At 60.0% G+C, this 57,671-nt stretch carries 40 protein-coding genes and 2 pseudogenes (2 of these 42 cut by a window edge); 23 read left to right on the top strand and 19 right to left on the bottom strand.

Going from position 1 to position 57,671, the window contains the following annotated elements:
• Positions 1 to 31, top strand: partial view of an outer membrane lipoprotein YfiB gene (locus BM300_RS12380; protein WP_219737879.1) — the 3' end only. The gene continues 413 nt to the left of window position 1, outside the view; the window shows 31 of its 444 coding nt (coding positions 414-444); its start codon lies off the left edge, out of view; its stop codon occupies positions 29 to 31.
• On the opposite strand, the gene BM300_RS12375 is transcribed toward BM300_RS12380, so the two are convergent.
• On the bottom strand, positions 28 to 975 hold the full coding sequence (locus BM300_RS12375; RefSeq protein WP_046063064.1) for a LysR family transcriptional regulator: 948 nt from the start codon (positions 973 to 975) through the stop codon (positions 28 to 30). The two genes, BM300_RS12380 and BM300_RS12375, sit on opposite strands and share 4 nt — an antisense overlap.
• Positions 976 to 1,114: 139 nt before the next feature.
• Between BM300_RS12375 and BM300_RS12370 the strand changes: the two genes are divergently transcribed.
• Entirely contained in the window at positions 1,115 to 2,641 is a 1,527-nt protein-coding gene (locus BM300_RS12370) for a CoA-acylating methylmalonate-semialdehyde dehydrogenase (RefSeq protein WP_092463009.1), read from the top strand.
• Between the two features lie 10 nt (positions 2,642 to 2,651).
• The gene (mmsB, locus tag BM300_RS12365) at positions 2,652 to 3,539 is read left to right on the top strand and encodes a 3-hydroxyisobutyrate dehydrogenase (RefSeq protein WP_092146243.1); all 888 of its coding nucleotides are present in this window, start codon (positions 2,652 to 2,654) and stop codon (positions 3,537 to 3,539) included.
• A gap of 133 nt (positions 3,540 to 3,672) precedes the next feature.
• On the opposite strand, the gene BM300_RS12360 is transcribed toward mmsB, so the two are convergent.
• Positions 3,673 to 4,017 (bottom strand): cupin domain-containing protein, encoded by a 345-nt coding sequence (locus BM300_RS12360; RefSeq protein ID WP_024781087.1) that lies wholly within the window; start codon positions 4,015 to 4,017, stop codon positions 3,673 to 3,675.
• 97 nt (positions 4,018 to 4,114) lie between these two features.
• Positions 4,115 to 4,996 (bottom strand): LysR substrate-binding domain-containing protein, encoded by an 882-nt coding sequence (locus BM300_RS12355; RefSeq protein ID WP_063323065.1) that lies wholly within the window; start codon positions 4,994 to 4,996, stop codon positions 4,115 to 4,117.
• A 144-nt stretch (positions 4,997 to 5,140) separates the two neighbouring features.
• Here BM300_RS12355 and BM300_RS12350 point away from each other — a divergent pair, with 144 nt between their 5' ends.
• Positions 5,141 to 5,905 carry a sulfite exporter TauE/SafE family protein gene (locus tag BM300_RS12350; protein WP_092224431.1) on the top strand — a complete coding sequence of 255 codons (765 nt, stop codon included), beginning with the start codon at positions 5,141 to 5,143 and terminating at the stop codon, positions 5,903 to 5,905.
• Here BM300_RS12350 and BM300_RS12345 read toward each other — a convergent pair.
• Positions 5,895 to 6,209, bottom strand: a complete 315-nt coding sequence (locus BM300_RS12345) for a putative quinol monooxygenase (protein ID WP_063323063.1) — start codon at positions 6,207 to 6,209, stop codon at positions 5,895 to 5,897. The two genes, BM300_RS12350 and BM300_RS12345, sit on opposite strands and share 11 nt — an antisense overlap.
• Before the next feature lie 199 nt (positions 6,210 to 6,408).
• Between BM300_RS12345 and BM300_RS12340 the strand changes: the two genes are divergently transcribed.
• From BM300_RS12340 to BM300_RS12330, 3 genes are all read left to right on the top strand, one after another.
• On the top strand, positions 6,409 to 6,999 hold the full coding sequence (locus tag BM300_RS12340) for an NADPH:quinone oxidoreductase MdaB (protein ID WP_063323062.1): 591 nt from the start codon (positions 6,409 to 6,411) through the stop codon (positions 6,997 to 6,999).
• A 193-nt stretch (positions 7,000 to 7,192) separates the two neighbouring features.
• On the top strand, positions 7,193 to 8,104 hold the full coding sequence (locus BM300_RS12335; RefSeq protein ID WP_072340878.1) for a LysR family transcriptional regulator: 912 nt from the start codon (positions 7,193 to 7,195) through the stop codon (positions 8,102 to 8,104).
• 102 nt (positions 8,105 to 8,206) lie between these two features.
• A complete protein-coding gene (locus tag BM300_RS12330; RefSeq protein ID WP_092224429.1) occupies positions 8,207 to 9,100 on the top strand; it encodes an NAD-dependent epimerase/dehydratase family protein in 894 nt (297 codons plus the stop codon).
• A gap of 82 nt (positions 9,101 to 9,182) precedes the next feature.
• Here BM300_RS12330 and BM300_RS12325 read toward each other — a convergent pair whose 3' ends face one another.
• On the bottom strand, positions 9,183 to 10,628 hold the full coding sequence (locus tag BM300_RS12325; RefSeq protein WP_063323059.1) for a SulP family inorganic anion transporter: 1,446 nt from the start codon (positions 10,626 to 10,628) through the stop codon (positions 9,183 to 9,185).
• Between the two features lie 334 nt (positions 10,629 to 10,962).
• Here BM300_RS12325 and BM300_RS12320 point away from each other — a divergent pair, with 334 nt between their 5' ends.
• The 4 genes from BM300_RS12320 to BM300_RS12305 all read left to right on the top strand — a co-directional run bounded on the left by BM300_RS12320 (position 10,963) and on the right by BM300_RS12305 (position 15,180).
• On the top strand, positions 10,963 to 12,312 hold the full coding sequence (locus BM300_RS12320; RefSeq protein WP_092224427.1) for a GntT/GntP/DsdX family permease: 1,350 nt from the start codon (positions 10,963 to 10,965) through the stop codon (positions 12,310 to 12,312).
• Positions 12,313 to 12,339: 27 nt separating this feature from the next.
• Positions 12,340 to 13,200, top strand: a complete 861-nt coding sequence (locus BM300_RS12315) for a MurR/RpiR family transcriptional regulator (protein WP_092146237.1) — start codon at positions 12,340 to 12,342, stop codon at positions 13,198 to 13,200.
• 1 nt (position 13,201) lies between these two features.
• Positions 13,202 to 14,674: an N-acyl-D-amino-acid deacylase family protein gene (locus BM300_RS12310; protein WP_092463007.1), complete on the top strand. Its 1,473-nt coding sequence runs from the start codon at positions 13,202 to 13,204 to the stop codon at positions 14,672 to 14,674.
• Between the two features lie 137 nt (positions 14,675 to 14,811).
• Positions 14,812 to 15,180: a glyoxalase superfamily protein gene (locus BM300_RS12305; protein ID WP_092463005.1), complete on the top strand. Its 369-nt coding sequence runs from the start codon at positions 14,812 to 14,814 to the stop codon at positions 15,178 to 15,180.
• Between the two features lie 6 nt (positions 15,181 to 15,186).
• Here the strand turns inward: BM300_RS12305 and BM300_RS12300 are convergent, their stop codons facing one another.
• From BM300_RS12300 to BM300_RS12285, 4 genes are read right to left on the bottom strand one after another with little or no spacing between them, the layout of a single operon-like run.
• Complete coding sequence (locus tag BM300_RS12300; protein WP_092463004.1) at positions 15,187 to 17,973, bottom strand: RHS repeat-associated core domain-containing protein; 2,787 nt, start codon at positions 17,971 to 17,973, stop codon at positions 15,187 to 15,189.
• Positions 17,970 to 22,457 (bottom strand): SpvB/TcaC N-terminal domain-containing protein, encoded by a 4,488-nt coding sequence (locus BM300_RS12295; protein WP_092463002.1) that lies wholly within the window; start codon positions 22,455 to 22,457, stop codon positions 17,970 to 17,972. Before BM300_RS12295 ends, BM300_RS12300 begins: the two co-directional genes overlap by 4 nt.
• A complete protein-coding gene (locus BM300_RS12290; RefSeq protein ID WP_092463000.1) occupies positions 22,454 to 27,049 on the bottom strand; it encodes a Tc toxin subunit A-related protein in 4,596 nt (1,531 codons plus the stop codon). Before BM300_RS12290 ends, BM300_RS12295 begins: the two co-directional genes overlap by 4 nt.
• Positions 27,050 to 27,083: 34 nt before the next feature.
• Positions 27,084 to 29,618, bottom strand: a complete 2,535-nt coding sequence (locus BM300_RS12285) for a Tc toxin subunit A (protein ID WP_092224417.1) — start codon at positions 29,616 to 29,618, stop codon at positions 27,084 to 27,086.
• A gap of 242 nt (positions 29,619 to 29,860) precedes the next feature.
• Here BM300_RS12285 and BM300_RS12280 point away from each other — a divergent pair, with 242 nt between their 5' ends.
• A complete protein-coding gene (locus BM300_RS12280) occupies positions 29,861 to 30,106 on the top strand; it encodes a FitA-like ribbon-helix-helix domain-containing protein (RefSeq protein WP_092146225.1) in 246 nt (81 codons plus the stop codon).
• Positions 30,103 to 30,522: a type II toxin-antitoxin system VapC family toxin gene (locus BM300_RS12275; RefSeq protein ID WP_092146223.1), complete on the top strand. Its 420-nt coding sequence runs from the start codon at positions 30,103 to 30,105 to the stop codon at positions 30,520 to 30,522. The genes BM300_RS12280 and BM300_RS12275 overlap by 4 nt, the downstream gene beginning before the upstream one ends.
• A gap of 55 nt (positions 30,523 to 30,577) precedes the next feature.
• Here the strand turns inward: BM300_RS12275 and BM300_RS31740 are convergent, their stop codons facing one another.
• Together BM300_RS31740 and BM300_RS31735 are read right to left on the bottom strand one after the other, a co-directional pair.
• Positions 30,578 to 31,282 carry a methyl-accepting chemotaxis protein gene (locus BM300_RS31740; protein ID WP_371856155.1) on the bottom strand — a complete coding sequence of 235 codons (705 nt, stop codon included), beginning with the start codon at positions 31,280 to 31,282 and terminating at the stop codon, positions 30,578 to 30,580.
• Positions 31,283 to 31,483: 201 nt separating this feature from the next.
• A pseudogene (locus tag BM300_RS31735) lies at positions 31,484 to 32,362 on the bottom strand (methyl-accepting chemotaxis protein); the annotation flags it as partial.
• A gap of 373 nt (positions 32,363 to 32,735) precedes the next feature.
• On the opposite strand from BM300_RS31735, the gene BM300_RS12265 reads away from it, so the two are divergent.
• Both BM300_RS12265 and BM300_RS12260 read left to right on the top strand, forming a co-directional pair.
• Positions 32,736 to 33,443, top strand: coding sequence for a lipopolysaccharide core heptose(II)-phosphate phosphatase PmrG (locus tag BM300_RS12265; RefSeq protein WP_092224413.1), 708 nt, complete (start codon positions 32,736 to 32,738; stop codon positions 33,441 to 33,443).
• An 8-nt stretch (positions 33,444 to 33,451) separates the two neighbouring features.
• Positions 33,452 to 34,300, top strand: coding sequence for a phosphatase PAP2 family protein (locus BM300_RS12260; RefSeq protein WP_092462998.1), 849 nt, complete (start codon positions 33,452 to 33,454; stop codon positions 34,298 to 34,300).
• Positions 34,301 to 34,452: 152 nt separating this feature from the next.
• Here the strand turns inward: BM300_RS12260 and katG are convergent, their stop codons facing one another.
• A complete protein-coding gene (gene katG / locus BM300_RS12255; protein ID WP_092224409.1) occupies positions 34,453 to 36,717 on the bottom strand; it encodes a catalase/peroxidase HPI in 2,265 nt (754 codons plus the stop codon).
• A gap of 355 nt (positions 36,718 to 37,072) precedes the next feature.
• On the opposite strand from katG, the gene BM300_RS12250 reads away from it, so the two are divergent.
• On the top strand, positions 37,073 to 37,663 hold the full coding sequence (locus BM300_RS12250; protein WP_092224407.1) for a hypothetical protein: 591 nt from the start codon (positions 37,073 to 37,075) through the stop codon (positions 37,661 to 37,663).
• 50 nt (positions 37,664 to 37,713) lie between these two features.
• Here the strand turns inward: BM300_RS12250 and BM300_RS12245 are convergent, their stop codons facing one another.
• From BM300_RS12245 to BM300_RS12220, 6 genes are read right to left on the bottom strand one after another with little or no spacing between them, the layout of a single operon-like run.
• Positions 37,714 to 39,228, bottom strand: a complete 1,515-nt coding sequence (locus BM300_RS12245) for an ABC transporter substrate-binding protein (protein ID WP_092224405.1) — start codon at positions 39,226 to 39,228, stop codon at positions 37,714 to 37,716.
• 28 nt (positions 39,229 to 39,256) lie between these two features.
• Positions 39,257 to 40,228: an ABC transporter ATP-binding protein gene (locus BM300_RS12240; protein ID WP_092224403.1), complete on the bottom strand. Its 972-nt coding sequence runs from the start codon at positions 40,226 to 40,228 to the stop codon at positions 39,257 to 39,259.
• Positions 40,225 to 41,211, bottom strand: a complete 987-nt coding sequence (locus BM300_RS12235; RefSeq protein WP_092224401.1) for an ABC transporter ATP-binding protein — start codon at positions 41,209 to 41,211, stop codon at positions 40,225 to 40,227. The genes BM300_RS12240 and BM300_RS12235 overlap by 4 nt, the downstream gene beginning before the upstream one ends.
• Entirely contained in the window at positions 41,208 to 42,065 is an 858-nt protein-coding gene (locus BM300_RS12230) for an ABC transporter permease (protein WP_092224399.1), read from the bottom strand. The genes BM300_RS12235 and BM300_RS12230 overlap by 4 nt, the downstream gene beginning before the upstream one ends.
• Complete coding sequence (locus tag BM300_RS12225; protein WP_072340935.1) at positions 42,062 to 43,009, bottom strand: ABC transporter permease; 948 nt, start codon at positions 43,007 to 43,009, stop codon at positions 42,062 to 42,064. Before BM300_RS12225 ends, BM300_RS12230 begins: the two co-directional genes overlap by 4 nt.
• Positions 43,010 to 43,012: 3 nt before the next feature.
• A complete protein-coding gene (locus BM300_RS12220) occupies positions 43,013 to 43,900 on the bottom strand; it encodes a proline iminopeptidase-family hydrolase (RefSeq protein ID WP_063323041.1) in 888 nt (295 codons plus the stop codon).
• 162 nt (positions 43,901 to 44,062) lie between these two features.
• On the opposite strand from BM300_RS12220, the gene BM300_RS12215 reads away from it, so the two are divergent.
• The 5 genes from BM300_RS12215 (at position 44,063) to BM300_RS31730 (ending at position 55,711) form a co-directional block, all read left to right on the top strand.
• Positions 44,063 to 44,824: a LuxR family transcriptional regulator gene (locus BM300_RS12215; RefSeq protein WP_063323040.1), complete on the top strand. Its 762-nt coding sequence runs from the start codon at positions 44,063 to 44,065 to the stop codon at positions 44,822 to 44,824.
• A gap of 90 nt (positions 44,825 to 44,914) precedes the next feature.
• Positions 44,915 to 45,814, top strand: coding sequence for a proline iminopeptidase-family hydrolase (locus BM300_RS12210; RefSeq protein ID WP_092224397.1), 900 nt, complete (start codon positions 44,915 to 44,917; stop codon positions 45,812 to 45,814).
• A gap of 232 nt (positions 45,815 to 46,046) precedes the next feature.
• Positions 46,047 to 47,753 (top strand): ShlB/FhaC/HecB family hemolysin secretion/activation protein, encoded by a 1,707-nt coding sequence (locus tag BM300_RS12205; RefSeq protein WP_092146203.1) that lies wholly within the window; start codon positions 46,047 to 46,049, stop codon positions 47,751 to 47,753.
• Positions 47,754 to 47,777: 24 nt separating this feature from the next.
• Entirely contained in the window at positions 47,778 to 55,319 is a 7,542-nt protein-coding gene (locus BM300_RS12200) for a two-partner secretion domain-containing protein (RefSeq protein ID WP_139232360.1), read from the top strand.
• On the top strand, positions 55,316 to 55,711 hold the full coding sequence (locus tag BM300_RS31730) for a DUF6911 family protein (protein ID WP_371914660.1): 396 nt from the start codon (positions 55,316 to 55,318) through the stop codon (positions 55,709 to 55,711). The genes BM300_RS12200 and BM300_RS31730 overlap by 4 nt, the downstream gene beginning before the upstream one ends.
• 248 nt (positions 55,712 to 55,959) lie before the next feature.
• Here BM300_RS31730 and BM300_RS12195 read toward each other — a convergent pair.
• Positions 55,960 to 56,688 (bottom strand): annotated as a pseudogene (locus BM300_RS12195) (IS4 family transposase); the annotation flags it as partial.
• Between the two features lie 194 nt (positions 56,689 to 56,882).
• Between BM300_RS12195 and BM300_RS30230 the strand changes: the two are divergent.
• Together BM300_RS30230 and BM300_RS12190 are read left to right on the top strand one after the other, a co-directional pair.
• Complete coding sequence (locus BM300_RS30230; protein ID WP_139197698.1) at positions 56,883 to 57,335, top strand: hypothetical protein; 453 nt, start codon at positions 56,883 to 56,885, stop codon at positions 57,333 to 57,335.
• Between the two features lie 283 nt (positions 57,336 to 57,618).
• On the top strand, positions 57,619 to 57,671 hold the beginning of the coding sequence (locus BM300_RS12190) for a hypothetical protein (RefSeq protein WP_092346949.1). Its footprint extends 688 nt past the window's final position; the window shows 53 of its 741 coding nt (coding positions 1-53); it begins with the start codon at positions 57,619 to 57,621; its stop codon lies off the right edge, out of view.

The raw sequence follows: 57,671 nt of genomic DNA, 5'->3' as shown, positions 1-57,671 counted from the left end.
CCGTGTCGCCATCGTGGTCATCGCCGACTAGTCGGCGAACACCATCTCCCGGCTGTCGCCCATCAGCAGTGGCTGATTCTGTTCAGTCACCTCGCGAATGTAATCCCACAACAACGTAATCCTCTTCAGCTTCCTCAAGTCCTCCCGGCAGTACATCCAGAATTGCCGGGTGACGGTGATGTCCTCCGGCAGCACCGGCAACAGCCGTGGGTCCTGGGCGGCGAGGAAGCAGGGCAGGATTGCCAGTGAGCGGCCTTGCTGCGCTGCCACGAATTGCGCAATCACGCTGGTGCTGCGCAGGTGGGCGTTGGCGCCGGGCAGGACGTTGGCCAGGTAGAGCAATTCGGAGCTGAACGCCAGGTCATCCACGTAGCTGATGAACGAGTGCTTGCCCAGGTCTGCCGGGCGCTGGATGGGTGGGTGGTTGTCCAGGTAGGACTGGGTGGCGTAGAGCTGCAGTCGGTAGTCGCACAATTTGCAGCATACGTACGGGCCGTGTTCGGGGCGTTCGAGGGCGATGACGATGTCGGCTTCGCGCTTGGAGAGACTGATGAAGTGTGGCAGCGGGAGGATGTCTACCGAAATGGCCGGGTAGGCGTCGACGAAGTGGCTCAGTTGCGGGGTGATGAAGAAGCTGCCGAAGCCTTCGGTGCAGCCCATGCGTACGTGGCCGGACAGTGCGACGCCAGAGCCTGAGACCTGTTCGCAGGCCATGTGCAGGGTGCTTTCGATCGATTCGGCGTAACCCAGCAGGCGCTGGCCTTCGGCCGTCAGGACAAAACCGTTGGTCCGGGATTTCTCGAACAGCAGCGTGCCCAACGAGGCTTCCAGCGAGCTGATGCGTCGCGACACCGTGGTGTAGTCGACGGCCAGGCGCTTGGCGGCCGTGCTGGCCTTGCGGGTGCGGGCCACTTCGAGGAAGAACTTGAGGTCGTCCCAATTCAGCGACCCCAGGGAGGTGATGTTTTTTTGCATGATTGACCGGTTTTTATGTGCGTTCTTATTAGAAGTTTGCACATCTATACTCCAAAAACAGTCTCATCACCATGTGTGCTCATGCACCTTGGTCTTTGCTGAAGCAGCGCTCTCTATAAGAACAATCCCGGAGGCCAGCATGAACGTTTCCCTTACGCTCAGCGACACCACCCTGCAAACCGTCAGACTGCTGATCGATGGCGAGTGGGTCGAATCCCAATCCAGCGAATGGCACGACATCGTCAACCCAGCCACCCAGCAAGTGTTGGCAAAGGTTCCGTTCGCCACGGCCTCGGAAGTCGATGCTGCCATCGCCGCTGCCCAGCGTGCTTTCCAGACCTGGAAACTGACCCCCATCGGCGCGCGGATGCGCATCATGCTTAAGCTCCAGGCGTTGATCCGCGAGCATTCAAAGCGCATCGCCGCGGTGCTCAGCGCCGAACAGGGCAAGACCATCGCTGACGCCGAGGGTGATATTTTCCGCGGCCTGGAAGTGGTCGAGCACGCCTGTTCCATCGGCACCCTGCAGATGGGCGAGTTCGCCGAGAACGTCGCCGGAGGCGTGGACACCTACACGCTGCGCCAGCCGATCGGGGTGTGTGCGGGCATTACACCGTTCAACTTCCCGGCGATGATTCCGCTGTGGATGTTCCCGATGGCCATCGCCTGCGGCAACACCTTTGTGCTCAAGCCATCGGAACAGGATCCGCTGTCGACCATGCTGTTGGTGGAACTGGCCATCGAGGCCGGCGTCCCGGCGGGTGTGCTCAACGTGGTGCACGGCGGCAAGGACGTGGTGGATGCGCTTTGCACCCACAAGGACATCAAGGCGGTTTCCTTCGTCGGCTCGACGGCGGTCGGCACCCACGTGTATGACCTGGCGGGTCGCCACGGCAAGCGTGTGCAGTCGATGATGGGCGCCAAGAACCACGCGGTGGTATTGCCCGATGCCAATCGTGAGCAGGCCCTCAACGCCTTGGTCGGCGCCGGTTTCGGCGCGGCGGGCCAGCGTTGCATGGCCACTTCCGTGGTGGTGCTGGTGGGCGCGGCCAAGCAGTGGTTGCCAGAGCTCAAGGCCCTGGCACAGAAACTCAAGGTCAATGCCGGCAGCGAGCCGGGCACTGACGTCGGCCCGGTGATTTCCAAGCGCGCCAAGGCACGGATCCTCGAATTGATCGAGAGTGGCGTGCAGCAAGGGGCGAAGCTGGAGCTCGATGGGCGTGGGATCAGCGTGCCGGGTTTCGAGCAGGGCAATTTTGTCGGCCCGACCCTGTTTTCCGGCGTGACCACCGAGATGCGCATCTACACCGAGGAAATCTTCGGCCCGGTGCTGGTGGTGCTGGAAGTCGACACCCTGGATCAGGCGATTGCCCTGGTCAACGCCAACCCATTCGGCAATGGCACCGGCCTGTTCACCCAGAGCGGCGCGGCGGCACGCAAATTCCAGAGCGAAATCGACGTCGGCCAGGTGGGCATCAACATTCCGATCCCGGTGCCGGTGCCGTTCTTCAGCTTCACCGGTTCCCGTGGTTCGAAACTCGGCGACCTCGGCCCGTACGGCAAACAAGTGGTGCAGTTCTACACTCAGACCAAGACCGTGACCGCGCGCTGGTTCGATGATGACAGCGTCAATGACGGTGTGAACACCACCATCAATTTGCGTTAAGGAGCCGGACATGAACATCGCATTTATCGGCCTGGGCAACATGGGCGCCCCCATGGCGCGCAACCTGCTCAAGGCCGGCCATTCGCTGAACCTGTTCGACCTGAACCAGACGGTGCTGGCTGAACTGGCGGCATTGGGCGGCACGATCAGTGCCTCGCCTCGCGACGCGGCCCAGGGCGCTGCTCTGGTGATCACCATGCTGCCGGCCGCCGCCCATGTGCGCAGTGTCTGGCTGGGTGAAGACGGCGTGCTGGCTGGTATCGCTGCCGGCACGCCAGCGGTGGATTGCAGCACCATCGATCCACAAACCGCCCGCGACGTGGCGGCTGCCGCGGCGAAACAAGGGGTGGCGATGGCCGATGCGCCGGTCTCGGGTGGGACCGGTGGTGCGGCGGCGGGTACGTTGACCTTCATGGTCGGTGCCTCGGCCGAGTTGTTCGCCACCTTGCAACCGGTGCTGGCGCAAATGGGCCGTAACATCGTGCACTGTGGCGAAGTCGGCACCGGGCAGATCGCCAAGATCTGCAACAACCTGCTGCTGGGGATTTCCATGGTGGGCGTCAGCGAAGCCATGGCGCTGGGCGATGCCTTGGGGATCGACACCCAGGTGTTGGCCGGCATCATCAACAGTTCAACGGGGCGTTGCTGGAGTTCGGACACTTACAATCCGTGGCCGGGCGTGATCGACACGGCACCGGCGTCCCGTGGCTATACGGGTGGCTTTGGCGCCGACCTGATGCTCAAGGACCTGGGCCTGGCCACCGAAGCCGCGCGGCAGGTCCATCAGCCTGTGGTGCTGGGGGCGGTGGCGCAGCAGTTGTATCAGGCGATGAGCCAGCGGGGCGAGGGCGGCAAGGATTTTTCGGCGATTGTTAATAGCTATCGCAAGCCGCAGTAGGGGCTGGTTTCAAAGCTTTTGTGGCGAGGGAGCTTGCTCCCGCTGAGGTGCGCAGCACCTCTTGAAACGCGGCTGCTGCGCAGCCGAGCGGGAGCAAGCTCCCTCGCCACAGGTGGTCTCTCGGTTTTTTGTTTCAGGCAAAGACGAAATATTTGCGCACGGTCTCGACCACTTCCCACGTGCCTTTCATGCCCGGCTCGATGACGAAGATGTCACCAGCGCGCAGATGGATCGGCTCCATGCCCTCTGGGGTGATGATGCAGTAGCCTTCCTGGAAATGGCAGTACTCCCACTTCACGTATTCCACATACCATTTGCCGGGTGTGCAGATCCAGGTGCCCATGATCTTGCTGCCGTCTTCGCTGGTGTAGGCGTTGAGGTTGACGGTGTGCGGGTCGCCTTCGAGTTTTTCCCATTTGCAGGCATCGAGTACGGGCAGCGGATGGGTGTCGCGCAGGACGGTGATGGGTGCGGTCATGTGAGCTCCGAAAGGGGCGGAAGAGAACAGGCACCCTAACGTGCGGCATGAGCGGGTAGATGTCTGTGGTCGACATCGGGCTATCCAGAAGCGCGCATCAATCGGCCAGATGCCGAGCCAGGGCCGTGGCGTAGGCCGGCAAACCGTCGAAGTTGCGGGCGCACAGCAGCAACGCCCGGTGCGCCCAGGCTTCTTGCAGCGGGATGCATTGATACGATGGCTCGGGTGGGCGCCGGTCGATGGCAGCCTTCGGCACGATGGCAATGCCTGCACCATGGGCCACCATACGAATCAGCCCGTCGAAACCATCGGCGCGAATGCGGACTTGCATACGTGAGCCGATGTGCAGGGCCTGTTCTTCCAGGTGAATCGCCAGGGCACTGGAGGCGTTCAGCCCGACATAATCGTGGCTGAGGGTTTCGCTGAAACGTACGGCGCGACCGTCAGCCAGAGGGTGTCCGGTCGGTAGGATCAATACCAGCGGATCGTCGCGAAAAGGCCAGGTCTGAAGCCCCTCGGTGTCCACTGCGTCGGAAACGATACCGAGGTCTGCCGCGCCTTGGCGCAGCGCATGGGTGATCCGTGAGCTGGGCAATTCCTGCAGGTCAATGTCGAGGTTGGGATGGGCCTGGAGAAAATCGGCCAGCAGCTCGGGCAGGTATTCGGTCATGGCGCTGGTGTTGCACAGCAGCCGCACCCGGCCTTTGATGCCTTTGGCGTATTCGGCCAGGTCCTGTTGCAGGCGTTCGGCCTGTTGCAGCAGGATCCGGGCGTGCTCGGCCAGGGCTTTGCCTGCGGGAGTGGGCGTTACCCCACGCCGTCCGCGCTCAAGCAGGTCGATGCCCAGGGATGCTTCCATGGCCCGGACCCGCGCACTGGCCGCGGCCAGGGACAAATGGCTGCGAGCCGCACCGGCGGTGATGTTGCCGGTGTCGAGGATGTTCAGGTAGAGACGCAGGTCGGTGAGGTCGAAGTGCATGGGCGGGGATCCTGTCTCAAGTGCTGTGGCGCCTGGTTTATCGTCATCGCGAGCATCAGTGAGTTCACAGCCTCTTGCAGAAAGAGAGGCACCCTCAGTATATGGCAGATTTCCAAGCCATGTTCCGGGGCGCACGATATCCCTATGAACACACTCATCGCTTTCTATCAAAATCTCGGTCTGGCCCTTTCCCTGCTGGTCATCGGCACCTTCCTGCTGGCCGGAACCATCAAGGGCGTGATCGGCCTCGGCCTGCCGACCATCGCCATGGGCTTGCTTGGGCTGGCTATGGCTCCGACGCAGGCTGCGGCGCTGCTCATCATCCCGGCGACCCTGACCAATTTCTGGCAATTGGCATTTGGTGGTCATCTGCAAGCCCTGCTCCGCCGCCTGTGGCCACTGCTGCTGACGATTTTCATCGGCACCGGGCTTGGTACGCTGTGGCTCGGTATGACGGGTGGGGCCTGGGTGGTGCGGGCCTTGGGTGGGGCGCTGGTGCTGTATGCGCTGAGCGGGCTGTTGCTGCCAACGCTGCGGGTCGGCGCCCATGTCGAGCCGTGGATCGCCCCGCTTTGTGGGTTGCTGACCGGCCTCATCACGTCCGCCACCGGTGTGTTCGTCATTCCGGCGGTGCCCTATCTGCAAGCGTTGGGCTTGAGCAAGGATGAACTGGTGCAAGCCCTGGGCCTGTCTTTCACCGTTTCTACCCTGGCCCTGGCCGCCGGCCTGGTGTGGCGCGGCGCACTGGGCGGGGGCGAATTGAGCGCTTCGTTGCTGGCGTTGGCACCGGCGCTGCTGGGGATGTGGCTGGGGCAATGGTTGCGTCAGCGGATCAGCGCCGTGTTGTTCAAACGGGTATTTTTCATCGGCCTCGGCGCGCTCGGGGGCCACTTGATGATCAACGGCTAGCCGAGGACGCACTCAGCATGTCGATGCGGCGGATTTCGAAGTCGCGCTCCAGGTAATCCATGCGCTGCTCGAAGAACTGCTTCATGTGTGGCAGGTTCGAGTGCACATCCAGGTGCGCCTGGGAGGCCCAGATCTCATAGAAGATAAACAGCGTCGGGTCTTGCTGGTCCCGCAACATGTGATATTCGATGCAGCCGGGCTCGGCGCGGCTTGGCTCGACATAGGCGCGAAACAGCGCTTCGAAGGCCTCGGCTTTTTCCGGACGGGTCTTGGCGTGAAGGATGAAACCGTGCAATTCGCTCATCAGGTGCCTCCTGAAATGAAAGTCGGCTGAATCCTATGGCAATAATCGGCTGTTGATTCGTGCGTTTTGGTCAAATCAGTTTTGCCGTGCCGGTGCTTATTCCGCGCGAGGCTCATCGGTACGCTGCCGCCATCGTTTTCAATCTTTCCACCCCGCGGCCATGCAGTGGCCCGTGCCGTGGTACCCGATGAGGCTCTCCATGAAAAAAGTCCTGTTGCTCAACGGCGGTAAACAATTCGCTCATTCCGACGGTCGCTACAACGCCACCCTCCACGACACGGCGGTCAGTGTGTTGGACCGTGGCGGTGTTGATGTGAAAACCACCTTCATCGACGGCGGCTACGACATCAAGGAGGAAGTCGCCAAGTTCCTTTGGGCCGACGTGATCGTTTACCAGATGCCGGGTTGGTGGATGGGCGCGCCGTGGACCGTGAAGAAATACATCGACGAAGTCTTCACAGAAGGCCACGGCAGCCTCTACGCCAGCGACGGCCGGACCCGTTCCGATGCGTCGCAGAAATACGGCAGCGGTGGCCTGTTGCAAGGCAAGCAATACATGTTGTCCTTGACCTGGAATGCCCCGCAGCAAGCCTTCGACGATCCGACTGATTTCTTCGAAGCCACGGGCGTGGACGCGGTGTACTTTCCATTCCACAAAGCCAACCAGTTCCTGGGCATGACCGGCCTGCCGACCTTCCTGTGCGTGGACGTGATGAAACGTCCGAACGTTGAGGCCGATGTCGCGCGGTATGAGCAGCATTTGCGCGAGGTGTTCGGCCTTTCGCGGTAATCCGGCTAGTATCGGGACCTACCTGAAGACGATGATGCATCTGTGGCAAGGCATCTTATGTGGCGAGGGAGCTTGCTCCCGCTGAGGTGCGAAGCGCCTCTTCAAGAAGGCGGCCGCTGCGCAGCCGAGCGGGAGCAAGCTCCCTCGCCACAAAAGCCTGTCACATTGAGTTGCATCCCATGAGAGGACACCCGTGAAAGCCAGATCCGACGAATTGCAGATTTTCGTCTGCGTGATCGAATGCGGATCGATCTCTGCCGCCGCCGAGCAGGTCGGGCAGACGCCGTCGGCGGTCAGCCGCACGTTGTCGCGGCTGGAGGCAAAGCTCGACACCACGCTGATCAACCGCACCACCCGACGCATGGACCTGACCGAGGAGGGCAAGTACTTCTTCGAACAGGCCAAGGGCATCCTCGATCAGATGGATGAACTGGAGGAACGCCTGTCGTCCCGCCAGAAAAATCCCGCAGGACGCTTGCGGATCAACGCGGCCTCGCCGTTCATGCTGCACGCCATCGTCCCGCACATCGAAGAATTCCGCAGGCTCTACCCGGACATCCAGCTCGAACTCAACAGCAACGACCTGATCATCGATTTGCTGGAGCAAAGCACCGACATCGCCATCCGCATCGGCACCCTCACGGACTCGACGCTCCATGCCCGCGCCCTGGGCTGTAGCCCGTTGCACATCCTGGCCAGCCCCGCTTATCTGAAGCAGCACGGCACGCCGTCAAGCGTCGCCGAGCTGGCCGGTCACGCGCTGCTGGGGTTTGCCCAGAACGAGGGCCTCAACCAGTGGCCGCTGCGTCACGTACACGGTGATCGTTGGCCGATCCAGCCAGCCATCAGCGCGTCCAGCGGCGAGACTGTGCGGCACCTGGCGCTGCAAGGGCAGGGCATCGCCTGCCTGTCGGACTTCATGACCCGCGAAGACATCCAGGCCGGTCGGCTGAAGGTGCTGCTGGCCGATGCCAACAGCGGGTATCGCCAGCCGATCAATGCCGTGTACTACCGCAACTCGCAACTGGCCTTGCGGATCCAGTGCTTCCTGGACTTCATCCAGGGCAAGCTCGCCGACTACGCCTCGCGGGAATTCAAGGGCTGATTCGTGACTTCAAGGCAAGAGTGATTTGGGCAATGTGGACTGTTTCGCCAAGGATCGGTCCCCGATACTCGTCCCATCACTGATCTGCCAAGGAGTTCTTTCATGAACGTATTCGTCACTGGCGCTGCCGGTTTCATCGGCGGCTCCATCGCCACCGGCCTGGCCCGCGCCGGGCATCACGTCACCGGTCTGGTGCGCAGCGCCGAACAGGCGAGCGAGCTGACTGCACTGGGTATCAAGCCGGTCATCGGCACCCTCGAAGACAGCGCGCTGCTCAGCGAACAGGCACGTGCCGCCGACGCGGTGATCAATGCCGCCAGCAGCGATCATCGCGGTGCGGCAGAGGCCTTGATCGAAGGACTCAAGGGGTCGAACAAAGTGTTGCTGCACACCAGCGGTTCGAGCATCGTCGGCGATGCTTCGGGCGGTCGTTCCAGCGAGGCCATCTTCTACGAAGACAACCTGCCGCCCCCCACCGCCGACAAGGCCGCCCGTGTCGCTATCGATAATCTGGTCCTGGACGCGGCGAAACACGGCGTGAACTCGGCGGTGATCTGCAACACCTTGATCTATGGCCACAGCCTGGGGGTCAAGCGTGACAGCGTGCAGTTGCCACGGCTGCTCAAGCAGGCCCGTAAAAGCGGGGTGGTGCGGCATGTCGGGCCTGGGCAGAACATCTGGTCCAACGTGCACATCGAGGACGTGGTCGAGTTATACAAACTCGCCTTGACCCGTAACCAGCCAGGCACGTTCTACTTCGTCGAAAGCGGCGAAGCTTCGTTCATCGACATGACCACCGCTATGGCCCGAGCGCTGAACCTGGGCGAACCGCAGGACTGGCCGTTGGCCGATGCCGAAGCCGAGTGGGGCTACGAAATGGCCAACTATGGCCTGGGTTCCAACAGCCGGGTGCGGGGCAAGAACGCCCATGAGCTGCTGGGTTGGACGCCGAAGCGAACGTCGGTGGTGGAGTGGATTCTTGATGAGATGGTGTGAGTGACGCCGGTAGTGCCAGCAGAATAAGCCCCCTTGTGGGAGCAAGCAGGCTCGCTCCCACAGGTTTTTGTTGCGTGTTGCTTCAGTCGTGCTGCACGCCCGCGCGCTTGAGCATTTGCTTGCAACGCTCGGACAGGTGGAACACACGCAAGTGCTTGCCGGCTTTGCTGTAGCGCTCGCGCAAGGTCTTGAGTGCGGCGACGGCCGAGTAGTCGACGAAGCGCAAGTGGCGGCAATCGAGGGTCACCAGGGCCGGGTCGTTGGCCGGGTCGAACTGGTTGAGAAACGGTGTCGTCGAGGCGAAGAACAGCGTGCCGTGCAAGCGATAGAGTTTGCTGCCGTCGGCTTCCTGATGCGTGTCGGCGTACAGCTCCCGCGCCTGTTGCCAGGCGAAGTTGAGCGCCGCGATGATGATCCCGCAGAGCACAGCCACGGCCAGGTCGGTGAACACCGTGATGACGGTCACCGCGATGATCACCAACACATCATTCTTCGGCACCTTGTTGATCACCCGCAGCGAGGCCCAGGCGAAGGTCTGCTGCGCAACCACGAACATCACGCCCACCAGCGCAGCCAGCGGGATGCGCTCGATCAACGGCGACAGGAACAACACGAACAGCAACACCATCACCCCGGCCACCACGCCCGATAACCGTCCGCGCCCACCCGAGCTGAGGTTGATTACCGTCTGGCCGATCATGGCGCAGCCGCCCATGCCGCCGAACAGCCCGGAGGCGATGTTGGCGGCGCCCAGCGCCACGCATTCACGGTCCGGATAACCGCGGCTCTGGGTGATTTCGTCGGTGAGGTTCAGGGTCAGCAGGGTTTCCAGCAAACCGACCATCGCCATGATTACCGCGTAGGGCACGACGATCTGCAGGGTCTCCAGGTTCCAGGGAAGATCGGGCCAGGCGAAGGCAGGCAAGCTGCCGGCGATATGGGCCATGTCGCCCAGCGTTCGGGTGGGCAGGCCGAGCAGGTAGACCGCCAGGCCGACACCGAGGATCGCCACCAGGGCCGGCGGCACGCTGCGGGTCAGGCGTGGTAGCAGGTAGACAATGGCCATGGTCAGCGCCACCAGGCCGGCCATCAGATACAGCGGATCGCCGCTGAGCCAGGTTTCACCCTGCTTGAAATGCTCCAGTTGGGCCAGCGCAATGACAATCGCCAGGCCGTTGACGAAGCCGAGCATCACCGGGTGCGGGACCATGCGCACCAGCTTGCCCAACCGCAACAGCCCGAAGGCCATCATGATCAGCCCGCCCAACAGCACGGTGGCCAGCAGGTACTGCACGCCGTGTTGCACCACCAGCGCGATGATCACCACTGCCATCGAGCCCGCCGCGCCCGACACCATGCCTGGCCGTCCGCCGAACAGGGCGGTCAGCGTGCAGATGATGAACGCGCCGTAGAGCCCCATCAGCGGATTGAGGTGGGCTACCAGGGCGAAGGCGATGCATTCGGGAAGCAAGGCGAAAGAAGTGGTGAGGCCGGCGAGGGCGTCGGCGCGAAGACGTGCTGGTTTCATGATTTACCTGACTGGGCCCCGGTTGAGCGTCGGCTACCGGGGCGTGATGCAAAAACAGCTGCGGATGGTACGGAATTGAGGGCGGGGCGGCCAGCCGTTGGTCATTGTGTTGATGAAGTTGGGGCTGCTGCGCAGCCCAGCGGGAGCAAGCTCCCTCGCCACAAAGGCAATGAAAGTCTTGCGCTGAATTTTCATCAGTGCCGTGTCGCGATGTCCCTCAGCGACATTTCTTGTCTGTGTACGAAAATTACTTTCAGTGGGTTTGAAGATTCTCCGTCGAAATGATTTATGAGTTTCACAACACATCGACGTGACCCCATTCGAGGAGTAACGCATGGCCCCTGCTTTCGGTTATTGGCTATTGGTCTACGCGGCCATCGCGATCATTGCGCTGATCGTGCTGATCGCCCGTTATCGGCTCAATCCGTTCATTGTGATTACCCTGGTGTCCATTGGCCTGGCACTGCTGGCCGGGATGCCGCCGTCGGGTGTGGTGGGGGCGTACGAGGCGGGTGTCGGCAAGACATTGGGGCACATCGCGCTGGTGGTGGCACTGGGCACGATGCTCGGCAAGATGATGGCCGAGTCCGGCGGGGCCGAGCGGATGGCGCAGACGCTGATTGAACGCTTCGGCGAGCGCAACGCCCACTGGGCGATGGTGTGCATTGCCTTCCTGGTCGGGCTGCCGTTGTTCTTCGAGGTCGGGTTCGTGTTGCTGGTGCCCATCGCGTTCACCATCGCACGGCGCGTGGGCGTGTCGATCCTGATGGTGGGGTTGCCGATGGTCGCCGGGCTTTCGGTGGTCCACGCACTTGTCCCTCCGCACCCGGCGGCGATGCTGGCGGTGCAGGCGTTCCAGGCCTCGGTGGGGCAGACGTTGTTGTACGCGATCCTGATTGGCATCCCCACCGCGATCATCGCCGGTCCCCTGTACGCCAAATTCATCGTGCCACGCATCCAGCTGCCGGCTGAAAACCCGTTGGAGCGGCAATTTCTCGACCGCGAGCCCCGCGCGAACCTGCCGGGTTTCGGCGTGACCCTGGGGACTGTCCTGCTGCCAGTGATCCTGATGCTGATCGGCGGCTGGGCCAACCTGATCTCCACGCCGGGAAGCGGTTTCAACCAGTTTTTGCTGTTCATCGGCAACTCGGTGATCGCCTTGTTGCTGGCGACCGTCCTGAGCTTCTGGACCCTCGGCCTGGCCCAGGGTTTCAACCGCGAGTCGATCCTCAAGTTCACCAACGAATGCCTGGCACCGACGGCCAGCATCACCTTATTGGTGGGTGCTGGCGGTGGTTTGAACCGGATCCTGGTGGACGCCGGGGTCACCCAGCAGATTGTCGGCCTGGCCCAGGAATTCCAGTTGTCGCCATTGGTCATGGGCTGGTTGTTCGCTGCCCTGATGCGCGTCGCCACTGGCTCGGCCACTGTGGCGATGACCACGGCCTCAGGCATCGTCGCGCCCGTGGCGATCGGCCTGGGTTATCCCCATCCCGAATTGCTAGTGCTGGCCACCGGGGCCGGTTCGGTGATCTTTTCCCACGTCAACGACGGCGGCTTCTGGCTGATCAAGGAATACTTCAATATGACCGTTGCCCAAACCTTCAAGACCTGGACGGTATTGGAAACGCTGATCTCCGTGGTCGCGTTCGCCTTGACCCTCGGGCTTTCGCGCTTGTTCTGAGCGCACCGTAACTCCACAGGAGGCGCCATGGACATCCTTTACCAGATCCGCTCCCGCCAGGACTCCTTCAGCGCCGGCGAAGGCAGAATCGCCCGGCTGATGCTCGACGACGTAGGATTTGCCGCTTCCGCCAGCCTGGATGAACTGGCCCTGCGCGCCGAAGTCAGCAGCGCCACACTGTCGCGCTTCGCCCGCACCGTCGGTTGCCGCGATCTTCGCGACCTGCGCTTGCAACTGGCCCAGGCCAGCGGTGTCGGCAGCCGCTTTCTCGACCCGGCCGGAGCGCCTGAGCAGTCGGCGTTTTATGGACAGATCGTCGGCGATATCGAGGCGACCCTGCGTCAGCATCTGTCGGCGTTCGAAGAATCACGGTTCAGCGATGCCGTGCGGATGATCGGCAAGGCGCGGATGGTTCATGCATTCGGTCTCGGTGGCTGGTCGGCGTTGTGCGGTGAAGAGTTGCAGGTACGGCTAGTGCGTTTCGGCTACCCGATTGCCGCCTGCCGCGATCCGGTGATGATGCGCATCACCGCCACTTCGTTGAGTGCAGAACACCTGGTCATCGCCTGCTCGCTCACCGGTATCACCCCGGAATTGCTCGGTGCGGTGGAGCTGGCCCGCAGTTACGGCGCGCCGATCCTGGCCATCACCCGAGCCGACTCGCCCCTCGCCCGACTGGCCGATGTGGTACTGCCCCTGCAAGGCGCCGAGACCTCGTTCATCTACAAACCCACGGCGGCGCGCTACGGCATGCTGCTGGCCATCGACGTGCTCGCCACCGAGCTGGCGTTGGCTCACCCCGAAGACAATCAAGAGCGCCTGCGGCGGGTCAAGCTCGCCCTGGACGATTACCGCGGCGGCGATGATCACTTGCCGTTGGGAGACTGACATGCAATACGACACCCTTATCCGCAACGCGCTGGTCATTGATGGCCGCGATACCCCGGGCTACAACGCCGACGTAGGGATTCGCGCCGGGCGCATCGAGCGCATCGGCAACCTGGACGATGCCCGGGCGATTGAAGAAATCGACGCCGCTGGCCGTGTGCTGGCGCCGGGCTTCATCGATGTGCACACTCACGACGACACTGTGGTCATCCGCCAACCGCAGATGCTGCCCAAGCTCAGCCAGGGCGTGACCACGGTGATCGTCGGCAATTGCGGCATCAGCGCTGCACCGGTCAGTCTGCGCGGCGATCCGCCGGACCCGATGAACCTGCTCGGCACCGCGCAAGCGTTCGCCTACCCACGCTTCGCTGATTATCGGGCCGCGGTGGAGGCCGCTACGCCCGCCGTCAACGTCGCCGCATTGGTGGGCCACACCGCCCTGCGCAGCAACCACATGGAGGATTTGTTACGCACCGCCAGCGTGGGAGAAATCGCGGCCATGCGTGGGCAACTGCGCGAAAGCCTGGAGGCCGGTGCGCTCGGCCTGTCCACCGGTCTGGCCTATGCCAATGCGTTTTCGGCGTCCACCGACGAAGTCATGCAACTGAGCGAAGAATTGCAGGCCTTCGGCGCGATCTACACCACCCACCTGCGCAGTGAATTCGAACCGGTGCTCGAGGCCATGGACGAGGCGTTCCAGATTGGCCGTCACGCCCAGAGCCCAGTGATTATTTCCCACCTCAAATGCGCGGGCGCCGGTAACTGGGGACGCAGTTCGCAGGTGCTGGCGGCGCTGGAAAATGCGGCCAAAACCCATCCGGTCGGCTGCGACTGCTATCCCTACGCGGCGAGTTCCTCGACCCTGGATCTCAAGCAAGTGACCGACGCCCACCGCATCACCATCACTTGGTCGACACCCCACCCGGGCATGGGCGGTCGCGACCTCGCCGATATTGCCCACGAATGGGACGTCTCGCTGCTGGACGCCGCACGTCGTCTGCAACCGGCTGGGGCGGTGTACTACGGCATGGACGAAGGCGACGTAAGACGAATCCTCGCCCATCCACTGTCCATGGTGGGTTCCGACGGTTTGCCCGACGATCCGTTTCCCCATCCGCGCTTGTGGGGCGCTTTCCCACGGGTGCTGGGACATTTCAGTCGTGACGTCGGGCTTTTTCCGTTGCACACCGCCGTGCACAAAATGACCGGTCTGTCGGCGGCGCGCTTCGGCCTGAAGGAACGTGGCGAAATTCGTGAAGGACACTGGGCGGATCTGGTGTTGTTCAACCCGCAAACCGTTCGCGACGTTGCGGACTTCAATGAGCCACAACGGCCCGCAGAAGGCATCGACGGCGTGTGGGTCAACGGTATCCTGAGCTATCGCGATGGCCAGGCGAACGGGCGTAGACAAGGGCGCTTTCTGGTGCGGGAAGGGAATCTGTGCCTTGGCTTCAGTTCGTCGCGCGGTGCTTGAGAAAAGGTGCGCAAAGTCAGTTATTTCGTTGAACGCTGTCTCAGTGGTGGCACTGCGATATTAAAGAAGCCGAGGCCAAGGCCGAAGCAATGGGTTCAACCCGTCTAAACTGGGTCTTTTCAGTCAGGGAGTCACCCATGAGCTTCGGTAAAACCACTCCGATCCTGCGGATCTTCGATGAAGCCAAGGCGTTGGCGTTTTATGTCGACTTCCTCGGCTTCACCGTCGACTGGCAACATCGTTTCGGTGACGACTTCCCGCTGTACCTGCAAGTCTCCCGTGGCGATTGCGTGCTGCACCTGTCCGAACACCATGGCGACTGCACGCCAGGCTCGGCGCTGCGGATCGAGACCGATGAGCTGGAAACCTTCCAGGCGCACTTGCTGGCCAAAGAGTACCGCTATGCGCACCCACAGATTCAGGCCATGCCCTGGGGGAGCCAGGACATGACGGTTGTCGATCCGTTTGGCAATCGCTTGGTGTTTACCAATGCGATCAGTGTTTGAGCGGGGTTATTTTTTATTCTGACTGCCTCCCGGACGAGGCCCTGATGCCTGGTTTATTCTTTGGACGAGAGCGTTGTATTGCACATAGTCGACAAGACTGCGTCCGGTAGGTACGGTGATCTCCTGCGGAAGAATGCCGCTGCAATTGAAACAGGCAATAAAATCCGTTGGTATCTTTCCGCTAATCTTCTCAGTGTATATATGTGTATCCGAGAGTATACGTTCAGCTTGACCCGGGTAGAGTGCAACAACTGAGTTCAGCAGTCGGACCTCACCGTGAGCCCCCGGGCCTCCGGCTCGTATGGGAATGATTCCGTTGCTGTTCGTAATATGTTTTTCAATGAGCCGTTGAGTGTCTTGTTGGAGTTCATAAAAATTTTCGATAGTTCTGCTTAGCGTTGGTTCAAGCGCCAACACTTCCGGCTCTATTTCAAATTTCTGATGTGGGTCATTTTTTGTATCTCTGTATCGTTCGCCCAAGTCTGCTAAATATTCTTGTGTATTTTCGATTTTGTAGCTTCCGAAGTTTAAGTAGTAATCTTCGTTTGTGCTATCACCTACATAGCTTTTGTCTACTCCACGGTAGTTTTGCGGGCCGCCTTGTGGTCCGGTGATGTTATGGTAGAGACCGAATCCAATATCGTTATCGCCCTTATGATCAATAATGACGCCGAAAGAGTTCACAACAAGCTTTGTGCGTGTTTTTGCGTTGATGGGACCAAGATGGGGATCTTTTTCAGGGGGGGCGACGGGCCGTTTGTTCGGTCTGGTAGATGGACCACTTATCATTGCCTGCGAGTCTGAAGTGCCAGTGTCTCTCACCCATGCCAATACGTCGTCTTTTGCCAAACCTTGGTAGTCAACAAATCTCATCGGGTTGTTCCCCACCATGCAATACAGGTTCAGCCCGTCAACCGCCCCCGCTGGATCGGGACTGATCCAGCGTTGCAACCACGGTGCGTAGTAGCGGTGCCCGTAGTAATACAGGCCGCTGGCGTCACGCTCCTTGCCGGAATAGCGAAGGGTCCGGTAGTCGGCTTCCACGGCTGATCGGGACGCAGCCCAAGCGGTTCCGCCGTAGGGGAGATAGCTTTCCTGGCTGATCAGCCAGCCTTCATCGTCGAGTTCCAGCGAGCTGGAACCCAGGTGATCGTCCAGGCTGTAGCGCGTCTGGTTGGCGGCGATGCCGGCTGGGCGGCCTTCGGTCCAGTGCAAGTACCGCACGCTGCAACGGCCGGCCTGCAGGGTGATGACTTCCAGGCGTTCGTGCTGACGGGTGTGGATTTCGAGGCCCGGCAGGTAACGGACTTCCCGGGTATGGGTCACAGCCGAAGCATAGGTGACCTGGACCTTGCGCACCCGTTGCCCCGTGCTGTCATAGCCATAGCGCTCAAGGTCGTGGCGGCCGTCTGCGCGCTGCACCAGCGTCACGCTGGCGAGTTGATTGCGGGCATTCCATTCCAGCGCCCGGCCCGGATGGAGTACCTGCGGGTTACCGTTGGCATCGTAGTGTTCAGCCTTGTTCCAGGACAGCAGGCGATTGCTGGAGGCGGCTATCTCCAGCTTCCGGGTGTAGTTGTTGCGGTCGCGGACATGGCGCAGTTCGATCAGGTTGCCACCGGCGTCGTACTGGTAGTGCTCGGTAAACGGGAACAGTTGCCGGGCGTCGAACGGCGTCCTGCTGAAGGCGGGAAGTTCGGGATTGCTGGTCAGCCCCGCCGTTTCACGGCCCGTCGCGCTGCTCAACTGGTAAAGGCTGTCGTAGGTGAACGTGCAGGTGGCGTCGACCCGTTGGTTGCTGCCGAACTGCACCGGTTGGGCCCGATCCTCGATGTGCGTCACGTTACCCACCGCGTCGTAGGTGTAGCGCAGATCCTGCAAGGTGTTGCCAGACACCGACGCGCTGAGTGAGATCAGTCGGCCGCTGGCCGGATCGAATGCGGCGCGACTGATGACGCCGTTGCCGGCAACCTGGGATTCGACCTGGCCAGACGCGTTGTAGACGAGATCCTTCAGGATGGTTTTTTCAGTCGTAGCGTCTTTTACTTTCAGGCTCACAACCTTGAGTTGGCCGGCGATATCAAACCCGTAGCGCTGTTGGTGCCGGGCCGCATCCACCAGCAGGATAGGGTGCGCCAATGCATCGTAGCGCCAGTGGGTTTCGTAGCCGTTGCCCTTTTCCAGCAGTTTGTCGCGGGCGATCTCCTCGGCCGGCCAGTCGGGTTGTGCCGCATCGACGAGGAAGTGTCGCGCCTGGCCAAGCGGTTTGCCGCAGAGGGCGTATTCATCGACGAGCAGGCTGCCCGCGCTGTCATCGTGGCGGATCAGGGCGCCGCAAAGGTTGCGTGCGGCGGATTCCGGCGAGCTGTCGCCGTAGCGCAGGCATTCGACTCGGCGCGGATCCTGATCTGGCAATTGCTCGTGGATGGCGGTCGGCCTTAGCTGCTGGTCGTAAGTGGTGCGCCAATGGTTTCCTCGCTGATCCCAGCTGCGCACGATCTGTCCGGCAGCGCCAGGGAGATTCAGGCGCCAGCCGGCGTCGACGCTGTTCACCAGCAGCGGCTTGCCGGAAAGGCTGTAGACGGTCGTCAGGTTGGCTTCGGTTGCTGTGTCGAACAGCCTTGGGTCCCACTGCGCAACCTGGCGTCCAGCCGTGTCGTGGTGTTGGCGGGTGATGCGCGCTTGGGATTGTTCTTCTGCGTTGCGCCGGCAGTAAGCGACCTGGCGCACGGGCAGGCCTCGACTGTCGACAGCCTTGAGCGTCGGTGTCCTGCGGTGAAGGCCTGGATTCATGCCTCACCTCCGATAGCCGGTGCTTGTTCGGCCATGACCTCTTCCAGGGTGTCGTTCTCGTCCTCGTCCAGGGTGTACCAGGCATGGCGGGAGTGCCGCCGCATATAGGAAAGGCCAGCCTGTGTGGCCAGGCGTGTGCGGGTGGGGCGACCCAATGCATCGTAGAACTGTTGGTCACAATGACCGAACTGCCGCAAGGACTCGTCGTTGATGTAGCGGTGCTGATCGGCGAAGTAAGGGCGGTAGAGGCGGATCGGCAACCCCTTGTTGTTGTATTCCACCCGTTCGCTGACACGCCAGCGTGTTGCCGTTGTTTGCTCCATGGGTTTTTCGTCCTTGAGCGCCAGTGCTCCCTGGGATGTGACGACGTAGGCCATGCCCGGCTCGACCCGTTGCTTGCTTTGCAGGGTTCGACCGAAACCGTCGAAGCAGGTGATGGCAATGCGGATTTGCTGCTGGTCGTCATCGGGGTAGCGGTCGGCCACCAGTGCGGCGATGTGCACCGGCTCACGCGTTGCGGCATCCATTTCGTTCTTCAGTTTCAGGTCGTCGGCGCAGAGTGTTTGAAGATCCCCCAGTCGCGTTCGAGCCGACGCACGGATATGTCCGCTGGGGAGCAGGTCTCGGTTGAGCACGCATCGCGCCAGCCAGTCGCCGTCCGCCAGCGCGGCGTTCGACACGCAACCCATCCAGCTGAAGGGCGTGTAACAGAGCGCTGTGGCGGCCTCCTGCAAGGCGTCCTGGCGCTGTTCGATCGCTTCTGTCGAACTGTCGAAACACAGCCGCTTGAACTGCGCGATGGGTTTGAAACCCACGGGGGTGTTGTTTTCGGTACCGTAGAATGTCGTGGCCAATACTTGGCCGAAGGCATCAACCAGGCCTTCCTGGACGTTGCCGTTGGGATCGGTAATGCGCCGTGGCAGCAGCGAGCGGTAATCGTAGAGCGCTTGGGTGACACAGCCATCGGGCAGTTTGAATGCGGTGATAAAGCAGTGGTAATTGTCGTAGCTGAAGGCGGTCACGCCATGGTGTTCACTCGCCTGTTGGGTCTGGATTTTGTAGAAGCCTTCCAGTGGCGCGTAGGTCGCAAGATCTCTTTTGACTGACCAGAGTTTGTCGAGCAGTGGCGTCGCCGGCAGAAAGGCGTCCATGCGGTGGTAGCCGATTCGTTCCAGCAGCTTGCCCTTCGGGCGGGAGGTTTGTGGCAACAGATGGAAAGCTTTCAAGGCGGTTTCGTCCAGCTCGGCGGTTTCCATGTGGGCGCCCAGGGCTTCGAAGTGGGCGACGCCGTCCGGCAAGGTTTCTGCGGTGGAGGCGTCCTTGTAGCGTTGCACCGACAGGCCAGTCAGAACGCTTTGGGTTATCCAGGCGGTTTCCCCGGTGAGTTCGATGAACCTTTCATAGGTCATGTCCCGTGTGCTCAGCCCGCCGGTCTCGGGTGCCTTGGGTTTCTTCAGCGCATGGGTCCGCTGGCGGTACGGCAAGCCCAGTCGCCAACCCTGAGGCGCTGGCAGATGGATGTACTCGGCGCAGGTTTCGGTCAGGTAATGGAACTGTTGCGCTGGATCATGAGCATCGCGCCACCAGCGCTGCTGATCGGCGTCACTGAACGGCGGAACATCGTCGAGGGTTTTTCGTCGGGCGTAATGGACGTTTACGCTGTGAGTCAGCGAGCCATAGGCGTCGTACTGCAGATTGAAGGTGTGCTGGCATTGCGGATCGTCGGTCAGGCCTTCGTACTGATAGTGGATGGACTCCAGCAGCAGCGGCAACATCCGGGCATGGCGCCGGTTGCCCTCGGGTGCCTGGAGCAGGCGTATGCGATAGCGATTTTCCTGGACCGAATACAACGTTCTGCTGCCCTGGCGCGTATCGACTCCAAATATCTCGCTTCGCAGTAGATAGCCACTGAGGGCGCGAGACATTTCCAGGATGGTCGCCGTGGTGGCCGAGGCAATGAGGGTGTCGCTCCCGATCTCAGGCTGGTATTGGCTCAGCAAGGTCTTGCCCGGCGCCACGGCGATGGGATCCGCGTGGCTGTAACCGATACGGGGCAGGTCCACCGCCTGGCCGGTGTGAAACCAGTTCTTGGTCAGGCACGGCGTCGTGAAGCCTGGCGATTCGGTATCGCCGGGGTTGGCCTGCTCGTCGGTTTGCAGCAGCAGGCCAAAGCCGCGAAATTCCCGTTCGATGCCGTCGTAATAACCTTGGCGATAGGTGAAGGACTGGAGCAGCCGATTGCCCGTTATCTCGTCCAACTGGGTTTGATTCGATACCACGTGCACGACCAATGGCAGATGACAAGCCAGGGGCCTGTCGGCGGCCATTCTTTCGGCTTTTTCGTCCAGCCATTCCTGCGCGGAACTGCGGTAGCGGATACTGTTGGCGGCACCCATATTGTTGTTTGTGCCGGTGAGTAAATACGGTTTCGCGCTGACGAAGTCGCAGCGCCAATGTTGGTTTCCCCTGTGGGGCAGGCTCAGGACCAGGCTGGAGCAGCCGAGGCCTTGCAGGTCGGCGATGCTCACCTGGCACAGGCGGTCGTAGTGCAGGCCTTGGGGCCAGGGCAGCGCCACGGGAGGGCTGAAGCCATTGCCACCGCGGTTCATGAAGATCAGCGCCTGGTCCGCTTGCAGGTAGATCAGATCGGTGGCGCCGGAGCCATCGAGGTCCGCCAAACGAATATGCGAGGCGTCGAAGGTTTCGTATGCCAGGCCCGGTGAACCCAGCACGATGCCGTTGCCGAAACGTCCATGCCCCAGGTTTGGCCAGCACTTCACTTCGTTGTGACGAATGCGTACCAGGTGCTGTTGGCCACTGCCGAGCATGTCGCTGAATGCCACCAACTCGGAGGGCGACGCGCTGATGAGTGGGAGGGCGTCGTCTGCCTCGCCGCGAGATATTTCGCGGGCTGCCGAAAAACCATTCTCCTGCTGGTTGGCGTACACGCGAACGCTGCGTGGGCCGATCAACACCAGGTCGCTGAGGCCCGCGCCCATCAGGTCGGCCAGCTGCCCTTGTGGATTGAAAAATTCTGCGGGGAACGCGTTGAACGTGGCGAAATCCGACCAGTTGCGCTCGGGACCGAGGGAGAAAAAACCGCTCCACCCCGGCTGGGCGATGATCCAATCCAGTCGACCGTCGCCCGTGAGGTCGCTCAGTGACTGCTGCAGTGGTTTTGCAGGGTCGGCAACGGGAATGCGGGGCAACGCCCGCCATTGGCCGTAAGCCACTTCATTGCTGTTGGCCTTGGCTCGCATGGGTTCGCGGTAATACCAACCGCCATCGCCTCGATGGAGTAGGCCCGGCAAGCCTTCGCCGTACAGATCCACCAGTTGAAAACCCTGGTTTTTGTTGAGCCCCGGCATGTTTTGCCAAGGCTGCCAGTCGGGGCGTTCAAGCGGGAACTTGAACTCGCTGTAGCTGAACTCGACAGGCGGACGGTGATCGGCCGTCGTCGAGTCGCCGAATGCCTGGTCGTGGGCGGCGGTCAGTTGGTGATAGCCCAGGCTGGTCTGACGATAATCGAGCAGCACGCGTCGCACCAGGACGGGGGCCGCGCCCCATTCATCAGGAAAACGGTGGAACATCAGTACCTGGCGGCACAGTCGTTCGGTGCGTAACTCAAAACCGTAGGCGAAGCTGGAAAACGCATCGTCACGGGCCAGCCATTGGTGGCCTTCATAGTTCGGCTTCCGTTGGTATTCCGTGCTCCGTTCACCGTAGTCGAACACCAATTCGAAGTGCCATTGCACAGCCTTCAGCCGATCCGCTTCCCACAGGTAGAGGTCCGCATCGGCCTTGAAATTGCCATAGCACACCCGGCTCAGATAGCGCTGCGCCGTGACGTCGGCCTTGTACTGGTAAAGGATGTGCTCGCCGTGGGGGTTCAGGCTTTCTTCCAGCAGCCATTCGCCCACACGCCTTGCATCCAGGGGATCTGCTCGACGCGCAGAAGGGCTTTTTCCGAATACATGGAGGCTGCCATCGGCATCATGTACGAGCCAGAAACCCGGTGTTTCCTTGTCCGACGACCAATACTCGATCCGCTCGAAGCGGCTTTCGATTCTCGGAAAGTAGCGGACTACTGTGTAGGTCTTGTTCAGCGCCAGATGGTTGTAGCGGTCGATGCGCGTCGAGCGGATAGCACCTTGCGGATCTCGCTCGGGCAACCACACCACGGCACCGGGGCCGATGATCTCGTCTTCTTCGGTATAGGCCGGTACACCCTGGGCGGTCCATCGCGCCACACAGGGCAGCGACAGCCCCCAGCCGATGCCGAACACGTCATTGCCGGCCGAGCTGGCGTACCCCAGCGACAAGGAGGGGGCGAAACCGCGACCCGGGGAAATCGGCAGGGCAATCTCATAGGACGCCGTGCCGTGGGCGCCGATGGCGGCCCAGCCTTTGCCGATGCTCTGGATGGCGCCGCCGCCCTTGGGCAGTGACGGCGCGTTGACAGGCATTGTGCTGTGTTCACTCATCGCGAACCTCCGCCAGCCCGGGCTGTGTAGTTCACCTGCACGATGATGTCAGTCAGTGACGCCAACATGTCCTTTTGGGCTTCGGGGTTGGGGAAGTTCAGGCACCACGTGGAGACCGCACCGGTGTATTCGAAGGGCAGGTAGCGCTCATCGTTGAAGTTGAGGGTGAACAGGCCGTTATCGTCGACCCCCGTGGAAAGGGCAATTTGCTGGTTGGCGTAGCGGCTTTCCACGGGCTGGCCACCGGGAGACATGAACACCTTGCTGGCGGTCTGGGTCAGCGTGGCCCGAATGTTTTCATAAGGGCCGACGATGGCTGGCAAGGAGACGCTGATGGTCTTGATGCGCCGCAGGTAATGCTGCCGATCTTTGTAGTCTTCCTCGAACAACTCTTGGGTCAGCTCGAATTCGCACTGGCCTTGCAACAGGTCGGCGTGAATTTGCGCCCATTCCTTGTTAATGGTGCTGGTTGCGGTTCTGCTTTTGAGTTGACGCAGCGATACCGTTTTACGAATTTCCAGATCCCGCTCGTTGCGGCGCAAGTATTCGGCCTGCATGTTCAACAGGCTCAGCTTCAGCTGCTCGCCCATTCCGAGGCCCCGATAGGTCGCATTCCAGGTGTCGGGTTGGATGAAGCGCGTGTTCAAATCCGCCAGTTCATACTGCCAGCAAGCTTCAGCCGTCAGGCAAAGACCCACTGTTGCGTCGTAGGCTTGGCGGTAGAGCGCGGCAAACTGGCTATTGAGCCATTGGTACAGTTGAGCTTTGGTAAAGCGCTTGCGGAAAAAATCGTAGTTGGTCTTGGCTTGGCCCAGGCTCGATTCCGCCAGGCGAAGTTGCAGGTGCGTGGCCGTTTCCTGCTCGGCAACATGTGCCAGTTGTGCGTCGACCTGCGCCAGTTCGAGCTGTGCCTGGTCTCGGGCCTGGGTCCATTCCTGCCGACGACGATGGAACTGTGCCGTCCGCTCGAGATGGGCCGCTGTCGTGCGGTCGCTGATGGCGGTGCCTTGGGCGATCGCTGCTCCAGCGTGCAGCGCACCTTCCCAACGGGAGCCGCCATTGCTGAAGCCAAAAATGTTAGGGGTCATCATTAGGCTGCCTGCTACTGCCTGGGAGTCGGACGCATCCCGTTCGGCTGAGCCACTTCTCAAGTACAACCGACAGGCGTGCCTCTCGGCTTCACTGACGCCTTTGTCCAGCAGATTCTGGTAGTAATGGGCTCGTCCCGCGACGATAGAACGGCTGGCCAGCAGCGCCTGGCGGTTATGGCGGTCGATCTTCAGTGCCTGGCGTTGCAGGTCGACCGAGATTTTCGCCAGGTCCCAGGCTTGCTGTTGTTGCAGTTCCTGCAATTGAGCCTGCTCTTTGCGCTCGATCAGCGATAGCAGCGTGGCGCCGAACTGGCTGAGGCTTTCAACGGCACTCTGTGCCTGGCTGTGCATGACCATGAAGCGATAGTTCGGGAGGTGTGGGAGCGATAAACCCGACGCGGCGCTGTCGGCGATGTTCAGGGCGTTGGCACCGGGCAAGGCGCGAGGATCCAGCGGCGGAGCGAACAGCGGCAAATGCAGCGGCTTGCCGACGATGTCGAGGTTATGCCGCAGGTTGTACAGGCGACTTTCGGTGATGTCCCAGCGTTTGAGCAGCTCGGGGTTGAACGGTACGCGCAAGTACGGGGTATCGATCGCAGGCAAGGACGACGGCGAAGGGTTACCACGAATGCGCAACGGGTGGGGGGTGTCGGACTGGCTCAGGAAACGTTCGAACCCGCGCAGGTTTTCATTGCTGCTTTCGCTCAACGCTTGCAGGCTGATGCTCGTCCATTGATCGAGTGTCTGAACGACCGCCCGCGGTCCCAATAACTCCAGCGCCCGTACGTACCATAGCTTGGCCTCACTGAGGCTATCGGGTGTCAGCGCGCGATACGCGGCGTCGCCTCGGTTGATCAGGATGTCGAGGTACAGGAAGTACAGCGCTTTGCGAAAGTGCACCGGATGACTGAGGGCAATCTGGTGTGGGTCGTGGGGGGCCTGGTCGTGATAGGCCGTCATATTGCTGTCGACCAGAGGCACGCTTCTCCAACACCCCTCATTTGCGCGACTCGGGTCGAAGACATATCGGAGCCAGCGTTCGGCTTCGTCGTATCGTTGTTCGGTGTTTAGCCGGTGGGCGATCAGCCACGGTACGTAGAGGAACAGCTCCGTGAAGTAACGGCCGTATGGGCCGTGGAAATCCATCTTGTTGCTGACGACGCCTGGTAAGGCCGGTTCCGGCAAATGTTGGGTCTGCCAATCAAACAAATCATCCAGGCTGTTTTCGGTATGACGGATCAGTTCTGGAGCGAATAGGGTGTTCAACCTGATGGGCTGGCGCGGTTTGTTCTGGGCATCGCTTTCGTTGATGGCGGAACCGGCGAAATCGATGGATTGACTGGCGCCCAGGCCTGGCGTCGATACGTGAGTAATGGTTGGCGGCTGGAGGCGTGCCGGAGTGAACTTCAGCTTGATCGCCTTGAGGGCGGAGTAGAGTTTTTTTTCCGGCTCCTCGGGGTGAACGAAGGCGACCCCACAAAGGAAAGTGTCACCGTGCTTGGCGAGGTCTGTGCTGCGCCAGGTGAACTCAAGGAACTTCTCCAGGTTCGGTGCGGGGCTGGACTCTGCTACGACCGTCAGGTCTTCAAAGGTTAACGATTGAGTGTGCGAGGCGTCCGGGCGGCGGAAAATCACGTACTGGAGGAGGAGGGGTTCGTCCAGACTAACGAATGTCTCACCCAGGTTCAGCGGGGCGGAATTGTTCGCGTGCAGGGTCAGGTTTTGCACCTTGCCGGCATAGCTGGTGTGGTCCACACGTCGACTTGCCGCGATCAGATGCCGCGCTGCCTGGGTGGAGATCAATTTCCCTTGAAAGTCGTTGGTTAACGTGATGCCTGGCGAGTGTTCATTATCCTTGGCCGCATCGGTCATATGATCGAATGACAGCCGGTAGTTTTGCTCGAGGAACTTCGAAGGGGCATTGTGTATTGAAGAAAACGAACCCCCGCTAAGGGCTACATAGGGCGTTTCTGGCAAGCTCCGGGCAGGGAGCACCCAAACAAACTGAAGTCGAGGCGTCTTATAGGGCACGGTTGTCAGTCTCAAGCGCATTTCCATACGGTTTGACGACGTTCTAACCCCGTAGTGCTCGAGGTGGATGATTGCGCTCATACGCAGCGTGAGGGTTGAGGGGGATGGCCCGTCGACTGATTCGATGCCAATGCGTTGCCGATGCCCATCGAAATCCGACATGGAGACTTCCATATTCTCGGGGAGGGCAACTTCAATGGGGACGATTTCGGCGGATGTTTTGGTTTGGATACGTTGCGCCGTAGCGCTGACGAGTGTTTTTTCATCGGCGTTGTACTGGCGATAATGCTCTTTCGCTGCTTGTTCCGTGGTGGCTGAGCTACCGGGCTCAGGGGTGAGGTTTTTATCGATGCACGTTGTTTTAATGAACGTGAAGTGGTTGCCGGTTGAATTGAGCGAGTCGGTCCTGGCTTCACGTGCACACAAGGCGAGAAACAACACATCGCGCGCACCCTTGCGGTATTGCACAGCAACAGTGCCGACCAATGCCTTGATCGCATCCAGCTCCATGCTGCGAAGCGCGTTGTCCTCGCAATAGCCCTGCAGGCAAACACGCGGGGTGCTCCAGCTTCCATCCGGTTTTTTGAAACAGAGGCTCAAGCGTAATAGCGGATGATGGGTGGTCGCTTGTGACGGTGAAGAAGCATTGCGGGTGGCTGATGGATCCTGATGGATGCATTCGGCCCATACGACGAACAAACGATTGTTGAACCAGACCGGCCTTATTGAATGTTCGACCGCGTTATCGGAAATTGGCACGTTGGCTTTTTCCCAGTCCGACCAGGCGTAGGGATCGGGCTGGTCAAGTTTCGGCGGGGTGGCAGGCGAGGGCGGTGGCGTGCCGTTGATTGGGCGTTGAGCCATGTTCAGCGAACGCCAGAAATAGCTGTTCTCGGAGCGTGATTTGGCAATGAAATAGTAAGTGCTGTTGGCAAAGTCCTCGCCATCGATGTAGCCAGTGAGAATGTTCAGGTTGGCGACTTCTTCGAACCGGGTCAGGTATGCCGTGACCGCGGACTGGACCGCATCGGGTTGAATCTGGTTCTGATTGAGGTCGTTTTCCAGTTGCCGGAAGTTGTCGCTCTTGTTGGCCCTCAGCAATGGGTCCAGATAAATCGCCGGGAAATAGAGCAACTTTTGATGGGCGGCCCAGGTGGGGTATTGATGCAGCTCGTTGCGCCAAGTCTTCAGGTGCTCGGCGCCCAGGCTTGCCGAGTCGTAGCCGGGTTCCAGGTTCATCAGGATGCGATGGACGTATTGCTGCAGGCTGGCGATGGCACACGCCACGGGTGTGGTGGGCACGTCCTGGCTGACCAGCACATCGAGCAACCAGTATTCGTAAAGCGCCTCGGCCGTCTTGAGCTTCAGGTTTCTTGTCGTAGGGTTGTTGGGCGCGACCTGGTTCAAATAGAGCGCTAACTGTGCATCACGCAGGCTTTCATCAAGCTGCTTTTTTATGGCAACGGTCATATTCAATCCTTGAATGTTGAGGACGGTGGACGTGTCAGTGGCAGGCCGCGATCAGCGCTTCACCGACGGTCCTCCAGTCCGATGTCTCGCTGTCGTTGTTGAGTGCGGTTGCCTTGAGCAGCAGGCTGGCCGACAGCCCGGTGTGCTGGCAGCACGCCTGGCAGCGCATGATCCAATCCACGGCTTCCATGGACTGGGCGCGTTTATGGTCCAGGTGTGCGGTCAGGCAACTGATTTCGTCAGTGCTCCAGTCCAGCAGGCTGGCCAGCAGTTTATTGGCTTCTTCGCCTGTGCCTTGCGGCGTGTCCTGGTTGGCAAGCTGCAAGTAATGCAGCAGGTGTTCTTCTGACCGGGCTTGATGGTGGGCGCAGTGACTGAAGCGTTCGAGTAGATACAGGGTTTGAGGCGTCAGCGTTCCTGTGCTGCCTGTGGCCAGCCAGGTTGGGTTATTCATCAATTGTCGCAGGGTGCTGCTGCTCAGGTGCAAACCCTTGCACGCTTGGGCCGTGCGCAATACCGTCGCCAGCAATGCAGGCATTTTCCCAGGGGCGCTCTCGATGGCCGCGACAATCGTTGTTGCATGGGTGTCGGCCATTCGCATCACGCAGGGGAAGTATTCCGCAGACAAGTCGGCAAGGTCGTGCAGCAAGGTCTCCACCACGTGCCGCTCTCCGCTCGGTTGGGGCTCTTGCGCCAGCAGTATCGACAGTCGTTTTTCCAGGCTTTTGTTCATTGGCACGTCGTCTTCGGTAGCGTCGAACAGACGACACCATGACGCGACATCCCGGTTGTCTTGCTTGAGCCAGTCGACGGCCCAATCCAGCGCCATCAGCACATCGAGAATGTCGGGCTGTGAGACGTGCGAAGTACTCAATGCCCCTGTCACCAACGCTTTGCAGAAGTCCTCCCCGCCCAGTAAGCGGGCCAGCGCCGTGCATTCGAAGGGAGAGAGACCAAACATCCGGGCGATACGGGCCTGGCGGTAGAGTGACGAGACTGTGGATAAATCGTGGTTAAACGAAGACAGGTATTTTTCGGTTTGCTTCGTTAGCAACAGCAGCGAATCCTGCGTCATGGGAAGTCCGAGGCCCGCACTGAGATAGCTGAAGGTTTTCAGGTCCGTCGTGACCAAGTCTTCCACCTGCGGGTGTCCGAGCAATTGGGTTCGATTGAACACCTGGTCAAACAAGGGCACCTGCTGGCCGCAAGCAGCAATCGGCATGTCGTGCAGTAACGACGCAAACTCTTGCGGTGCGATGCCGTGGCGTTGGTTCAGGTAGCGATAGACCCCCAGGGTGCGCAAGGTATTGGTGTTGAGCGTCATCGTCGTGCTGCCTTCCGAGCGCAAGGCACTGACGATCAGCGTGTCCAGTTCGGCAACGGGAATACCGGTCCAGCGCTGCAATCGGATCATCCGCTGCATGCGGGCGAACCGTTCGCGAGATGCATGGATGAAGGTGTTCGCGGATTTGAGAGTCGTCAGGGTGGCTGTCGATTCCGGCCCGTTGATGTAAGCGGCTCCATAATTGTTGGCATGAATCGAGGGGGGACTGTCGGTCGAGGTTCGCGGGCTGTAGGCACCTTGTGCCAGCAACTGTTCGACCTGTTCCGTGGTCAGCCCGGTGCGCTCCTTGAAGAACGAAAGATCGTGGAGGCGATTGGGGTTTTCAGTGCCGAAGCTTTTCTTCAGGGCGCCAAGGTCCAGGTCTGAACTGGCCGGCGCGAGCAGGATTTTCTGTTGCTCAGGACTGAGCCCGGACAACAATCTTTGCGCCTCGACATGGGATTGCGAAACACGCCCGTAAGGTGAATCCCCTGGTGAAAACGGAAGTTTCAGGCTCACCCGATAATTCAATTCGCCCAGCACCGGTTTGTTTGCGCCCAGCCCCAGCAGACACTGGTGATGATGCAGGTCGTAGGGCAGCGAGAAGGGGTAGTGTTCGCTGGCCAGGACCTGGTGGACGGTCTTGTCGCTCGTTGCCAGATGGGCTTCGATCGCGCTGCGCAAGGTGTCATTGACGATGTCCAGCATTGGCCGCGCAACGAAGGCGCTCTGGTGATCGAGCATAAGCCCCTTGAGGTCCGGTCGCCGTTGCTCCAGGGGGATTTTGTCGGTTGATGGGGAGGCGTTTTCCAGCTGGCCGGCAAACAGATACAGCGCCCGCAGATAGGCCACGGGCGAGTCGATGGCCGCGATGTCACCTTCCTTGCAGAACTGATCCCAATGCTCGTTGAACAGCGCTTGATAGCTGACGGACGCCGAGGTTGAGTCCGAACCCAGGCTGCGCCGGGCACGTCGCCGAGTATCGCTGGGTGATATCAGGTGCTCCTGATACAGGCGACTGACCTGCCCGGCATAGCTGGCGGCATTGTCATAGACCTGCCCGGCATCCACGTCGGTGTGCTTGCCCAACTCAAGGACGAACTGCGCCTTGCCCATGCGCATGACGTCGAAGACCGACGTCAATCCCATGCGCTGCAGGGCTGTCCTGAAATCGGCCTGGGCGTTGTCATCGCCGATTGGGGCTTCGATGAGCCGGTGCAACAGTGAGTCGTTGCTTGCGTCCATGTGCTGTCCATCTCCTGTTCGAACGGAATGTGCTTGTTCAAGCGAAACCGTACAGGAGCGTGGGACAAAAGGCGGTAGGACGAGAGGGGGTGGGTTTTGTACGAAAGGGCGATGCGTTGTCTGGATCTTGGTTGAACGGGGGTTGATACAGTCGGTATGGATGAGTGTGTAACGGTAGCTGGACAAGCAGGAGAGATTAACCTAAGTTTGAAATCAATGATTTCATTGATTGCGAGGGGATTATGGCCAGCATCACGATTCGAAACCTTGATGATCAGATCAAGGAACAACTGCGTATCGCCGCCGCCCACAACGGTCACTCCATGGAGGAAGAGGCAAGGCTGATCTTGGGGCGTGCCTTGGCGACAGTCAGCCCGGCGGGAGGATTAGGAAGTCGTATCCGAAACAGGTTCAGCTCCTTGGGTGGAGTTGATCTGGATCTGCCTTCGCGTGACGAGAAAGCAACGGCGGTGGATCTTTCTGAATGATAGTGCTCGATACCAATGTCATTTCAGAGTTCATGCGCGCCGAGCCGAACGCAACCGTCCTGGCGTGGATCGATTCACAGCCGGCAATGGACCTGGTTATTTGCGCTATTACAGTTGCGGAGATTCTTCATGGTATCGCTCGGCTGCCTTTCGGCAAGCGCAAGCAAAAGCTCGAGTCCCATGCCATGGCAATGTTTGAAGAGGATTTTGTCGACAGGATCCTACCCTTTGATGCCCACGCAGCTGTCGAGTACGCGGCCCTGGTTGCGTCATGCGAGGCTAAGGGGCGGGCGGCAGGTATGGCCGACGCGCAAATCGCAGCCATTTGCCGAGCACACGGCGCTCTGATCGCAACCCGCAATACCAAAGACTTCAAGTTCCCAGGCGTTGAAGTCATCAACCCCTGGAACCCTTGAGCAAAGCCTTCACGCGAAACGCCCATTGCCAATTGGAAACGGGCGTTTCTCATGATCAAACCCTGAAGTGACTCACCATCATCTGCAACTGATTCCCCAACCGCGCCAGTTCAACACTGGAAGCGGCGGTTTCTTCGCTGGCGGCGGCGGTCTGTTCGGAGACGTCGCGCACGTTGATGATGCTGCGGCTGATCTCCTCGGCCACGGCGCTTTGCTGCTCGGCGGCAGCGGCGATCTGCTGGTTCATCGACTGGATGTTCGACACCGTGCGGGTGATGTTCCCCAGTGATTCCCCAGCCTTGCGTGTCAGGGCCACGCTGCTGTCGGTGAGGTTGCGGCTGTTGTTCATCACGGCCGCCACTTGCTGGGTGCCATTCTGCAGCCCGGCCACCAGGCCTTCGATTTCCTCGGTGGATTTCTGCGTGCGCTGGGCCAGGCCACGGACTTCGTCGGCGACCACGGCAAAACCCCGTCCGGCCTCACCGGCGCGGGCCGCTTCGATGGCTGCGTTGAGGGCCAGCAGGTTGGTTTGCTCGGCCACGGCCTTGATCACGTCCATGACGCTGCCGATCTTGTCGCTTTCCTGTTGCAGCACGGTCATGGCGTCGGTGGAGCGAACCACTTCGCTGGCCAGCCGTTCGATCTGGGCGATGGCTTCGCTGACCACCTTGTCACCGGCACGGGCTTCGCCGTCGGCGGCGGCCGCGGCCTGGGAGGCTTCTTCGGCGTTGCGGGCCACTTCCTGGACCGTGGCGGTCATTTCGTGCATGGCGGTCGCGACCTGATCGGTCTCGACTTTCTGGCTGTTGACCCCGGCGCTGGTCTGCTCGGTGACGGCGGACAGCTCTTCGGCGGCGCTGGCGATCTGGGTCACGCCATCGCGGATGCCGCTGATCAGGTCGCGCAGGGTCACGCCCATGCGCGCGATGCCTTGTTGCAGCACGCCCAGTTCATCGCGGCGAGTGACGATGACCGTGTGCGACAGGTCGCCACCGGCAATGCGCTCGACGACGGCCAGGGTGTCGCGCAGCGGGCCGGTGATCTGGCGAGTGATGATCACGGCGGCAATGACGCCGACCAGCAATGCCAGCAGGGTGCTGACCAGTTGCAGGGTGCGCGCCTGGGCACTTTCGGCGTCGCGGCGGTCGAGCTGGATCTGGTACAGCTGTTCGCTCAACGTCACGATTGACGCGCCTTGTTCAGTCATTTCCTTGCGTGCCTGTACCGCGTCGGCGGTGGCCAGCTTGAAGGCCTGCACGGCGCTGCGGTATTGGGCCAGGGCGTTTTCCAGTTGGCGCAGTTCATCCTGGCGGGTGCTGGAGAAGTGCTCGTTCAATGGCTTGAGCGACGCGATGGCGGCGTCCAGCTGGGTGACGGCCTTGCGTTCGGTGTCGGCGTTGCTGTTGGCGGTGTAGCCGCGCACTTCATAGCGGGCCAGCATGAAGTCCTGCTTGGCCTGGGTGATGGCCTGGAACTGGGCGAAGCGCTCATCGCTGAGCGCCATTTTCCGTACGTCGGAATCGATGGTCTCGATCAACTTGTAGGCAAGCTCGGCGTTCGCGCCCATGGCGTCGCGGGCGGTGTTGCCGGTGCGGTAGGCACTGCGCATTTTGTTCAGGGACACCTGATAGGCGCTGATGACTGCGCTCTGCTCCTTGAGCAACTTGACGTTCTGCGGGCTCTTGAAGCTGCTGAGCAGGGCGTTCTGTTGCGCCACGAAACCATCGAGGGTGGTCTGCACATTTTGTGCGGCGGTCTCGTCACCGTTGGTCAGCATGTATTGCAGACGGGTGACGCGAAGCTTGGTCAGGCCGGCGTTGAGCTGGGTGATGTCGCTCATCCAGTTGCTGCGCTGGATCAGTCCACCCAGGCTGGTCCAACTGGTCAGGGCCAGCAGGCAAGTCAATACCAGCACCAGGCCGAAGCCCAGGCCCAATTTCATGTTGACGCTAATGTTGCCAAACCAGCTATTCATCAAATTCCTCCAGGAACGTTGTGCTGCTTGATCGTCGGTACGCTGGAAGATTGTTGTTGTTAAGAGCCAGCAAGAGCATGTAACAGGGCTGTATCGGCGGGGAGGGCAAGATCTGTAAGTTTTTTTCCGGGTATCTGTGGGAGCAAGCTTTGCTTGCACCCCAAGCTTTTTTTCACATCTGTTTCACCGCCTGCCTACGTCGGCCTCTCTACTGTCGCGCCATCGAATGACTGGGTGGATGCCGTCGGGGCGGCTTGATGTGGAACTGAGACTGAGCCTTTTCGGCCTGAGGCGCTCGATCAATACGCGGCGCTTTGCCCGCTACCAAAACGCCATGGTCATCCTCGCCTCGGCACTGCTGGTGATCCCGTTGACCCTCTGGCTGCTCAGCCCGGCGGCGATACCGGACCTGGCCCACGGCAATATCGCCGGCGCCCGGGCCTTGGCCGATGGCTGGGCCAAGGGGGAGATGATCGTGCTGGTGCGTCATGTCGAACGCTGCGATCACTCCAAGGCCGCGTGCCTGAATGATCGCGAAGGCATCACTGACCGGGCCCGTGCCGTTGCGGTGGGCCTGGGGGCGCGGTTCGAGCAACTGGGCCTGGATAACGCCGACCTCTACAACAGCCCTCTGGTCCGTGCGGCCCAGACGGCGGGCTACATGTTCAATAAGGTGAGTGCTGGCGACGACTGGCTGATCAATTGCCGCCACGACCTTCTGCGCAATGCCCTGGCCCACAAAGTCGCCGGACGCAACCTGATCCTGGTCACCCACAGCGAATGCATGCAGGCATTGGAAACCGCGCTCCACCGGCCCACTTCGACGTTTGGCTATGGCGCTTCGCTGTTCGTCTCCACCGCCCAGCCACAAGCACCGCAGTTGCTCGGTTTTATCGAAGCCTCTGACTGGCGCTCGCTGGCTTCCAGTCACCTTTCCCACGATTAGGACCGCCCATGCTGACGTCTGCTCGCGCCCGTTTCTACGGGCTCAATCTTGGAATTCCCCTGGTCTGCGCCGTAGTGGTGTTCTTACTGTTCGACATGACTCGCATCGACATCGCCTTCAGCAATTTATTCTACGACCCGCCGCACCAGGTCTTTCCCTTGGAGCACGTGCGGCTGTTCGAGAAAATCACCCATAAGTGGGCCAGGATCATCCCGAACTGGACCGGCGAGGCGGCGATTATCGGGGCGCTGTTGTCGTTTGTCTGGCCGATCTTCAAGCCGCATAAGCGCCCGGGATTGCTTCGTCTGTTGGAGAAAACTCGGTTGGCCGCGCCGTTGCGTTTTGCCCACAAACATCGGCGCGATTTTCTCTATGTGGTCTTCGCCTTTTCCCTCAGCACCGGGGTGATCCATTACCTCAAGGGCCACACCAGCGTGTACTGCCCGGTGGAAACCACCCAATACGCCGGCAAGATCGAGCACAAGGAGTGGTTCCAGAATTTCGACCTGCTGAAAGTTGCCGGTGACGGTCGCTGCTGGCCCGGCGGTCATGCGTCCGGCGGCTTCACGATGCTGGCCCTGTATTTCGTCGCCCGCCGTTACCGTTGGCGTCATTCGAAAACCTTGAAGTATGGGGCGCTGGCCTTGGGGTTTGTCTACGGGACCACGCGGGTCCTGCAGGGCTGGCATTACATGTCCCACACGTTCTGGGCGGGGATTTTTGTCTGGTTGAGTTGTTGGCTGATGGCGTTGCTGTTTTATGGGCGCGCGGCTTTGGAGCAGCCCGTGTTGAAACCACCGCGAGAGACGCAGGCGGCTGCCGTGCCTGCGTTGGGTAACGCACATTCGTCAGCTTGAATGCCAGGCGAAAAAAAGCCCGCTGGGAGAGCGGGCTAAAACCTTAGTTTCTTGAATGAGCGAGGCGACTGTACCCAATCACGCGGGGGCGTGGGGTGAAGAAAAGTTCATGAGGCCAGCTCCTTGCCAGACCTCATGCCCTTGTACGCTGCTCACCTGAGATCAAACCGATCCAGGTTCATCACCTTGACCCACGCCGCGATGAAGTCCTTGACGAACTGCTCCTGGGCATCCGGGCTGGCATAGACCTCGGCCAAGGCCCGTAGCTGGGCGTTGGAGCCGAAGACCAGATCGACGCGCGTGCCGGTCCATTTGACCTGGCCGGTCTTGCGATCGCGGGCCTCGAAGGTTTCCTGGGTGTCGGAAAGGGCTTTCCATTCCACGCCCATGTCGAGCAGGTTGACGAAAAAGTCATTGCTCAAGGTCCCTGGCCGTTGGGTAAAGACACCGTGCGCTGTGTGGCCGACGTTGGTGTCCAGTACCCGCAGGCCGCCAATCAATGCCGTCATTTGCGGGGCAGTGAGGGTCAGCAGTTGTGCCTTGTCGATCAACAAAGCCTCGGCGGACACGCGGTACCGGCCCTTGAGGTAGTTGCGAAAGCCGTCGGCGATGGGCTCGAGAAAACCGAACGACTCGACGTCCGTCTGCTCCTGGCTCGCGTCCATGCGTCCCGGCGCGAACGGTACCGTCACGCTGAGCCCGGCATTTTGGGCCGCCTGTTCGATGCCGGCGCTGCCAGCCAGCACGATCAGGTCCGCCAGAGAGATTTTCTTGCCGTCGGATTGGGCGGCGTTGAACTCGCTCCGAACCCTTTCCAAGGTCGCCAGCACTTGAGCCAATTGTTCGGGCTGGTTGGCCGGCCAATCTTTCTGCGGGGCCAGGCGCAGGCGGCCACCGTTGGCACCGCCGCGTTTGTCGGAACCCCGGAAGGTGGAAGCCGCGGCCCACGCGGTAGACACCAGTTGTGAAACCGTGAGGCCCGAGGCCAGTAGCTTGCCTTTGAGGGCCGCGATGTCGCTGTCGTTGACCAGCGGATGGTCGACCGTGGGGATAGGGTCTTGCCACAGCAGTTCTTCGTTGGGCAGTTCCGGGCCGAGGTAGCGTGAGAGCGGGCCCATGTCGCGGTGGATCAGCTTGAACCAGGCGCGGGCGAAGGCGTCGGACAACTGGTCCGGGTTGGCCAGGAAGCGCCGGGAGATTTTTTCGTAGATCGGGTCGAAGCGCAGCGCCAGGTCGGTGGTCAGCATTGTTGGGTTACGCCGTTTGGACGGGTCGTGGGCATCGGGAATGATGCCCGCGCCGGCACCGTTTTTCGGCGTCCATTGGTGCGCGCCTGCAGGGCTCTTGGTCAGCTCCCACTCGAAACCGAACAGGTTCTCCAGGTAGTTATTGCTCCAGCGGGTGGGGGTGGTGGTCCAGGTGACTTCCAGGCCACTGGTGATGGTGTCGGGCCCCTTGCCGGTGCCGAAGGTGCTCTTCCAGCCCAGGCCTTGCAGCTCCAGGCCCGCGGCCTCGGGCTCGGCGCCGACATTGTCCGCAGGGCCTGCGCCGTGGGTCTTGCCGAAGGCGTGGCCGCCGGCAATCAGTGCCACGGTTTCTTCGTCGTTCATCGCCATGCGGGCGAAGGTTTCGCGAATGTCCAGCCCGGCGGCGACCGGGTCCGGCTGGCCCTCGGGGCCTTCCGGGTTGACGTAGATCAGCCCCATCTGCACGGCGGCCAGCGGGTTCTCCAGGTTGCGCCCCTCGTCGGTGCGGCTTTCTTCGTTGCCGGGCTCGGCCACCAATTGGCCTTCGCCGGGGTCTTGCATGGCGGCTTTGTCGGGCTTGCCGTAGCGAACATCGCCCCCCAGCCATTTGTTTTCCGAACCCCAGTAGACGTCTTCATCCGGCTCCCAGACATCGGCGCGGCCACCGGAAAAACCGAAGGTCTTGAAGCCCATGGATTCCAGCGCGACGTTGCCGGTGAGGACGATCAGGTCAGCCCAGGAGATATTGCGACCATACTTCTGCTTGATCGGCCACAGCAGCCGACGCGCCTTATCGAGGCTGACGTTGTCTGGCCAGCTGTTGAGCGGTGCAAATCGCTGCTGGCCGGAACCCGCCCCACCGCGCCCATCACCGGTGCGGTAGGTGCCTGCACTGTGCCAGGCCATGCGGACAAAGAGCGGTCCATAGTGGCCGAAGTCTGCCGGCCACCAGTCTTGCGAGTCGGTCATCAGTGCATTCAGGTCTTGTTTCAAGGCCTGGAAGTCCAGGCGCTTGAACGCTTCTGCATAGTTGAAATCCTCGCCCATCGGGTCGGACAGCGAGGAGTGCTGGTGCAGGATCTTCAGATTCAGTTGGTTTGGCCACCAGTCGCGGTTCGTCGTGCCACCGCCAGCGGCGTGATTGAACGGGCATTTCGATTCGTTTGCCATGAGAAGCTACCTTTGGTCGTATTCATCCAGCTATCCAGCCCGGCGAGGCTTCGAATAGCGACAGGCGAAATACACAGGCGCAGGGCTCACAGTTCGCTCAACTGATCATGTTCGGCCACGCTGCAATGTCTAATTGCAAGGACGGTGGCCCACGGCAAGCCCAGTACGTTTCTGAACGCTTCGTATCTCTTTGTCAGGTTTCACGGGCCGGATTACACCAGCCTGAATTCAGGCTAGTCCTCCTTTGCCAGATAGCTAATAGGCGCAGTATTAACGGTCGATAGGGATAATCTTTTATCGAAGCCAAGCGGCGAGGCAGATGATATGAATGGCGCCTGCCGTGACGGACCCAATAATGAACAAATGCCCGCGCAGCACGGCCTTCCATGAAGCGGGTCATGCCCTGGCCTTTTGGTGGAACGGTCAACCGATAAAACGCATCACCGTGCGTACCAAGGCTGAAGCCTGCACGGGACCTCTGTTCGACCTGCGCGGCAACCCTCAATACGCAGAAGGGTTGGTGGAAGCTGACTACCTGGTCCCGCGCCCGGCCTTCGACGCCCCGGGGATCGCTGAATTCCTGCCCTCGATGGTCGATGCCATTGAACGTGACCTGCTCCATTGTTTCGCCGGGCCAGTGGCCGAAGCGGTCTACCGGCACCGCCGGTCCGACCGGTTGATCAGGGGTAGCGGCCGCGGTGACCTGGATCGTGGGCATGAATTGATCAGCCTGCTGCCACCGCGCAAGCTGCTCGACGCCCAAGCCCAGGCGATCGCCCGCTGCAGTTGCCTGGTGCACCGTTACTGGCCGGCGGTCAGCGCCGTGGCGGGCTTTCTGCAAGAGCATGGCACGGTTGAAGGGAACGCCGTCACAGCGCTGCTGTGCGAGATGACCGGGGAGCGGCCGATCTTGCTTGGCCATCAAGTGGCAAGCCTCGATTCGTGATCAAGGCGTTGCCACTGGCCCTATCCGGCTCGGATGAAAGCCACTGCTCGCTAGCGCTTCACTGTTTCCTCAAGAGAGAAGCGTCCCAGTGGGTTTTGTTGGAAGTGCTCGATGTTCTTGCGCGAAATATTGATGTACGGGCTGTAGTAGAGATCGATCCAGTTGACGTCCTGCTTGGCGATCGCCTGAAGGTCGGTATACATCTGCTTGCGCTTGGTCGGGTCCACTTCTACCCGCGCCGCCGCGACCAGATCCTTGACCTTATCGTTCTTGTAGCGGGTCATGTAATTCATGTTGGTGTCATGTCCCAGTACGAAGGTGGTCTTCTGGTCCGGGTCGAGGATATCGTTGGTCCAGTACATCACGGACAGATCGTAATCGCCGTCGATCAGCATTTGCCAACTCTGGGTTGGGTCGACTTTCTGCAAGGTGGCTGTCACGCCAACGGCGGCGAGCTGTTGCTGGACCAGCACGGCGATCTGCTCGTCGGCTTCATTGCCCGCATTGACCACATAGTTGAGCTTCAGGCCTGAGGCGCCTGCATCCGCCAGCATTTTCTTGGCTTTTTCCGGGTCGTACGGGCGCTGCAGATTATCGGCATTGTGATAAAGCGCGCCTTTAGGGATGTAGGAATAAGCCACCTGGCCATGGCCGAAGGTCACGGTATCGACCAGGGATTTTTTGTTGATCGCAAGGTCCAGGGCCTGACGTACTTCAGGCTTGCCCAGCAGTCCGTGCTCATGGTTGATCAGCAGATGATCCTCGCGGGTGGAGGGGTCCATGTGTACGACCAGGTTGGGATCTTTCTTCAGGGTTTCGACGCGCGAGAAGGGCACGAAGATCGCCGAGTCCAGTTCACCGGCCTGTACCTTCAACATCCGCGTATTGTCATCCGGGATGGAGATCCATTCCACGCCATCCAGGCTCACCTTGTCGGCCTGCCAGAAGTTGGGGTTCTTCTCCAGCACCACGCGATCACCGCGTAGCCACTCCTTGACGATAAAGGCGCCAGAGGCAACGGGGTCCTGGGCATAGGCTTCCTCACCCATTTTCTCCATGGCCTTTTGCGACAGGATGGAGACGTTGGGCAACGCCAGCTGCGCGAGGAAGGGCACTGAAGGGCTCGTGAGTGTCACCACCAGTGTCTGCGGGTCGGGTGCTTGGGCCTTGTCGATAATCTTGTAGGAGTCGCTCCACAGCGACCCTTTGTTGTCGCGGATGCGCAACAGACTGAACGCTGCATCGCTGGCGGTAATCGGTGAACCGTCGGAGAACTTGGCCGAGCGTAGTTTGAAGGTATAGGTCATGCCATCGTCGGAAACCTGCCAGCTTTCGGCCAGCCCCGGTACCAGCTTGGTGCCGGTGTTGTCGACGCGCACCAATACGTCGTAGACATTGGAGAACACCCAGTTATCACGGTTCTGCGCGCTTTTGATCGGGTCGAACGTCGTACTTTCTTCCCGACAACCGATGGTCAGCACGCCTGCTGCCTGGGCGACACCGGCCGCCAGTGTGCAAACGGTCAACGTCGCGGCGGTCAGCAACTTCAAATGTTTCGATCGCATGGTCAAACTCCCTATTGATGAATGTTTTTTAGAGCAATGGCTCTCCGAGCACACAGCTATAACGATGTCCATTGATGTCATGGATGGGGGGCGGCGTTTTCGCGCAGATGGGTTGTGCATACCGGCAGCGCGGGTGAAAAGCGCAGCCGGATGGAAGGTTCAGGGGGCTGGGTGGCTCGCCAGGCAGGGGGGCGCCCAGCAACGGTCGAGTCGGGTCGATGTGTGGAATGGACTGGATCAGCGCGACGGTATAAGGATGCCGCGGGTTGCTGAACACGGCCTCCGTGGGTCCTTGCTCGACGATCTCGCCGAGGTACATCACGGCTACCCGATCACAGAGCCGCCGAACGATCGCCAGGTCGTGAGCGATGAACAGAATCGCCAGGTTCATGCGCTGTCGCAGCTCCAGCAGCAGGTTGATGATCTGGCCCTGGATGGAAACGTCCAGCGCGGCCACGCATTCATCGGCGATGATCAACCGTGGCTCGATGGCCAGTGCACGCGCGATCCCCACACGTTGGCATTGACCGCCACTCAACGAACCCGGTTTGCGGTCGGCCAGCTCCGGTCGCAGGCCGACCAGGTTCAGCAGTTCATCGACCCGCTGGCGAATCAGCGATGCAGGAATCGCACAGCGCACTCGCAGCACTTCAGCCAGGGTGTCGCCGATGCTCATTCGCGGATTGAGGGCGGTATAAGGGTCCTGGAAAATCATCGCGGTTTCGTGGCGCAGTCGCTCGATGTCGATCCGCTTGCCTTGAGCCATATCCACGCCATCGAACAGGATTTGTCCGGCGCTGACCTCAGTGAGGCGCAAGATGGCCCGACCCAGGGTGCTCTTGCCACTGCCCGACTCCCCCACCAGCCCAAGCACCTCCCCGGGGGCCAGGCTCAGCGACACACCGTTGACGGCTTTCACCCATTGCCTGTGGATCCCGAACGGACCACTGCCAGGGGCGGCGAAGCGCACCTGCAGATCCTTCACGTGCAACAAGGTCATGACGAGGCACCCACTGGCAGCGGGTAATGGCAGGCGACCCGGTGTGCCTCTGCCGTGGCTTGCATCTGTGGCAACAGCCGCGTGCACTGGCTGCCCGGCTGAAGGCAGCGTGGGTTGAAGCGGCAACCGCTGGGCAGCGCATCCAGCAGAGGAGGCTGGCCGGCGATGGTTTTGAGCATGGCATGGCCGGCGCTGGTAGCCGGTTGGCAGTCGATCAGGGCCGCCGTATAGGGATGTCGTGGGTGAGCCAGCAGATCAAGTTTGTTGCCGTGTTCGCAGAGCCGACCGGCGTACATCACTGCGATGGAATCACAGGTCTGGGCGACGATCCCCAGGTCGTGGGTGATCATGATGATGGACAGCCCGCGCTGGTCGCGCAAATCCAGGAGCAGGCGCAGGATCTGTGCCTGTACCGTGACATCCAGGGCGGTGGTCGGCTCATCGGCGATCAGCACCTGGGGGTTGCAACCCAATGCCACGGCGATCATGGCGCGTTGACGCATGCCACCGGAAAACTCATGGGGATAACTGTCGACCCGCGTTAGCGGATCGGGAATGCCCACCTGGCGTAACACATCAATGGCCTTCGCCCGTGCTTCACGTTTGGACGCTCCCTGATGCAGGCGTATGCCCTCGCCGATCTGTTCGCCGATACGCATCAACGGGTCAAGATGACTGCCGGGATTCTGAAAAATCATCCCTAATCGCCGACCCCGTATGCCCCGCATGCTGGCTTCATCCAGCGATAGCAGATCCTCACCGGCAAGGCGCAGGGCCTTGCCCTGGACCCGCAGGTTTGCAGAGGGCAGCAAGCGCATCAAGGCCCGGCAGGCCATCGTCTTGCCTGAGCCGCTTTCACCCACCAGACCGAGGATTTCGCCTTCGGCCAGGTCAAATGACACGCGATCCACCAGCGTGACTTCGCGCTCACCGTGGCCGGCGATCACGCTGAGGTCCTCGACGTGCAACACCGGTGTGCTCATGGGCGTTCTCCGAGCTGCTCGGCGACACCGTCGGCCAGCAGGCTGAAGCCCATGGCCAGGGTGACGATCGCCAGTCCCGGGAAGGTGCAGATCCACCAGGCGTTGGTGATGAAACTCTGGCCTTCGGCGACCATCGTGCCCCACTCGGCGGTGGGTGGCTGGACCCCCAGGCCGAGGTAGCTGACCGCCGCCCCATTGAGCAATACCAGTACCGCGTCGGACATGGAAAACACGATCGAACCGAACATGGCATTGGGCAACAGGTGCCGAAACAGAATGCGTCCATGACCGAAGCCCAGGCTTTTGGCCGCCAAGGCGAAATCGCTTTGCTTGAGCACCAGGATCTGCGAACGGATCAGCCGTGCATAGGACACCCAACCCACCAGGGCCATCGCAATATAAAAGCTGCCCAGGCCGGGGCCGAGGATGGCCATGATTGCCAACATCAGCACCAGGAAGGGGAAGGCCAGGATAATATCGATCAGGCGCATGCAGATCGTGTCGAACCGGCCACCGATATAGCCGGCCAAGGCGCCGACGCAAGTGCCGATCAAGAACGGGAAAACCACCCCGATCACGGAGATCTGCAAGTCGATGCGCGCGCCCCAGATCACTCGGGAAAGAACGTCGCGACCGAAATTGTCCGTGCCGAACGGATGGGCCAGGCTCGGCCCCAACAGGCGGATATCGGTGTTCTGGGCAATCGGATCGAAGGGCGCGACCCAGGGGGCGAAGAGGGCGAGCAACAGCCAGCCAAACAGAATCGCCAGGCCTAGCACGGTGGCCAGGCGACCGTTGCGCAAGCCGAAACGCAGCGCAAGACGCCAGGCGGGACTGAGGGTCTGGCCGCTCATCGCATGTTCACCCGCGGATCAATCATCACGGTCAGCACATCGGCGAGGAAGTTGACCGTGACGGTGGCGAGGGCCAGCACCATGGCCACGCCTTGGACCACCATGTAGTCGCGGGTAAAAATGCCGCGTACCAGCAATTGGCCGATGCCGGGAATGGCAAACAGACTTTCGATGACCACCGTGCCGCTGATCAACCAGCCGATGTTCACCGCCAGCAGGTTGACCGCCGGTACCAGGGAGTTGGGCAGCACATGCCGACGAAATATCGCCCGCTCGGACAAGCCCCGGGCCCGTGCGGCGGTGGCATGATCGGCTTGTAGCTCCATGAGCATGCTGGCGCGCAGATTGCGCACCAGCACGGCGGAGAGTGCCAAGGCAATGGTCAGGCACGGCAAAACCATGTGATGCAGTTTGTCCCAAGCGGTGCGTCCATAGCCTGAGACCGGGAACAGTCCCAACTGCACACTGAGCAGCAGGATCAACATGATGCCTAGCCAAAACGCCGGCATGCCGAGCCCTGCCGTGGTAAACAGGCGAATCAGGTGATCCTGCCAACCGCCCTTGTTGCGTGCCGCCACCGTTGCCAGCGGCACGGCAATCAGCAGCGCCAGCAGCACGCTGCCGAGCACCAGGAACAGGGTTGGCTCAATGCGGGTACTGATCAGCTTCAAGGCATCGACTTTGTAGAGCAGCGATTGGCCGAGATCGCCTTTGAGCAGGTTCTTGAGAAAGTAGAAGTACTGCATCCACAACGGCTGGTCGAGACCGTACTGGGCACGAATCCTGATCAGCGCCTCTGGCGTGCTGCGCGAGCCCAGCAGGGCCCGGGCGGGGTCCCCGGGGATTGAGCGCACGAGCACAAAGGTGATCATGCTGATGCCAAACAGCACGGGCAATAGCTGTAGCGGGCGCGACAGTATGAAACGGTAGCGCGCCAGGTTCATGGGCTAGTTCCGGTGGCGGTGCAGAAAATCCAGCAGGACTGGGAAATAGGCGTGGGGCTCTTCGTAGAACGGCATGTGGCTGCTGTTGGGGAACACATTCAGTTGTACATCCTTGAGCGCCATTTTCATGCGCATTGCACAGGCTGGCGTCAGTTCATCATGTTGACCGGTGGTAATCAGCACGGGCATTTCGAAGCCGGCCATCTGCTCGATGCGATTCCAGTCCTTGAGATTGCCGGTATAGAGAAATTCGTTGGGGCCCTGCATGGTCATGTAGGGCCCCATGTTCCAATCGCCCAGGGAACGTGTCACCGGCGCTGGCCATTCGTCCAGACGGCAGACATGACGATAGTTGAGCAGGGTGATGGCCGCCTGGTATTGCGGATGATCCAGGGTGCCCGAGGCTTCATGGCGCTGCATCATCGCGACGGTCTCACTGCCCAGGGCGGCCCGCAGACGCTCCAACTCCAGGGACAGGTGAGGAATATCGCCGGCGGTATTTTCCAGGATCAGGGTTTTCAGCGATTGAGGGTGATGAATGGCGTACTCGATCGCCAGCCAGCCACCCCAGGAGTGCCCCAGCAGGTGCACTTTGCCCAGGTCGAGGGCTTGGCGGACGGTCTCTACCTCCGCCACGTAACGGGTGATGTCCCACAGGGATTCGTCAGTAGGCCTGGCCGAGGCGCCGGTGCCCAACTGATCGAAAGCGATGACCCGCAAGCCCTTTTCCTTGAGCCAGCCATGGCTGTCACGCAGATAATCGCAAGGCAATCCCGGGCCGCCATTGAGGCACAGCAGCACCTCGTCGCCGTCGCCAAAGCCATAGGCCACCAGGCGATGACCATCGACTTCCACGTCGTACCGCTGGTCTGGCTCGATCTCACGCCACATCATTGCTCTCCTGCTCAGGTGCCGCTCTGGCTAAACCTTACCGAGGAAGCTACGCGCCCATAAGCTAGCAATTCTTATAGGTTTGATCTGGCATTCCCTCGCTCAGGCGTGGCATTCTACTTGCACGATTTCAGGATTGAAATTAATAAGGGAGCTGAATGGATGCAGGCCAAGCTGTCTGACTTCAATACCCGTCTTTTGTCTGGCAGGAGCCTGGACGAACAGATGGATAACACCCTGGGGATGGTCCAGGCGCTAGGCTTTGAAGCCTTGGTGTACGACTACAGTCCGGTGCCGCTGGATCATGATGGGGCACTGATCACCCCGACTGTGCTGAAGTTGCGCAATACCCCCCGTGATTGGCACTCGCTCTGGTGTGAAGAAGGTTATTACCAGATCGACCCCGTCCAGCATCTGGCAATCAATGCCATTTCTCCTTTTGTCTGGTCCTATCGACCGGAGGCCGACACGGTGCTGCAGCCGTTCATCGGCCAGAGTCATGCACCGGTCGTGAGCTACCTGCAGGATTCGCGCATGACCTGCGGCGTGACGGTGCCGATGCATTTGCCCAAAGGTGGCTTTGCGACATTGACCGGGCTGCGCGCCGATACGAAGGGGAGCACCCTGCAGGATGTCCGGCAAACGCTGGGCGACTTCAGCCTGATTTCCCATGCCCTGCAAGAGGCGGCTTTTCCGCTGCTCGGCAAGGAAGCCCGCGCATGCCCGGTTCGCCTGACCAAACGCGAGCGTGAGTGCTTGAGGTTAGCCGCTGACGGGTTGACGGCGGCGGACATCGCCAGGCAACTGAATCGCTCCTTGGCCACCATCACCCTCCACCTGACTTCTGCAATGCACAAGCTCGGCGCCAGGAATCGGGTCCAAGCCGTGGTCAGGGCGGTGCATTATCGGTTGCTCGATAGCTGAAATCGGGCAAAAACCTATCTGTTTCTCTAGTTATTCCGCCAGCCAGTCCCCGGTATCGTGTGCGGCAGGATTTCTAGGGAGCGGCATGAAATGGATCTTCCCGTAACGCACGAAGGCTTTGCGCCTTTTGGTCCGTATCAGACCTGGTATCGCATCACTGGCGATTTCAGCAGCGGCCGTACGCCGCTGCTGATCCTGCATGGCGGCCCGGGCTGTACACACGATTATGTCGATGCCTTCAAGGATATTGCCAACAGTGGCTATCCGGTGATTCATTACGACCAACTGGGCAATGGGCGTTCCACCCATCTTCCGGAAAAAGACCCCTCGTTCTGGAACGTGGCGCTCTTTCTCGATGAGTTGGCGAACCTGCTGGATCATCTGGGCATTCGCGATAATTACGCCCTGTTGGGGCAATCCTGGGGCGGCATGTTGGCCAGCGAACATGCGGTGCTCCAGCCCGCGGGCTTGCGCGCGTTGATTATCGCCAACTCCCCGGCGGACATGTCCACGTGGCTCCTTGAAGTCAATCGCTTGCGCCAGCTTCTACCCATTGAGGTGCAGCAAACACTGCTCAAGCACGAGCGGGCTGGAACCTTGACGTCTACCGAGTATTTTGAGGCCGCTCGGGTTTTCTATGACCGTCATGTCTGCCGTGTCACGCCCTGGCCCGATGACGTTGCCCGTACCTTTGCCCAGATCGATGCCGATCCTACCGTTTATCACGCCATGAATGGTCCCACCGAATTCCATGTGATCGGCAGCATGAAGGACTGGTCCATTACCGATCGCTTGCCTCGGATCAGCGTGCCGACCCTGCTGATTTCAGGCCGATACGATGAAGCGACGCCGTTGGTGGTCAAACCCTATGTGGATCATGTTCCCGACATTCGCTGGGCGTTGTTCGAACACTCCAGCCATATGCCCCATATCGAGGAGCGGATGGCTTGCATGGGAACCGTGGTGAGTTTCCTGGATGAGTGTTTGTAGGCGTCTGCGCAATCCGAGCAGTCGTTTTTGTTGTGTTTTTCGACGCGTCCTGTGAGACGCGTCTCTTTTTTGAGTGGAAAATTCCCGCTCTCTTGAACCGAAAGCGATATGCAGGGTCTGGTGTGCGCGTAGTTTTGCGCATCAGCAACGTGAGTGTTTCATGAGGTAAGCCGGCATTCGGCTCTTCGTTCGCTCACGAGCTTGCTGTCATTTCTGTATCGAGGGATCGAACATGTTCTCACCCGCCCTGTGGGCGAGGTCGTGCCTGGCTTTGCTGTGGCTGTCTCCGCTAACGCTTGCTTACGCTGCGCCAACCCCTGGTGACACGGACCTGATCCGTGAACGTCAGGATCGCCTGCTCGAAGAGCAACGTCGGCGCCTGGAAGAACTCAAGGACCTGCCCGGCAAGGAGGCGAAGCCGACTCAGCCGACGGCCCCTGTCGATACCCGTTGCTTCCCGATCAAGACCATCGAGCTCAAGGGCGCCGATGCTTTGTCCGATGCGGAGCGCGAACGCCTGCTCAAGCCTTACATCGGCCAATGCCTGGGCGTGCCGCAGCTTAACGAGCTGCTCAAAGTCATTACTGACCATTATCTCGACAAAGGCCTGGTCACCAGTCGCGCCTACTTGCCGCAACAGGACCTGTCCAGCGGTCACCTGCAAGTGCTGGTCGTCGAGGGCCGCCTGGAAGGCTTGAAAGGTGCCGAGAACAGCCAGTTGTCGGATCGCGAGTTGGCGATGGCCTTTCCCGGCAAAACCGGCGAACTGCTCAACCTGCGTGAGATGGAGCAGATGGTCGATCAGCTGAACCGTTTGCCGTCCAACCGTGCACAAATGGAACTGACGCCGGGGCAGAACATCGGCGGCAGCGAAGTGCGGGTCAATAACACCCCGCAAAAGCCTTGGCGCGCCGGCCTGTCACGGCATAACGACGGGCAGAAAAGCACCGGCGAGCAGCAATGGGGCGCCTCCCTGGACTGGGACAGCCCCTTGGGCCTGGCCGACCAACTGGCCTTGCGCGGCGGCCACGATGCCGTCAGCGATCACCAGAAAACCTCGCGCAACGGCATGCTCTATTACAACCTGCCGTTTGGCTGGTGGAACCTGAGCTACACCTACAGCCAAAGCGAATACCGCGCCGTGGGCCAGGCCAACGGCTTCAATTTCAAGCAGAGCGGCGACAGCCAGAATCATCAGGTGCGCCTGGAGCGGGTGGTCCATCGTGACGCGGTGAGCAAGACCTCACTCAACACCGGCCTTTCGTACCTGCGCACCAACAACTTCATCGAAGACAGCAAGCTTGCCGAAAGCAGCAATCGCATCAGCGAGGCGCAGTTCGGCATCAACCATGGTCGGCGGATCGGCAATGCCTTCGTCAACCTCGACCTGGGCCTGCAACAAGGTATCGGTGCTCTCGATGCCCAGGGCGATCATGAGCCGGGGCCGGGGTTGCCGGATGCGCGCTACCGCAAATACACCGCGACCCTCAGCTATTTGCAGCCCTTCATGCTGGGCGGCGAGTCCTTCAGCTTCAGCAGCCTGATGACCGGCCAGCGCAGCGAAGACGTGCTGTTCAGCCCCCAGCGCATGAGCCTGGGCGGTCTGTCGTCGATTCGTGGCTACAAGGACCAGACATTGTCCGGCGACAGCGGCGGTTACTGGCGCAACGACTTGCGCTGGAGCCGTCCGGTGACATTGGAGTGGCTGCGCCCGGTGTTTGCCGAATACGGCACCAGCCTCGGTTATGACCAGGGTGTGATTCGTGGCGATCGCTACAACGGTGATCAGCACGGGCGCATGTCGAGCAACTCGCTGGAGCTGTTCGCCCGCGGTGAGCACCTGAACGCCAGCGTCACCTTCGCCCACTCCCTGGAACGTCCGGATGCCCTGACCGAGCGCGAAGCGCCGATCTACTTCCGCGTGGATGTATCCATTTAATTTCTGCTGCAACGAGACCTGATCATGGACGACCGCCAACACGCCTTCCTGGCCCGCCAGCCTTCTGCTGCCCTGCAAAACCGCGACGCCTTCTGGGGCATGCCCAAGCGCGGCCTGGCGTTCCTGTTGGCCAACGTCATGTTCTGGCAGCCGATGTGGGCCCAGGCGGGCGGCATCGTGGTCAGCGCCCCGGGCACCAGCCTCGGCCAGGCCGGCAACGGCGTGCCGGTGGTCAACATCGCCAAGCCCAACGGCAGCGGGCTGTCTCACAACCAGTTCAAGGACTACAACGTCGGCAGCAACGGCGTAATCCTCAACAACGCCACCAACCCGGCCCAGGCCACGCAACTGGGCGGGATCATCCTCGGCAACCCGAACCTCCAGGGCACGGCCGCCACCACCATCCTCAACGAAGTCAACGGCGGCAACCCGAGCCAACTGCGCGGCTACACCGAAGTGGCAGGGCAGTCGGCCCACGTCATCGTCGCCAACCCTTATGGCATCAGTTGTAACGGCTGCGGTTTCATCAATACCCCAAAGGCGACCCTGACCACCGGCAAGCCGATCATCGAAAACGGCCAGGTGAGCCGCTATCAGGTGGACCAGGGCAGCGTCGCCATCGAAGGCGCGGGCTTGAACGCGAACAACGTCGACCGCTTCGAAATCATCACCCGCAGCGCCAAGATCAATGCCGAGATCCAGGCCAAGAACCTGACCATCGTGGCCGGGCGCAATGACGTTAATGCCAATACCCTCAACGCCACTGCCCGGGCGGACGACGGCAGTGCCAAGCCCGAATTGGCCATCGACTCCTCGGCGTTGGGTGGTATGTACGCCGGGGCGATCAAACTGGTGGGCACCGAGGCCGGAGTCGGGGTGAAGCTGGACGGCAAGATGGTTGCCAGTGGCGGGGATATCCAACTGGATGCCAATGGGCATTTGAGCCTGGCGCAGACGGCTGCTGCCGGTGCCATCGACATCAAGGCCAAAAGTCTGGAAACCCAGGGGCAGGTGTACGCCGGTAGCCGCCTGGACGTGAAGACCCAGGGCGACCTGACCAGCCAGAACAACCTGGTGGCGCGCGACAGCATTCACCTCGACAGCGGCGGCACGCTCAGCAACAACGGCATCATCGAAGCCGGCGTCAATGCCGATAACAGCCGCAATACCACGGGCGATGTCACCCTCACGGCCAAGCAACTGAACAACGGCGGCAAAACCGTCATTGCCAGTCGCGACCTGAACGTCACGACCAGCACTGCGCTGAACAACCAGGGCGGTACGCTCAGTGGCCAGCGTAAAACCACCGTCACCGGCAACGCTGTGGATAACCGCAACAAAGGCCGCATCCTCGGCAACACCGAACTGCACCTGACCGCCGATCAGGTCCTGAACAGCCAGGGCGGCCTGATCAATAGCCAGGGCCTTCTGACGGCCAACTTGGGCCATCTGGAAAATAATGCAGGCGAATTATCCAGCCTGAACAGCGCGACGCTGATCCTCGGCAGCCTGGACAACCTGACCGGCCTGGTCATGACCGGCAAGAACCTCGACATCACCAACAAGGGCGCGATCAACAACCAGGGCGGTGAACTGTCCAGCCAGGGCGTTGTGACCGTGCGCACTGGCAGCCTGGACAACAGCAACAAAGGTACTGTCGCCGCCAATGGCAAGTTGCTGGTCAGTGCCAGCGACTCGGTGAAAAACGCCGACAAGGGCCTGATCGCCAGCCGTGAAGGCGCACTCGAACTCGATGCCGCCAGCCTGGACAACGCCAGGGGCACGCTGCAAGGCAAGGGCCTGGTGACCGTGGATGTCGCGGGCGATATCGACAACCAGGGCGGCAGCATCATCGCCCAGGACGCCAAGCTGAGTGTCTTCGCGACCAATCTGGACAACCGCGGCGGCGTGCTGTCCAGCGTCAAGGCCGCACTGGAAGCGCGCACCACCGGCGTGCTGAGAAATGGCTATGACGTGAACCGTCGGGGCGGCACGATCCAGGCCCAAGGACTGAATATCCAAGCCTTGGCTGGGCTGTTCAACGACGGCGGGCGCCTGGCCGCGCAAGCGGGCGATATCGTGATCAGCAACGCGGGCGCGGATATCGACAATCGCAGCGGCGGGATGTATGCCACCGGCAAGGTCCAGGTCATTGGCCGGGACATGGACAACAGCGGCGGCGGGCAGGTCAGTGCCAGTCGCATCGACTTTGACCTTTCGGGTGCGCTGAGCAACAACGCGGGCATCATCGAAAGCCAGGACAGCCTGGATATCCTGGCCGCCAGCCTGAGCAACCAGAAGGGCCAACTGCGCACCCTGGGCAAGAACAGCACCACGGCGTTCAACATCGGTGGTCTGTTCGATAACAGCGACGGCACCCTCGAAACCGCCAGTAATGATGTGGACTTCGACACCGGCAGCGTCCAGAACGTGGGTGGCAAGCTGCTGCACACCGGCCTGGGACTGTTTGACATCAGCCAGGCCAACCTGGGCCAGGCGGGTGGGCAACTGGTGACCTACGGCAACCTGACGGTGACGGCCGACAGCTGGACCAACAGCACCGCGATCCAGGCCGGGCATCTTGTGGTTCATGTCGACCAGTTGACCCAGACCGCCACCGGCCAGTTGCTCAGCGCCAACAGCATGGAAGGCCGTGGCAGCAACTGGCGCGTCGACGGCCTGATCGGCAGCGATGGAGCGATCGACCTGCAACTGACCGACGCCTACGCAGGCAACGGCCGCTTGAGCAGTCTCGGCACCTTGGGCCTCAAGGCCGCGCTGATCAACCTGGAGCAAAACGGCAGCATCGCCGGCGGCGGCAGCACAAGCCTCGTGGTCGATGGTGTCCTCAACAGCTACGGTCGCCTGACCTCGGCGGCGGACATGAACGTCACTGCCGCCACGATCAACAACTACGGCACCCTCGGCAGTGCCGGCGCGCTCGGCGTATCGACCGGCGACCTGCTCAACGAGCACGGGTTGATTTTCAGCGGCGGCAATACCAGCCTGCGCGTCAATAGCCTGACCAACCGCTATGGCGATATCTACAGCCTCGGTGACCTGAGCATCGATCGCGACGGCCTCGGCACACGTGCCAGCCGCATCCTCAACAGCTCCGGCACGCTGCAGAGCGACGGCAACATGCGCCTGGCGGCCAACACCGTCGACAACGTCCGCGAGGTCTTGACCACCCACGACGCCGGCATCTACACCGCCTCGATCAGGGAAGTGGCCTGTATCGAAGGGGTCAACGCCGGAGACTGCAGCGGCGGCAAGGAAAACCACGTCTGGCAGATCATCCAGCGCGACAAGTTCGAAGTCACTGCAGCCAGCGCCGCCTCCAGCATCACCACCGGCGGCAACCTGGACATCCAGGGCGACACCCTGACCAACCGGAGCAGCAGCATCGGTGTCGGCGGCGCATTGACCGCCAACCTCGTCAGCCTGAACAACATCGGCATCGAGACCGGCGAAACCGAAACCTCGCGCACCTTCATATCCGAGCGCACGCGCAGCCCAGGTGGCTGGCGCGCCGCCGCCAATGACTTCACCAACAAATACTGGTTGCAGAGCCCAGGCTATAACGCCAATGACCTGGGTGGCCTCGAGGCAGCGATGAGCCGCTTCATCGGCATAACCGAACGTGAGCTCCCACAGTTCCGCATCCAGACAAGTACTACCGATAACCAGACCTACGCCGCGATTATCCAGGCCGGTGGTGCCATCGACATTCCTACCCAGGGCGACCTCAACAGCGGCGTCGTGCGTGGCGGCTACAACTACGTCGGCGCCGGCCCGCGCACCGATACCCAGGCTGACAACGTTTTCTCCACCCGCGTCAGCGTTAATCGGCAACTGCCCCCGAACCTGACTCAGCAACAGGTCGATCCGCTGGCCTTGCCGGGCTTTGACTTGCCGACCGGGCAAAACGGCCTGTTCCGCATGAGCGGCGACGCCTCGACCACGCCGACCCAAGGCTCAGGCCTGACCCAAGTACGCGGCCTGCCGGACCGCTCGTTCCGGACCAACCCACAAAAGTACCTGATCGAGACCAACCCGGCGCTGACCGACATGCGCCGCTTCATGAGCTCGGACTACCTGCTGACGAACCTGGGCTACGACCCCGACGTCGCCGCCAAGCGCCTGGGTGACGGCTTCTACGAACAACGCCTGATCCAACAAGCCGTGATCGCCCGCACCGGCCAACGCTTCCTCGACGGCCAGACCTCCGACGACGGCATGTTCAAGTACCTGATGAACAACGCCATCGCCAGCAAGGACGCACTGAACCTGTCCCTGGGCGTCAGCCTCACCGCCGAACAAGTCGCGGCCCTGACCCACGACATCGTCTGGATGGAAACCCGGACGGTGAACAACGAGCAGGTGCTGGTGCCGGTGCTCTACCTGGCCCAGGCCAACAATCGACTGGCGGCCAATGGTGCGCTGATCCAGGGCGCCGACGTCAGCTTGATTGCGGGTAAAAACCTGAACAATGCGGGCACCTTGCGTGCGTCCAGCAACCTGAGGGCGACGGCTGGCGACAGCTTGGTCAACAGTGGGTTGATGGAAGCGGGGGGTCGGCTGGATGCGTTGGCGAGTAATAACCTGACTAACAGGGCGGGTGGGGTGATTGCTGGGCGGGATGTCAGTGTTGTGGCTTTGACTGGCGACGTGACTAACGAGCGAACTGTTACCACCCACGAAAGCAGCAGCGGCTACCGTACTGAACGCGCCGACTTCATCGACAGCGCCGCCCGTATCGAAGCGGCCAACAACCTGACCATCAGCGCAGGGCGTGACATCAACAGTGTTGGCGGCGTGCTGAAAAGCGGCGCCGACACCGCCCTCAATGCCACACGCGACGTCAATCTCGTCTCCGCCGAACGTATCAACAGCGGCACACGCGGTCGGCATCGCGACCAAGACATCAAGCAATACGGCTCCAGCCTCGACAGCGGCCGCGACGTGATCGTCAACGCAGGTCGCAACCTCACCGTTGTCGGCAGTCAGATCGATGCCAAGCGCGACGTTGCCATGGCTGCCGAGGAAAATCTGACCTTCGCCTCAGCAGCGGATGAGCAGCACTCGTACGGCAAGAGCAAGAAGGTGACTAGCCAGGAGGATCACGTCAGTCAGGTGGCCTCGACGGTTAATGCGGGGCGCAACGTTGTAATGAGCGCGGGGCAGGATTTGGCGATGATCGCCAGCAAGGTCAGCGCTGCAAACGAGGCCTATTTCGTGGCGGGTGGCAAGCTTGAGCTGCTGGCTGCGCAGAACAGCGACTATTCGCTGTATGACATGAAGAAGAAGGGTGGTTGGGGGAGTAAGAAGACTCAGCGGGATGAAGTGACCGATGTGAAAAACATCGGCAGTGAAATCACTACCGGGGGCGACCTGCGATTGGTCAGCGGCGGCGACCAGCGGTATCAGGTGGCGAAACTGCAGAGTGGCAAGGACATCACGCTGGACAGTAGCGGTTCTATTACCTTCGAAGGCGTGAAGGACCTACATCAGGAGAGCCACGAGAAGACCGACAACAACGCGTTCTGGGTCTCGTCCAAGGGTAAGGGCAAGACCGACGAAACCTTGCGTCAAAGCCAGTTTATTGCTGAGGGCAGTGTTGCGATCAAAGCCGTCAACGGTTTGAAGATCGATATCAACCAGGTCAATCAGCAAACCGTCAGCCAATCCATCGATGCGATGGTCAAGGCTGATCCGCAATTGGCATGGCTCAAGGACGCGGAAAAACGTGGTGATGTGGACTGGCGTCAAGTCAAAGAGATCCACGACAGCTTCAAGTACAGCAACTCCGGCTTGGGGCCGGCTTCGCAGATCATCATCGCCATTGTGATGGCGGCAGTTGTTGGCCCAATGGCGGCCGGCGCAATGGGAACCGCGACTGGAGGGATGGTTGCCGCCGGAACAATTACGGCGGAGACGGCTGCTGGTATTTCCGCCGCGGCAGGCGCCGTTGCAGCGGGAGCTGCAACAAACGCGACCGTCAGCGTTGTCAATAATCGCGGCAATCTTGGCGCCGTGTTCAAGGACGTGACTTCTTCGGATGCAATGAAGGGGTATGCCATTGCAGGCGTTACAGCAGGGCTGACGGCTGCATATTTTGATGGGTGGACTGGAACTGAAACGAGTACGGCAACTGAGAAAGTCGTCACGTCGAGCCCGCTGAACACTTGGAGCGGTGTGGGTCAGTTTGCAGCCAACCAAGGGCTACAGAACGGCACTTCCATGTTGCTGAGCAAAGCGCTTGGGCAGGATGCGAGTGCGGGTGATGCGCTGAAAAACGCCTTGTTCAACACCTTGGCGGCAGCCAGCTTCAACATGGTTGGCGACTATACAAAGAACGTATTCGCCGACGGCTCGACACCGAAAATTGCGATTCACGCAATGGTGGGTGGTTTGCTGGCCGAGGCCACTGGCGGTGACTTCAAGACTGGGGCGCTGGCGGCAGGTGCGAGCGAGGCTCTAGTCACCCATCTGGATACGTTGGTTAAAGGCAACGACAACCTACTGACGATGAGTTCTCAGATCGTCGGCGTGGTGGCGGCTGCGGCGCAGGAGGATACGGACGCGGCCAAGTTGGATAAGGGGAGTTGGATTGCAAGGAACGCGACGCAGTATAACTTCTTGAACCATCGTGATGTTCAGGAGCTTAGTGAGAAAGCCAGGAACTGTGATCTCGACGGGTCCTGCGACGCTTTGCGCGCGGACGCGAATGCCCGAGACGCGGCAAATCGCCAGCGGCTTCTGGATTGCCAAAAGTTTGGCAATTGCCCCCAAATCCGTGCAGAAATAGATGCTGGCTCTAAAGCCATAGACGATCTGGTTACTACATTACCGGAAGGAAAGTCTGCTGAGATTCTAGGACGGTTTACTGGAATAAGTGGCGGAAATACCCGCGATTGGACTACAGCCGGTCAGCTTCATATTGAGCAGGTAGCTCAAATGTTTGTTGACGGAGACACAGGGTGGGCGCCGTCGTTTGGGCAGTGGCTGGATCAGTCGGGGTTTAGCCCTTTCTCCATCAATGCGCCTGGGTTGTCGGCCACGGTCGTGCCGGGGGGAGTCAGGACAAGTACGTCTTTACCTGCGGATAACGGGTATTTCGATGTTTTTCCAGGAAATATTGGAAAACCTCCTGTTCCTCCGGTTGTAACTGCGGAGGGGAAGATTGGCGGAGCAATATTTACTGATTTTAATCAAACTGCTCGCCCAGCTTCACAGGCTGATGCTAGTCAGCCAACCTTGATATCTGATCGTGTAACTGCTAAGGCTGAAGTATCTGGGAAGAGTCTACCAAATGGAAATATGGCCGATGCTCATGCAGAGATAGGTGTGATACAACAGGCGTATGCGGCTGGAAAGACTTTGGGGGCAGGCATGGAACTTACTGTCTCTGGCAAAGCGGTTTGTGGGTACTGCCGAGGAGATATTGCTGCAATGGCGGAAAGGTCCGGGCTTACCTCTCTCACAGTTAAAGAGGTCGCGACCGGAAAAACTTTATATTGGCAGCCTGGAATGCGGGCTCTGAAAGAGGGGAATAGGAAGTGAGGTTTTCTCTGTCATGGGTTGTTGGGTTTGGGAGTGAGTGTCAGGGGAGTAGCGCTAAAGAGCCCTCTTGGAGTGACATTGAACTTCATTTAAGAGAAGTATGTGATGCCTCTGGTTCAGTTACATTGGAACTTGCGGATTTTAATGGGTTTGAGCTGTTGAGCTTGCAAGTTGTTGCGGATGGTGGGGTGTATGCAATGACTTTAGGTGAGGATAATGGGGAGGATTATATTGTTCGGTCTTATCTTGGAGGCGGAAGTGCAGGGAAGGTGGTTTATATCCTAGGGGACGCTGTTGATGCCTCAGGCGTTTGCTTGGATTCAGAGGTCGTAGTAGATGTATTTAGACAGTTCTTTGAGGGAGGGCGAGTATCGCGAAGCCTAATGGCTTGATTTTTATAGCTGAAGCGGGACAGAAAAAGGGGACGCCCATTAGCCGGTCTCAAGTCAAGGCTAAAAGCCAACTCGCCCTGCAGCTTTTAACTGCTGGGATCTCCCTTGCCCCAACCTGCCTGGTTGAACCCGTCGTACCCGGTCAAAAGGGGGCAGATTTATTTTATGAGAAGCAGAGAGGGCAGGCTTATTGGATTGCTCGGTGCTCTCAGCGAAAAGGGGACAGATTCTGAGGGATCCCCACAAATCTATTCCAATGTCTGCGCCTCTTGATGTACCTCTGCTCGCAACGCGTGCTCAAGTCTCTCCAAAGTTTTTCGAGAGTTTGAGCCGCGTCCGCTACGCCAGTATTCCAAGCCCAGCCGCCATAGCGATAACACTCGTCGGCGTTTAAGGCTATTGCTTTGAAAACGGCGCTCATGCCCCGCCTCGCGGGCCTGCAACCCCGTTAAACAAATGATGTAATTAGCCAGAGCCGAGATCAGCAAAAGTACTTCGATTCGGCGTGGGCAGTGACTCCGATGGCGAGTGACGCCTACGCCAAAATACTCACTTTTTACATCTCTGAAGCCTTCTTCTATCTGCATGCGCTGTTTGTAAATGGCCACGATTTTCGATGGATTCCATTGATCCTCCGGCAGATTGCTAGCCAATAACCAGGGCTCTCGTTCACGATTGGCCGATTGCCTGCTGAGTTTGTTTTTGGCGATTGATCCGGTGACACGCTGGTGTTTGCGACCTTTTGCCGAATGCCTGACGCAGTACAGATGAATGATGTGCGGAGCGCTTTGGGTCATCTCGATCCGCCCCAATGACTTCGGTGAGGACGATGCCAGAGCGTAGAGGTTTTTAACGGGTAGCCAAGTGTCTGCGTCGGCTCGGTAGAGATCCCGGTTACGCACGCGTCCCACGTAATACCAGCCTTGCGCCTCGACGGCTTTGATCCATGGCCGGCGAAAACCTGCGTCAGCCACAATGGCGAAAAAGGGACAGATTTATTTTATAAGATGCAGAGATAGTCGATTTATTGGCTTGCTCGGTGTTCTAAAATAAATCTGTCCACTTTTTTACAGTCCCCTTTTTTACACGGGATGGTGGTAAAGACTTTGTTCCTCGTTGGCCGCAAGACCACGCCGCTGTCGATCCATACAGAAAACCAGGATACTAAGAAATGACGGAAACGCTTTCTTCAGCTTTTCAACGTACACGAGGGGCACCTGTTCAAGTAGGTGAGCGTCTTGTGTACCCGATCTTTCAAAAAAAAATTAAAGCAGGTCGAAGCAATTTTTTGGCTCGAAGATTGAAGTCATCTATGCCGCCTGTAGCTGGTTTACGTTTAAAAGTAGTAAGAGGTGAACTGGAGGTGAATGACCAGCGTCACTCTGAAATTATTCTATGGGAAGATACTAGCCCGGAGTCTGTTTTTTTTTCGGTGCTATCCAAAACAGATTGCGAATTAAAAATTTGGAATGTATGGCGTGCGAACGACATTGTTCAGGCCTGGGTTGGAAATGCAGGGATGGTAATCAGTGAGGAAGGTCGCATAATAAATTTGGAATGTAGTGGAGGTACTGAAGCAATAGACTTTTCTACTTTGGTGTTTCAAATAGAGTCTATTGATTAAGATTTACAACTAGGTAAAAAACCACTGCAAACGCTGTAGGAAGCATTTCGCAGAGTCGTGATGCCGCGACGGGACTTCTGAGTACTCAGTTGGCCAAGGATGTGGCAACCGTAGACTTTACGAACATGTTTGATCACGCGGATCCGAAAAGGGGACAGATTTATTTCATGAGGTCAGAGGGAGTGGGTTTGTTGGCTTACTCGGTGTTTTAAAATAAATCCCCTTTCTCTGGTGAATATAATGTCAAGGTGATTGTTAAAGAGTTCAAGTGAGGCCTTAAAAGATGAAGCGGTTCAAGTTTGTTTTTGATGTCGAGTCGATCAGTGGCTTGCAGAT

It is taken from the genome of Pseudomonas sp. NFACC46-3, from assembly GCF_900114515.1.
In the GTDB taxonomy this organism is placed as follows: Bacteria; Pseudomonadota; Gammaproteobacteria; order Pseudomonadales; family Pseudomonadaceae; genus Aquipseudomonas; species Aquipseudomonas fluorescens_Q.
The sequence above is the reverse complement of the archived record's forward strand: the minus strand, read 5'-3'. Positions and strand labels throughout refer to the sequence as shown.

Bases quoted from the DNA above. Each gene is read 5' to 3' on its own strand.
- BM300_RS12205 (WP_092146203.1), top strand. From the start codon at position 46,047: ATGTTCTCACCCGCCCTGTGGGCGAGGTCGTGCCTGGCTTTGCTGTGG.
- BM300_RS12285 (WP_092224417.1), bottom strand. From the start codon at position 29,618: ATGGACGCAAGCAACGACTCACTGTTGCACCGGCTCATCGAAGCCCCA.
- mmsB (WP_092146243.1), top strand. From the start codon at position 2,652: ATGAACATCGCATTTATCGGCCTGGGCAACATGGGCGCCCCCATGGCG.
- katG (WP_092224409.1), bottom strand. From the start codon at position 36,717: ATGGCAAACGAATCGAAATGCCCGTTCAATCACGCCGCTGGCGGTGGC.
- BM300_RS12230 (WP_092224399.1), bottom strand. From the start codon at position 42,065: ATGAGCGGCCAGACCCTCAGTCCCGCCTGGCGTCTTGCGCTGCGTTTC.
- BM300_RS12280 (WP_092146225.1), top strand. From the start codon at position 29,861: ATGGCCAGCATCACGATTCGAAACCTTGATGATCAGATCAAGGAACAA.
- BM300_RS12290 (WP_092463000.1), bottom strand. From the start codon at position 27,049: ATGACCGTTGCCATAAAAAAGCAGCTTGATGAAAGCCTGCGTGATGCA.
- BM300_RS12370 (WP_092463009.1), top strand. From the start codon at position 1,115: ATGAACGTTTCCCTTACGCTCAGCGACACCACCCTGCAAACCGTCAGA.
- BM300_RS12240 (WP_092224403.1), bottom strand. From the start codon at position 40,228: ATGACCTTGTTGCACGTGAAGGATCTGCAGGTGCGCTTCGCCGCCCCT.
- BM300_RS12325 (WP_063323059.1), bottom strand. From the start codon at position 10,628: ATGAAACCAGCACGTCTTCGCGCCGACGCCCTCGCCGGCCTCACCACT.
- BM300_RS12355 (WP_063323065.1), bottom strand. From the start codon at position 4,996: ATGCACTTCGACCTCACCGACCTGCGTCTCTACCTGAACATCCTCGAC.
- BM300_RS12245 (WP_092224405.1), bottom strand. From the start codon at position 39,228: ATGCGATCGAAACATTTGAAGTTGCTGACCGCCGCGACGTTGACCGTT.
- BM300_RS12320 (WP_092224427.1), top strand. From the start codon at position 10,963: ATGGCCCCTGCTTTCGGTTATTGGCTATTGGTCTACGCGGCCATCGCG.
- BM300_RS12375 (WP_046063064.1), bottom strand. From the start codon at position 975: ATGCAAAAAAACATCACCTCCCTGGGGTCGCTGAATTGGGACGACCTC.
- BM300_RS12350 (WP_092224431.1), top strand. From the start codon at position 5,141: ATGAACACACTCATCGCTTTCTATCAAAATCTCGGTCTGGCCCTTTCC.
- BM300_RS12345 (WP_063323063.1), bottom strand. From the start codon at position 6,209: ATGAGCGAATTGCACGGTTTCATCCTTCACGCCAAGACCCGTCCGGAA.
- BM300_RS12265 (WP_092224413.1), top strand. From the start codon at position 32,736: ATGCCGTCGGGGCGGCTTGATGTGGAACTGAGACTGAGCCTTTTCGGC.
- BM300_RS12250 (WP_092224407.1), top strand. From the start codon at position 37,073: ATGAACAAATGCCCGCGCAGCACGGCCTTCCATGAAGCGGGTCATGCC.
- BM300_RS12300 (WP_092463004.1), bottom strand. From the start codon at position 17,973: ATGAATCCAGGCCTTCACCGCAGGACACCGACGCTCAAGGCTGTCGAC.
- BM300_RS12310 (WP_092463007.1), top strand. From the start codon at position 13,202: ATGCAATACGACACCCTTATCCGCAACGCGCTGGTCATTGATGGCCGC.
- BM300_RS12200 (WP_139232360.1), top strand. From the start codon at position 47,778: ATGGACGACCGCCAACACGCCTTCCTGGCCCGCCAGCCTTCTGCTGCC.
- BM300_RS12330 (WP_092224429.1), top strand. From the start codon at position 8,207: ATGAACGTATTCGTCACTGGCGCTGCCGGTTTCATCGGCGGCTCCATC.
- BM300_RS12225 (WP_072340935.1), bottom strand. From the start codon at position 43,009: ATGAACCTGGCGCGCTACCGTTTCATACTGTCGCGCCCGCTACAGCTA.
- BM300_RS12220 (WP_063323041.1), bottom strand. From the start codon at position 43,900: ATGTGGCGTGAGATCGAGCCAGACCAGCGGTACGACGTGGAAGTCGAT.
- BM300_RS12295 (WP_092463002.1), bottom strand. From the start codon at position 22,457: ATGAGTGAACACAGCACAATGCCTGTCAACGCGCCGTCACTGCCCAAG.
- BM300_RS30230 (WP_139197698.1), top strand. From the start codon at position 56,883: ATGACGGAAACGCTTTCTTCAGCTTTTCAACGTACACGAGGGGCACCT.
- BM300_RS12215 (WP_063323040.1), top strand. From the start codon at position 44,063: ATGCAGGCCAAGCTGTCTGACTTCAATACCCGTCTTTTGTCTGGCAGG.
- BM300_RS12305 (WP_092463005.1), top strand. From the start codon at position 14,812: ATGAGCTTCGGTAAAACCACTCCGATCCTGCGGATCTTCGATGAAGCC.
- BM300_RS12315 (WP_092146237.1), top strand. From the start codon at position 12,340: ATGGACATCCTTTACCAGATCCGCTCCCGCCAGGACTCCTTCAGCGCC.
- BM300_RS12235 (WP_092224401.1), bottom strand. From the start codon at position 41,211: ATGAGCACACCGGTGTTGCACGTCGAGGACCTCAGCGTGATCGCCGGC.
- BM300_RS12210 (WP_092224397.1), top strand. From the start codon at position 44,915: ATGGATCTTCCCGTAACGCACGAAGGCTTTGCGCCTTTTGGTCCGTAT.
- BM300_RS31740 (WP_371856155.1), bottom strand. From the start codon at position 31,282: ATGACCGCCACGGTCCAGGAAGTGGCCCGCAACGCCGAAGAAGCCTCC.
- BM300_RS12340 (WP_063323062.1), top strand. From the start codon at position 6,409: ATGAAAAAAGTCCTGTTGCTCAACGGCGGTAAACAATTCGCTCATTCC.
- BM300_RS12360 (WP_024781087.1), bottom strand. From the start codon at position 4,017: ATGACCGCACCCATCACCGTCCTGCGCGACACCCATCCGCTGCCCGTA.
- BM300_RS12260 (WP_092462998.1), top strand. From the start codon at position 33,452: ATGCTGACGTCTGCTCGCGCCCGTTTCTACGGGCTCAATCTTGGAATT.
- BM300_RS12275 (WP_092146223.1), top strand. From the start codon at position 30,103: ATGATAGTGCTCGATACCAATGTCATTTCAGAGTTCATGCGCGCCGAG.